Origin of the sequence: Candidatus Kosakonia sp. 282A-S69 (assembly GCF_029433855.1) — a bacterium.
In the GTDB taxonomy this organism is placed as follows: domain Bacteria; phylum Pseudomonadota; class Gammaproteobacteria; order Enterobacterales; family Enterobacteriaceae; genus Kosakonia; species Kosakonia cowanii_A.
The window spans coordinates 1,541,415-1,597,944 of the sequence record NZ_JAROAU010000003.1 but is presented as its reverse complement, the minus strand read 5'-3'; the positions used below and the strand labels follow the sequence as shown (position 1 = coordinate 1,597,944).

Annotated in this window: 56 protein-coding genes (2 of these 56 only partly in view); 24 read left to right on the top strand and 32 right to left on the bottom strand. The window is 56.1% G+C overall.

The genetic code is table 11. The features are described from left to right. Nucleotides 1-489 carry the 5' end (the start) of an ATP-dependent RNA helicase HrpA gene (gene hrpA / locus PU683_RS13260; RefSeq protein WP_277172153.1) on the bottom strand. It extends 3,414 nt beyond the left edge of the window, so the window shows 489 of its 3,903 coding nt (coding positions 1-489); its start codon is at nt 487-489; its stop codon lies beyond the left edge, outside the window. A 203-nt stretch (nt 490-692) separates the two neighbouring features. Here hrpA and azoR point away from each other — a divergent pair, with 203 nt between their 5' ends. Next, the gene (azoR, locus tag PU683_RS13255; RefSeq protein ID WP_277172151.1) at nt 693-1,298 is read left to right on the top strand and encodes an FMN-dependent NADH-azoreductase; all 606 of its coding nucleotides are present in this window, start codon (nt 693-695) and stop codon (nt 1,296-1,298) included. A 3-nt stretch (nt 1,299-1,301) separates the two neighbouring features. Here the strand turns inward: azoR and PU683_RS13250 are convergent, their stop codons facing one another. The 4 genes from PU683_RS13250 to PU683_RS13235 form a co-directional block, all read right to left on the bottom strand. Continuing rightward, on the bottom strand, nt 1,302-2,078 hold the full coding sequence (locus tag PU683_RS13250) for an OspG family effector kinase (RefSeq protein WP_277172150.1): 777 nt from the start codon (nt 2,076-2,078) through the stop codon (nt 1,302-1,304). 89 nt (nt 2,079-2,167) lie between these two features. Continuing rightward, nucleotides 2,168-2,494: a YdbL family probable chaperone protein gene (locus PU683_RS13245; RefSeq protein ID WP_277174292.1), complete on the bottom strand. Its 327-nt coding sequence runs from the start codon at nt 2,492-2,494 to the stop codon at nt 2,168-2,170. 7 nt (nt 2,495-2,501) lie between these two features. Beyond that, nucleotides 2,502-2,693 (bottom strand): YnbE family lipoprotein, encoded by a 192-nt coding sequence (locus PU683_RS13240; RefSeq protein WP_277172148.1) that lies wholly within the window; start codon nt 2,691-2,693, stop codon nt 2,502-2,504. Further along, entirely contained in the window at nt 2,690-5,329 is a 2,640-nt protein-coding gene (locus PU683_RS13235) for a YdbH family protein (RefSeq protein ID WP_277172146.1), read from the bottom strand. Before PU683_RS13235 ends, PU683_RS13240 begins: the two co-directional genes overlap by 4 nt. Before the next feature lie 286 nt (nt 5,330-5,615). On the opposite strand from PU683_RS13235, the gene PU683_RS13230 reads away from it, so the two are divergent. Both PU683_RS13230 and hslJ read left to right on the top strand, forming a co-directional pair. Then, nucleotides 5,616-6,605, top strand: coding sequence for a 2-hydroxyacid dehydrogenase (locus PU683_RS13230; RefSeq protein ID WP_277172144.1), 990 nt, complete (start codon nt 5,616-5,618; stop codon nt 6,603-6,605). 107 nt (nt 6,606-6,712) lie between these two features. Next, complete coding sequence (gene hslJ, locus PU683_RS13225; RefSeq protein ID WP_277172142.1) at nt 6,713-7,135, top strand: heat shock protein HslJ; 423 nt, start codon at nt 6,713-6,715, stop codon at nt 7,133-7,135. On the opposite strand, the gene PU683_RS13220 is transcribed toward hslJ, so the two are convergent. Further along, the gene (locus PU683_RS13220) at nt 7,129-7,395 is read right to left on the bottom strand and encodes a putative hemolysin (protein ID WP_277172140.1); all 267 of its coding nucleotides are present in this window, start codon (nt 7,393-7,395) and stop codon (nt 7,129-7,131) included. The two genes, hslJ and PU683_RS13220, sit on opposite strands and share 7 nt — an antisense overlap. A 404-nt stretch (nt 7,396-7,799) precedes the next feature. Here PU683_RS13220 and PU683_RS13215 point away from each other — a divergent pair, with 404 nt between their 5' ends. The 5 genes from PU683_RS13215 to ttcA all read left to right on the top strand — a co-directional run bounded on the left by PU683_RS13215 (nt 7,800) and on the right by ttcA (nt 13,949). Then, complete coding sequence (locus PU683_RS13215) at nt 7,800-8,315, top strand: outer membrane lipoprotein (protein WP_277172138.1); 516 nt, start codon at nt 7,800-7,802, stop codon at nt 8,313-8,315. 10 nt (nt 8,316-8,325) lie between these two features. After that, entirely contained in the window at nt 8,326-8,838 is a 513-nt protein-coding gene (locus PU683_RS13210; protein ID WP_277172136.1) for a DUF5384 family protein, read from the top strand. Between the two features lie 175 nt (nt 8,839-9,013). Then, entirely contained in the window at nt 9,014-12,538 is a 3,525-nt protein-coding gene (gene nifJ, locus PU683_RS13205; RefSeq protein WP_277172134.1) for a pyruvate:ferredoxin (flavodoxin) oxidoreductase, read from the top strand. A gap of 124 nt (nt 12,539-12,662) precedes the next feature. Further along, on the top strand, nt 12,663-12,875 hold the full coding sequence (locus PU683_RS13200; RefSeq protein WP_277172132.1) for a KTSC domain-containing protein: 213 nt from the start codon (nt 12,663-12,665) through the stop codon (nt 12,873-12,875). Nucleotides 12,876-13,013: 138 nt separating this feature from the next. After that, nucleotides 13,014-13,949: a tRNA 2-thiocytidine(32) synthetase TtcA gene (gene ttcA, locus PU683_RS13195; protein ID WP_277172130.1), complete on the top strand. Its 936-nt coding sequence runs from the start codon at nt 13,014-13,016 to the stop codon at nt 13,947-13,949. A 50-nt stretch (nt 13,950-13,999) separates the two neighbouring features. Here the strand turns inward: ttcA and dbpA are convergent, their stop codons facing one another. The 6 genes from dbpA to PU683_RS13165 all read right to left on the bottom strand — a co-directional run bounded on the left by dbpA (nt 14,000) and on the right by PU683_RS13165 (nt 20,819). Next, nucleotides 14,000-15,373, bottom strand: a complete 1,374-nt coding sequence (gene dbpA, locus PU683_RS13190) for an ATP-dependent RNA helicase DbpA (RefSeq protein ID WP_277172128.1) — start codon at nt 15,371-15,373, stop codon at nt 14,000-14,002. A 62-nt stretch (nt 15,374-15,435) separates the two neighbouring features. Further along, nucleotides 15,436-15,585: a proline-rich small protein YnaL gene (gene ynaL, locus PU683_RS13185; RefSeq protein WP_277172126.1), complete on the bottom strand. Its 150-nt coding sequence runs from the start codon at nt 15,583-15,585 to the stop codon at nt 15,436-15,438. A 275-nt stretch (nt 15,586-15,860) separates the two neighbouring features. Beyond that, nucleotides 15,861-16,844 carry a zinc transporter ZntB gene (gene zntB / locus PU683_RS13180; RefSeq protein ID WP_277172124.1) on the bottom strand — a complete coding sequence of 328 codons (984 nt, stop codon included), beginning with the start codon at nt 16,842-16,844 and terminating at the stop codon, nt 15,861-15,863. A 144-nt stretch (nt 16,845-16,988) separates the two neighbouring features. Next, the gene (locus PU683_RS13175) at nt 16,989-18,173 is read right to left on the bottom strand and encodes a methyl-accepting chemotaxis protein (protein WP_277172122.1); all 1,185 of its coding nucleotides are present in this window, start codon (nt 18,171-18,173) and stop codon (nt 16,989-16,991) included. A gap of 427 nt (nt 18,174-18,600) precedes the next feature. Beyond that, nucleotides 18,601-18,789 (bottom strand): YdiH family protein, encoded by a 189-nt coding sequence (locus tag PU683_RS13170; protein WP_277172120.1) that lies wholly within the window; start codon nt 18,787-18,789, stop codon nt 18,601-18,603. A gap of 413 nt (nt 18,790-19,202) precedes the next feature. Beyond that, nucleotides 19,203-20,819, bottom strand: coding sequence for a peptide ABC transporter substrate-binding protein (locus PU683_RS13165; protein ID WP_277172118.1), 1,617 nt, complete (start codon nt 20,817-20,819; stop codon nt 19,203-19,205). A 155-nt stretch (nt 20,820-20,974) separates the two neighbouring features. Here PU683_RS13165 and mpaA point away from each other — a divergent pair, with 155 nt between their 5' ends. Continuing rightward, nucleotides 20,975-21,688 carry a murein tripeptide amidase MpaA gene (mpaA, locus tag PU683_RS13160; protein WP_277172116.1) on the top strand — a complete coding sequence of 238 codons (714 nt, stop codon included), beginning with the start codon at nt 20,975-20,977 and terminating at the stop codon, nt 21,686-21,688. Here the strand turns inward: mpaA and ycjG are convergent. Next, nucleotides 21,640-22,644: an L-Ala-D/L-Glu epimerase gene (ycjG, locus tag PU683_RS13155; protein ID WP_277172114.1), complete on the bottom strand. Its 1,005-nt coding sequence runs from the start codon at nt 22,642-22,644 to the stop codon at nt 21,640-21,642. The two genes, mpaA and ycjG, sit on opposite strands and share 49 nt — an antisense overlap. A 115-nt stretch (nt 22,645-22,759) precedes the next feature. Between ycjG and tpx the strand changes: the two genes are divergently transcribed. Further along, nucleotides 22,760-23,266 (top strand): thiol peroxidase, encoded by a 507-nt coding sequence (tpx, locus tag PU683_RS13150; RefSeq protein WP_277172112.1) that lies wholly within the window; start codon nt 22,760-22,762, stop codon nt 23,264-23,266. Between the two features lie 66 nt (nt 23,267-23,332). On the opposite strand, the gene tyrR is transcribed toward tpx, so the two are convergent. The 7 genes from tyrR to pspA form a co-directional block, all read right to left on the bottom strand. Further along, the gene (gene tyrR / locus PU683_RS13145; protein ID WP_277172110.1) at nt 23,333-24,874 is read right to left on the bottom strand and encodes a transcriptional regulator TyrR; all 1,542 of its coding nucleotides are present in this window, start codon (nt 24,872-24,874) and stop codon (nt 23,333-23,335) included. A 145-nt stretch (nt 24,875-25,019) separates the two neighbouring features. Then, nucleotides 25,020-26,081 (bottom strand): TIGR01620 family protein, encoded by a 1,062-nt coding sequence (locus tag PU683_RS13140; protein ID WP_277172108.1) that lies wholly within the window; start codon nt 26,079-26,081, stop codon nt 25,020-25,022. Further along, nucleotides 26,078-27,475, bottom strand: a complete 1,398-nt coding sequence (locus PU683_RS13135; protein WP_277172106.1) for a YcjX family GTP-binding protein — start codon at nt 27,473-27,475, stop codon at nt 26,078-26,080. Before PU683_RS13135 ends, PU683_RS13140 begins: the two co-directional genes overlap by 4 nt. 70 nt (nt 27,476-27,545) lie before the next feature. After that, on the bottom strand, nt 27,546-27,788 hold the full coding sequence (pspD, locus tag PU683_RS13130; RefSeq protein ID WP_277172104.1) for a phage shock protein PspD: 243 nt from the start codon (nt 27,786-27,788) through the stop codon (nt 27,546-27,548). A 9-nt stretch (nt 27,789-27,797) separates the two neighbouring features. Continuing rightward, nucleotides 27,798-28,157: an envelope stress response membrane protein PspC gene (pspC, locus tag PU683_RS13125; protein WP_277172102.1), complete on the bottom strand. Its 360-nt coding sequence runs from the start codon at nt 28,155-28,157 to the stop codon at nt 27,798-27,800. After that, on the bottom strand, nt 28,157-28,381 hold the full coding sequence (gene pspB / locus PU683_RS13120) for an envelope stress response membrane protein PspB (RefSeq protein WP_023478697.1): 225 nt from the start codon (nt 28,379-28,381) through the stop codon (nt 28,157-28,159). Before pspB ends, pspC begins: the two co-directional genes overlap by 1 nt. 52 nt (nt 28,382-28,433) lie before the next feature. Beyond that, nucleotides 28,434-29,102, bottom strand: a complete 669-nt coding sequence (gene pspA / locus PU683_RS13115; protein ID WP_124968220.1) for a phage shock protein PspA — start codon at nt 29,100-29,102, stop codon at nt 28,434-28,436. Nucleotides 29,103-29,269: 167 nt separating this feature from the next. On the opposite strand from pspA, the gene pspF reads away from it, so the two are divergent. From pspF to pdeR, 10 genes are all read left to right on the top strand, one after another. Next, complete coding sequence (gene pspF, locus PU683_RS13110; RefSeq protein ID WP_277172100.1) at nt 29,270-30,259, top strand: phage shock protein operon transcriptional activator; 990 nt, start codon at nt 29,270-29,272, stop codon at nt 30,257-30,259. Between the two features lie 98 nt (nt 30,260-30,357). Continuing rightward, nucleotides 30,358-31,995 (top strand): ABC transporter substrate-binding protein SapA, encoded by a 1,638-nt coding sequence (sapA, locus tag PU683_RS13105; protein WP_277172098.1) that lies wholly within the window; start codon nt 30,358-30,360, stop codon nt 31,993-31,995. Beyond that, the gene (gene sapB, locus PU683_RS13100; protein ID WP_277172096.1) at nt 31,992-32,957 is read left to right on the top strand and encodes a putrescine export ABC transporter permease SapB; all 966 of its coding nucleotides are present in this window, start codon (nt 31,992-31,994) and stop codon (nt 32,955-32,957) included. Before sapA ends, sapB begins: the two co-directional genes overlap by 4 nt. Beyond that, nucleotides 32,944-33,834, top strand: a complete 891-nt coding sequence (gene sapC, locus PU683_RS13095; protein ID WP_277172095.1) for a putrescine export ABC transporter permease SapC — start codon at nt 32,944-32,946, stop codon at nt 33,832-33,834. Before sapB ends, sapC begins: the two co-directional genes overlap by 14 nt. Beyond that, nucleotides 33,834-34,826, top strand: coding sequence for a putrescine export ABC transporter ATP-binding protein SapD (gene sapD / locus PU683_RS13090; protein WP_277172093.1), 993 nt, complete (start codon nt 33,834-33,836; stop codon nt 34,824-34,826). The genes sapC and sapD overlap by 1 nt, the downstream gene beginning before the upstream one ends. 1 nt (nt 34,827) lies before the next feature. Continuing rightward, nucleotides 34,828-35,634, top strand: coding sequence for a peptide ABC transporter ATP-binding protein SapF (gene sapF, locus PU683_RS13085; RefSeq protein ID WP_277172091.1), 807 nt, complete (start codon nt 34,828-34,830; stop codon nt 35,632-35,634). 122 nt (nt 35,635-35,756) lie between these two features. Beyond that, nucleotides 35,757-36,545, top strand: a complete 789-nt coding sequence (fabI, locus tag PU683_RS13080) for an enoyl-ACP reductase FabI (RefSeq protein ID WP_023478625.1) — start codon at nt 35,757-35,759, stop codon at nt 36,543-36,545. A gap of 175 nt (nt 36,546-36,720) precedes the next feature. Further along, on the top strand, nt 36,721-37,881 hold the full coding sequence (locus tag PU683_RS13075) for a CMD domain-containing protein (RefSeq protein ID WP_277172088.1): 1,161 nt from the start codon (nt 36,721-36,723) through the stop codon (nt 37,879-37,881). A 111-nt stretch (nt 37,882-37,992) separates the two neighbouring features. After that, nucleotides 37,993-39,927: an exoribonuclease II gene (locus PU683_RS13070; RefSeq protein ID WP_277174291.1), complete on the top strand. Its 1,935-nt coding sequence runs from the start codon at nt 37,993-37,995 to the stop codon at nt 39,925-39,927. A gap of 297 nt (nt 39,928-40,224) precedes the next feature. Then, on the top strand, nt 40,225-42,216 hold the full coding sequence (gene pdeR, locus PU683_RS13065) for a cyclic di-GMP phosphodiesterase (protein ID WP_277172086.1): 1,992 nt from the start codon (nt 40,225-40,227) through the stop codon (nt 42,214-42,216). Here pdeR and PU683_RS13060 read toward each other — a convergent pair. Further along, entirely contained in the window at nt 42,213-43,082 is an 870-nt protein-coding gene (locus PU683_RS13060) for a crotonase/enoyl-CoA hydratase family protein (protein ID WP_277172084.1), read from the bottom strand. The genes pdeR and PU683_RS13060 overlap by 4 nt on opposite strands. A 189-nt stretch (nt 43,083-43,271) precedes the next feature. Between PU683_RS13060 and yciZ the strand changes: the two genes are divergently transcribed. The 3 genes from yciZ (at nt 43,272) to osmB (ending at nt 44,773) form a co-directional block, all read left to right on the top strand. Beyond that, entirely contained in the window at nt 43,272-43,454 is a 183-nt protein-coding gene (yciZ, locus tag PU683_RS13055; RefSeq protein WP_277172083.1) for a protein YciZ/DeoL, read from the top strand. Between the two features lie 86 nt (nt 43,455-43,540). Beyond that, on the top strand, nt 43,541-44,299 hold the full coding sequence (yciT, locus tag PU683_RS13050; protein ID WP_277172081.1) for a DNA-binding transcriptional regulator YciT: 759 nt from the start codon (nt 43,541-43,543) through the stop codon (nt 44,297-44,299). 255 nt (nt 44,300-44,554) lie between these two features. Further along, nucleotides 44,555-44,773, top strand: a complete 219-nt coding sequence (gene osmB, locus PU683_RS13045) for an osmotically-inducible lipoprotein OsmB (RefSeq protein WP_034812242.1) — start codon at nt 44,555-44,557, stop codon at nt 44,771-44,773. A gap of 107 nt (nt 44,774-44,880) precedes the next feature. Here osmB and yciH read toward each other — a convergent pair whose 3' ends face one another. The 5 genes from yciH to pgpB form a co-directional block, all read right to left on the bottom strand. Then, entirely contained in the window at nt 44,881-45,207 is a 327-nt protein-coding gene (yciH, locus tag PU683_RS13040) for a stress response translation initiation inhibitor YciH (RefSeq protein WP_277172079.1), read from the bottom strand. After that, on the bottom strand, nt 45,204-45,944 hold the full coding sequence (gene pyrF / locus PU683_RS13035; RefSeq protein WP_277172078.1) for an orotidine-5'-phosphate decarboxylase: 741 nt from the start codon (nt 45,942-45,944) through the stop codon (nt 45,204-45,206). The genes yciH and pyrF overlap by 4 nt, the downstream gene beginning before the upstream one ends. A 186-nt stretch (nt 45,945-46,130) precedes the next feature. Next, nucleotides 46,131-47,300 (bottom strand): lipopolysaccharide assembly protein LapB, encoded by a 1,170-nt coding sequence (gene lapB / locus PU683_RS13030; RefSeq protein WP_277172076.1) that lies wholly within the window; start codon nt 47,298-47,300, stop codon nt 46,131-46,133. Between the two features lie 6 nt (nt 47,301-47,306). Further along, nucleotides 47,307-47,615, bottom strand: a complete 309-nt coding sequence (locus PU683_RS13025) for a LapA family protein (RefSeq protein ID WP_187798904.1) — start codon at nt 47,613-47,615, stop codon at nt 47,307-47,309. 140 nt (nt 47,616-47,755) lie between these two features. After that, the gene (pgpB, locus tag PU683_RS13020) at nt 47,756-48,520 is read right to left on the bottom strand and encodes a phosphatidylglycerophosphatase B (protein ID WP_277172073.1); all 765 of its coding nucleotides are present in this window, start codon (nt 48,518-48,520) and stop codon (nt 47,756-47,758) included. 194 nt (nt 48,521-48,714) lie between these two features. Between pgpB and ribA the strand changes: the two genes are divergently transcribed. Further along, on the top strand, nt 48,715-49,302 hold the full coding sequence (gene ribA, locus PU683_RS13015; RefSeq protein ID WP_277172071.1) for a GTP cyclohydrolase II: 588 nt from the start codon (nt 48,715-48,717) through the stop codon (nt 49,300-49,302). Between the two features lie 32 nt (nt 49,303-49,334). On the opposite strand, the gene acnA is transcribed toward ribA, so the two are convergent. The 6 genes from acnA to topA form a co-directional block, all read right to left on the bottom strand. Further along, nucleotides 49,335-52,010 carry an aconitate hydratase AcnA gene (gene acnA / locus PU683_RS13010; protein ID WP_277172069.1) on the bottom strand — a complete coding sequence of 892 codons (2,676 nt, stop codon included), beginning with the start codon at nt 52,008-52,010 and terminating at the stop codon, nt 49,335-49,337. 183 nt (nt 52,011-52,193) lie between these two features. Further along, the gene (gene ymiC, locus PU683_RS13005; RefSeq protein WP_277172068.1) at nt 52,194-52,292 is read right to left on the bottom strand and encodes a small membrane protein YmiC; all 99 of its coding nucleotides are present in this window, start codon (nt 52,290-52,292) and stop codon (nt 52,194-52,196) included. A 137-nt stretch (nt 52,293-52,429) separates the two neighbouring features. Continuing rightward, nucleotides 52,430-52,600 carry a hypothetical protein gene (locus tag PU683_RS13000; RefSeq protein WP_277172065.1) on the bottom strand — a complete coding sequence of 57 codons (171 nt, stop codon included), beginning with the start codon at nt 52,598-52,600 and terminating at the stop codon, nt 52,430-52,432. A gap of 1 nt (nt 52,601) precedes the next feature. Continuing rightward, on the bottom strand, nt 52,602-52,763 hold the full coding sequence (locus tag PU683_RS12995; RefSeq protein WP_076769923.1) for a YmiA family putative membrane protein: 162 nt from the start codon (nt 52,761-52,763) through the stop codon (nt 52,602-52,604). 315 nt (nt 52,764-53,078) lie between these two features. Next, nucleotides 53,079-54,053 (bottom strand): HTH-type transcriptional regulator CysB, encoded by a 975-nt coding sequence (gene cysB, locus PU683_RS12990; RefSeq protein WP_277172063.1) that lies wholly within the window; start codon nt 54,051-54,053, stop codon nt 53,079-53,081. Nucleotides 54,054-54,233: 180 nt separating this feature from the next. Beyond that, on the bottom strand, nt 54,234-56,530 hold the 3' portion of the coding sequence (gene topA, locus PU683_RS12985; RefSeq protein ID WP_277172061.1) for a type I DNA topoisomerase. Its footprint extends 301 nt past the window's final position; only the last 2,297 of its 2,598 coding nucleotides appear in the window; its start codon lies off the right edge, out of view — the gene reads right to left on this strand; it ends in the stop codon at nt 54,234-54,236.

The window sequence follows — 56,530 nt, the reverse complement described above, 5'->3', positions numbered from 1 at the left end:
GTGATCGTTAAAGCGGACTTTATAGCCGACGCAGCCGCCCGGCTCAGTCTTCAGTTCTTCGGCAATACGGTTCGCCACGGTACGCGCCGCCAGGCGACGCGGCTGCGTATGGCCAATCAGCCCTTTAATTCCACGCCCCAGCTCCATGCAGATTTTCGGCAGCTGCGTGGTTTTACCGGAGCCGGTTTCACCCGCGACAATCACCACCTGGTTATCGCGCACCGCGTCGAGGATCGCCTGCTTCTTCTGGCTGACCGGCAAGTTTTCCGGGTAGTCGATGACCGGGCGAGACGCCTCGCGCTGCGCCACTTTCGCCGCCGCCTGTGCGACCTCTTCGCCGATCTGTTGTAATAAAGCCTGGTGAGATTCAGGATTTTTAACTTTCTTGCTGCCCTGCAGACGGCGGGCGAAGCGCTGTTTATCGCGCAGCATCAGCGTGTCGAGCTGCGCGTAGAGATCGTTAATAGTCAATTTTTGTTGTTCAGTCATAGAGTTATCGGGCAGAGCACTGCCGGGAAACTGGATCAGTTTGCAATGTGCGTAGAATAGCACATCGCTACATCCCATTTCTTGTTCAAGAAATTCGAACATGGGCTTCGATATATTGCGCTATTCATGATCACAGATTGTGAATAGAGTGTGACGAATTCACGGGGGCAACCCAGCGTCAATACAACAAAGGAAACCACCCAATGGGTAAAGTATTAGTTCTTAAATCCAGCATTCTGGCAGGGTATTCTCAATCTTCGCAGCTCTCTGATTACTTCGTTGACCAGTGGCGCGCAAAGCACGCCGATGATGAGATCACCGTGCGCGATCTGGCCGCAAACCCGATTCCGGTGCTGGACGGTGAGTTAGTCGGCGCGCTGCGCCCGAGCGATGCGCCGCTGACACCGCGTCAGCAGGAAGCGCTGTCGCTCTCTGATGAACTGATTGCTGAACTGCAGGCGCATGATGTGATTGTCATCAACGCCCCGATGTACAACTTCAACATCCCGACGCAGCTGAAAAACTACTTTGACCTGGTGGCGCGTGCGGGCGTGACGTTCCGTTACACCGAAAATGGCCCGGAAGGTCTGGTGACCGGCAAACGTGCGGTGATCGTCTCCAGCCGCGGCGGTATTCATAAAGATACCCCGTCTGACCTGGTTGCACCCTACCTGACACTGTTCCTCGGTTTTATCGGTATCACCGACGTCAACTTCGTCTTCGCTGAAGGCATCGCCTACGGCCCGGAAGTGGCGGCAAAAGCGCAGGATGACGCGAAAGCGGCTATCGATAGCATCGTCGCCGCGTAAGCATTACCCCTCTCTTCCCTCTGTGGAAGGGAGGTATTTAGCCAGTTTTAGCGCATTGACCTCGCGTACAAACGTTCTGAAGTAGTAGTTAATTTTGCGCACCAGATCCTCCACCATAAACTCATTCAACGGCAAGCCAGGCGGGTTGAGGTGTGAGTCGTCAAAATCGATCAGGTTAAAGCTATCTGTTTGCGGATCGTAGAGAATATTGCCGAGATTAATGTCGTTATGATCGACCCCGGCAAGTTCGAGTTTTTTCGCTAATTGCGTGGCGACGTCGCCCTTTGCGTAGCTGGCCGCGGCTTTTTCTGCAAGTCCGATCTCCCCCTGCGCGAGAATCTCCGCCAGCGACACTCCGCTGATTCTTCTGAGTTTCACCGAGACCGCTTTCTGCAGAGGATTTGCCGTCTTTCTCATCATTATGTTTGCACTGCCTGCACCGTAAAGACGATTAAAAGCCGCCGCATTGTTCATCGCGCTGTGCAACCGTCCCTTGTGCTCGGGATCGATAACTGCGCTGTAATCCTTCATCACATACTTATCGTCATAGTGATAAACGCTGCCAATGGAGCCGGTGGCGATGAGGTTTTCCGATTTACGGTAACGCTCGAAGGCGTCTGGTTCTGTTCCGCCCGCGGTCTGAGCAGAGTGACGTCTGAAGGGCGAGATAATGCGTTGAAATCCCCGACGGAGCGCAGAGTGTTTTCTGGCTGGCACATCCTCTTCCGGCTGTTGCTGAAAGGAAGCCATGCGCGGGGTGGTTTTTTTGTAGGCGTACATAAGCATCAACTCCAGGCGAAAGCACCCGTTGATGATAGTGAAACGCGGGGCGGTTGCCCGCGCTTTTCAGAGGTTTCATCACGCTAATTTCACTGCTTACGCAACCACTTACCATTAATTCCACGCACATATTCACCGGGCTTCGCCCGCTCAACCAGCTTCTGTCCGGCCATCCTGGCGACATCATCAACCGGAATATTGTTACGATCGGCCAGCTGCTGATAGCTCTCAGTACGCGCTTTATTGATGCGCTCAACCAGTGCCAGCGTCTCTTGATCCTGGCGCAGCGGCGCAATATAGCCGTTCAGCGTTTCGCCGACGCGGCCCTGGCTACGGGCTTCATCCAGCGTGAGCGCCTGGGCGATGCCGCTTACCAGGCTTAGCGCGAGCAGCGCGCTTATGACTCGTTTTTTCATCATCGCCTCAGAAGAGATCGCTACGGGATTTCAGCAGGCTCTCCACATCTTTATCAACTTTGATATGGATCTCATGCTCAATTTTGACGTTCATATTGATGGTGATCGGCTCTTTTGGCGCCGCCACTTCTATCCGCGGCGTACAGCCGACAAGCAGCATGACTGCCAGCAGGCCTGGCACGATTTTCAGGGTTCTCATCTCTTTTCCTCGCACGACGTGCCCTTTTTGCAGCGCGTATCGGGCAACGCCGCATGTTGCTCAAGCCATGACTGTAAATTGTCAGCAAAACGCAGACTACGCCATAGCGTGAACAGATTTTCCTGATGGGTATAGTTGAGATTAACACGCCCGCTTTTCCCTTCGGCATAACTGGTGCCCGAGAGTTTGGCGCGCAGAGTTAACTGCCCCAGATTATCGACATCGATCGTCGTCCATGAGCGCGAAATTTCCATATAGCGCAGCCAGTTAATCGCCGCGCCCGCCGCCATATGATCGTTAACGATGGCGTCGGCGGTGTTTTTATCGAGCCGCAGCGTCATTGGCCCCGGGTTGTGCAGCCAGCCATCTTTGATAATCCAGCGTGGATTATCGAGCCACAGCGGCAGCGCACCATCAACCGGGCCGGAGAGCGCGAATTGCTTCGGGTTCACCGCACTTATCACTTCACTCGCTTCAATATGACTCAGGCGCAGCAGCGCCGCGTCATGCTGGGGCAGACGAAGCTGCTGCAGGGTGACTTTGCCGCCCAGCACATCGACGCTGACATCGCTGAGGGTCAGCGGGTCTTGCTCGCTGTAGGGCCACGCCCCCTGTAAATCGGCGGTAATATTTTTTGCCGTGACCTGATTGACCACTTCACCAATACGCAGCGACACCGGATGGCGCGTGCCCAGTTGCCAGGTGGCATTGCGATAGCGGAACGGCAGCACGAAGTCGATGCCACGGATCTCGTTATCCGGCGTCCAGACGCTGCCGTTTTTCAACACTCCGTGACCGCCCGCTTCAAAGCCCTGATCCGCCGCGGCGGAAAAGGCGACCTGCGCATAGAGCGAGCCGTCGAGCAGATTCATTTTCCACTCTGGCGGCACCAGCGGCTGGAACACCGTCAGGGATTGCTGCGGCCACCACGCCTGGCCGCGCAGGCGCTCCCCGTCCCAGCGACCATTGATCTGCACCGGGCCAATCGCTTCGGCGTTAAGCGCGCCTTTAAACTGAAAGCGCGTCGGTTCCGGGCCGTCGACGCTGAAATGCAGGGTTGAAGGCGGCAAAACGCTGCCGCTGCTGAAGGTGGTTTTACCGGCTTCCAGCGTCAGAGCGCCGGTAAAATGCGGTTTTGCCGTATCACGCAGCCAGCGCACCGGTTTATCCAGCACCAGCCTCGGCGCGCTCATCTGCATGGCACCATACTGCAACTGATCAAAGCCGGTAGAGAGTGCCGTTAAAGTGATGGCCTTATCGCGCCACTCGCCGCGCCCGGCGACATCCCAGCGGGCGTGCATCGGCGTGAAATGACCATCGCCCCAGTAGCGCCAGCGCCATAGCCCATTATCGGGCAGGAAATTCTCGGCGCGGCCGTCGAGATGCAGCGTGAAATCGCCAAGCGCATTCTCATGGGCGCGCAGAATGGCCTGCAACCGCCCGTCGATACCGTGCTGCGTCAGGCTGACACCGGCCAGCGGCCAGCGCACCTCATCAATATTGAGCGAATCAATAATGCGGCCTCTGGAGCGCAGCAGCGCGCCGGGGCTGAAGGCGAGCCGTGGCTCTTCGAGACTGCCGCTGAGGCGACCAGGGAGCACGGCATAGAAAATCAAATCGCCCTGCTTTGCCTCGCCGGTCAGCTGCAGCGGCAGATCGTTGTTGCCGGGGCTGAGGCGGCCAGGGCCAAAGTTGAGCACAGCGTTGCCTTTACCCGCGTCGCCCTGGGTTAAGACATTTAACCGGCCACTGACTTGCGCATTCTCAAGCCCGGCCTGCCAGTTGTCGATATTAACGCCCACGCGCCCGCTGAGCGGAAAACCCTGATAGGGCCAGTTCCAGCGCCCGTCACTGATGGCGAAGCGCTGTTCACTCACCTGCCATGGCAGATCCAGCAGCGGCTCCCCTTCGCCGCGCGCCATCACAATCAGCTGCCCCTGCTTATCGCGCCAGTCGAGATCGACATCAAGAGTGTGTGGAGGCTGCGGCAGGGTTAAGGTGCTCTCCATATGCCCGCTCACCGGTATGCCCGCCGGATCGTTGGGCAGCGTAAAGTTGCCCCCAAGGGTAAACGGCGGCTGATCGTTAAACAGCCGCAGCGCCATGCGCTTGACGTCCAGCTTCTGGCCCTGCAGACGCGCGCTGAGTTCAACGCGATCGCCCTGATAATCGAGCCTCTGCACCTGCGGCGTCAGCGCCAGAGAGAGTTTGCCCTGCCACGTTTTCCATGGCGTGACTGTCAGGCGATCGACGGTCACCCAGCTATAAGGCAGCAGCGACTGCCACTCTGCCAGCGAGCGCGGCGCACTGCGCTCTTCTTCATTGTTGCTGAGTTTATTCAGGCAGGCGGTATTGATCTCAAGCGAGTCAATATGCAGCTGCCAGCGGCTGGGGTGGGTCAGCCGGGCATGACGGAGCTCGGCGAGGGTGCACTCACCCGCAATGTAGCGTAAATCGGGAATGTGCAGGGAGTGGAGCGTGAGGCGCGGGCTTTCGCTCATAGCGATGCGTGTGCCTGCGGGCAACCAGACGCCAACCAGCGTCGGCACCCACTGCGCCAGCGTCAGCAGCAGCGTGAGCGGCAGCAGTATGAACAGTAGTACCAGCGCGATGGCGGCCTTGTATTTACCCTTCATGGGCAGCTAATATCCTGATTTTGCATCTAATTGAGGCGAAACTGGCGGCTATTGTGCCACGTCGCGGCGCGATATTGAACGCATACGCCTCGTTAATCATAGACCGGCCGCTGCGTTTCCCCTAATGGGCGTGCAAGCGATCAGCCGCCCCTCTCTCTTCCCGGGATAGAGATATACTCAACGTAGAAGCATTCACCTTCTCTCTGTTTCTAAACAATATTTGAGCATTTACTTAATAATTTTAAAACGTGATAATAGAGGCAGAAAATCATTGGAGAAAAGTCTTATGAAAATCGCGATATACAGCACAAAGCAATACGATAAAAAGTATTTGCAGCAGGTTAACGAGCTTTATGGCTACGATCTTGAATTTTTCGACTTTCTGTTAACGGAAAAGACCGCCAAAACCGCTCATGGCTGCGAAGGTGTCTGTATATTCGTCAACGACGACGGCAGCCGCCCGGTGCTGGAGGAGCTGAAAAAGCTCGGCGTGAAGTTTATCGCCCTGCGCTGCGCAGGCTTTAATAACGTCGATCTGGATGCGGCGAAAGAGCTGGGGCTGAGCGTGGTGCGCGTACCGGCCTATTCGCCGGAAGCGGTGGCCGAGCACGCTGTCGGCATGATGATGACCCTCAATCGCCGCATTCATCGCGCTTATCAGCGCACCCGCGATGCCAACTTCTCGCTGGAGGGGCTGACCGGTTTCACCATGTATGGCAAAACCGCGGGCGTGATTGGCACCGGAAAAATCGGCATTGCCGCCCTGCGTATTCTGAAAGGTTTCGGTATGCGTCTGCTGGCGTTTGATCCTTACCCGAGCGCAGCGGCGCTGGATATGGGCGTCGAGTATGTCGACCTGCAAACGCTATTTTCGCAGTCGGATGTCATCTCACTGCACTGCCCGCTGACCCCGGAGAACTTCCATCTGCTCAACCAGAGCGCGTTTGAGCAGATGAAAAATGGCGTGATGATCATCAATACCAGCCGCGGCGGGTTGGTTGATTCCCAGGCCGCGATTGAAGCCTTAAAGACGCAGAAGATTGGCGCACTGGGGATGGATGTTTATGAAAACGAGCGCGATCTCTTCTTTGAAGATAAATCCAATGATGTGATTCAGGACGATGTCTTCCGCCGGTTGTCTGCCTGCCACAACGTTTTGTTTACCGGCCATCAGGCCTTCCTGACCGCCGAAGCGTTGACCTCTATTTCGGAAACGACGCTTGAAAATTTACGTCAGCTGCATGACGGCGAAAGCTGCCCGAACGCGCTGACCTGAGACTCGCGCCCCGCCGTCGGGGCGCGTTTTAAGAGTAACCCCGGTGACATGGCTGTTCGACCGGGTACAATTCCCACCGTTTTGATGGAACGAACCCAGAGGAAAAGATGAAAAAATTGATCGCTTTGGTCGCGTTGAGCGCAGTGCTTGCTGGCTGCGTCAGTTCCCGCGCCGTACAGCTGAAACCAGAACAACTGGAAAATCAGCGCTTTGTATTGACTACATATAATGGCAAAAGCATTGCGCCAGACGAGCCGAAACCGGAGATCCGCTTTGATAAAGATCTGCGCGTATCCGGCAAAATGTGTAACGGTTTTACCGGTCAGGGCAAGCTCTCTGAAGGCGCGTTAACCGTGAAGCATCTGGCGATGACGATGATGATGTGCCCGGACGCGCAGCGTAATGAACTGGATCACACCATTAATGCGATGCTCGCCGAGGGCGCGCAGGTTGATCTGACAGGGAATCAGCTGACGCTGACCACCGCGACGCAGACCCTGATTTACACCCGCGCCGCGAACGCTCAGTAACTTCCGCAACTGCCGGTGGCAAGCGACTGCTCGCTGCAGCGTTTGCCATTTGGCAGTGCACACATCCCTGTCATTGACCCATCAAGCTGGCGCGCGACGGACATTGCGCCGCCGATCATTGCGCAGTTGGCCTGCCCACTGTTTGACATCGCCGCTTTTAACCCTGGCGCAACGTGCGCGGCGGTCGCCTGCTGAACAGGTTCACTGCTGCAGGCTGACAATAACAGTGCGGCACACCCAATCCATAATGCTGAACGCATCTCTTACTCTCCCCCATCAAAAAAGCGAAACCCAAGCATCATAGGCAGCCAGGCGCAATACGTCGAGGGCTGAAACTCATCTTTGTGGTGCGATGAAACACTTTTTTGCGATTTTTTTAATTATGAAGCGAACTCATCCACCACACGGGTCGTTCGCGGCGGTGAACGGGATAAAGGATTGCACCCTCGATCAAGCGAGACTGTTTAGCGCATTTTTTTAAATAGCTGCGGTCACTTTTATTTCTTTTTTATATGTTTGGCTTTTAATAAATATACGCGAATTATATTTACACCATTTTTCATCCAAACAGATCTAAATATTTCCAAAAGTAACTGAAAAATAATTACACGCTCCCGTAATATCGCGCACAGATTTTTCTCTTAATTAAAAAATGGTTAACGCTATGTTATTTAAAAAATCGTTTTGTGCAGCAACTCTTCTCTCCTTTTTTTCGTTAATGGGCTGCAAATCAAATGCTGATTATTTGGCGGCAGATGTTTACAGTGCTGGCCAGGTTAATGCCAAACAAAAAACGAAAACCGTCACGATTTTATCTGTCCTGCCAGCCAAAGTTGCGGTGGATAATAGTGAGAATAAAAAAGCCGCGCAGACATTTGGTGCCGTGCTGGGCGCGGTTGCCGGTGGCGTTGCCGGGCACAATATCGAGAGTGGTTCTGCGCTGAACACCGTAGGCGGTGGCGTGGGCGGCGGCGCAATCGGTGCGGCGGCAGGCTCTCTCGTCAAAGATAAGGTTCTGGTTGAAGCTGTTACCTTAAGCTACAAAGAGGGTAAACACGTATTCTCCTCCACCCAGGTAGGGAAAAGCTGCATGTTTACCCCGGGTCTTGCGGTAATTATCTCTATGGGCAAAGACGAGACGCGTATTCAGCCCAACGCAACCTGCCCTGAGAAGAAATAAAAGGTCACAAATGAAACGCGCAGCTTTATGTGTTTTTTTGGCGGCCGTAACTTTTCAGCCTGTTTATCTCTGCGCCGCAACGCTTCAGGAGCAATTAAAGGCCGTGGCTACTGCTGAACGCGAAGGCGAAATGCAGGCGCAGCAGGAAAAGGAGTACTGGCGAGAAAAAAGACGCCAGCACCGGAAGAAAAAGAGAGCTGCTGCTGAAGCTCAGCGTGCGGCTATTAATGCCAGACAGGCGAAGCGTGAAGCAGAAATAGCCGCAGATAAAAAACGTGATCGGCAGTTTGAGGAGCAACTTCGCGCACTTGAAATTGAAAACCGCCGTCTTGAACTGCAGGCAAAATCAGCTCGGGTGCAGCGGGAGAAGGATTTCGTTGAGCAAGAGCTTAAACAGCGAGCGGCGCAAACGGATGTCATTCAGTCTGAAGCTGACGCCCGGCGTAACCTCTCATCAGGGGGGAAAGCGTTAATGCAAAGCGAAGGCAAAGCCAGAGAAAAAGAGGCCAGCAGCTGGTGGTAACAGCCTAAAGCGGAACATTATGTTCCGCTTTTTTATTGCTCAGCCTGGATCAATTTGTGCACTCGAAGACCATGTAAGTTCAGGGGATTAAAGAAAAGTCTTATACTTGCTTAACAATTACAGGACTCGTCGCCGTAAAACGCGTCCCCTTTTTTGAGCAATGTAAGGGTGCCTTATGATCACAATTGACGGTAATGGTGCAGTCGCATCCGTTGCGTACCGCACCAGTGAAGTTATCGCCATCTACCCGATTACTCCCAGTTCAACGATGGCTGAACAGGCAGATGCCTGGGCAGGAAATGGCCTGAAAAATATCTGGGGCGACACGCCACGCGTGGTAGAGATGCAGTCAGAAGCGGGCGCCATTGCCGCTGTTCACGGGGCGTTGCAGACTGGCGCGCTCTCGACCTCGTTCACCTCATCGCAGGGTCTGCTGCTGATGATCCCGACCCTCTATAAGCTGGCCGGGCAGTTAACCCCCTTAGTGCTGCACGTTGCCGCAAGAACCGTCGCTACCCATGCATTGTCGATTTTTGGCGACCACTCCGATGTGATGGCAGTGCGCCAGACCGGCTGCGCCCTGCTCTGCGCCAGCAGCGTGCAGGAAGCCCAGGATTTTGCGCTTATCTCCCATATCGCTACGCTGAAAAGCCGCGTGCCATTTATTCACTTCTTTGATGGTTTTCGTACCTCGCACGAAATTAACAAAATCGTGCCGCTGTCAGATGACACTCTGCGCACCCTGATGCCTGAGGAGGAGATTGCCCGGCATCGCGCGCGCGCCCTTAACCCGGAACACCCGGTGATACGCGGTACTTCCGCGAACCCTGACACCTATTTTCAGTCCCGCGAAGCGACAAATCCTTGGTATAACGCCGTTTACGATCACGTTGAGCAGGCGATGGAGGATTTTGCCGCCGCCACCGGCCGCCACTACAAACCCTTTGAGTACTATGGCCACCCACAGGCGGAACGCGTGATCGTGCTGATGGGTTCGGCGATTGGCACCTGCGAAGAGGTGATTGATGAGTTGCTGACGCGCGGCGAAAAAGTAGGCGTGCTGAAAGTGCGGCTCTACCGCCCTTTCAGCGCCATGCATCTGCTGGCGGTGCTGCCGCAAAGCGTACGTAACGTCGCGGTGCTGGATCGCACCAAAGAGCCGGGCGCGCAGGCGGAGCCGCTCTATCTCGATGTGATGACCGCTCTGGCTGAAGCATTTAATCGCGGTGAACGCGAAACCTTGCCTCGTGTGATTGGCGGCCGCTATGGGCTGTCGTCGAAAGAGTTCGGACCGGAGTGTGTCTTAGCCATCTTCAATGAGTTGCGCGCTGAGAAACCGAAGCCGCGTTTCACCGTTGGCATTTATGATGACGTTACCCACCTCTCTTTAGCGCTGCCGGAAAATACCCTGCCGACGCACGCCAAACTGGAAGCGCTCTTTTACGGGCTCGGCAGCGATGGCAGCGTCTCGGCAACCAAGAACAACATCAAGATCATTGGTAACGCGACGCCGTGGTACGCCCAGGGTTACTTTGTCTATGACTCTAAAAAAGCGGGTGGCCTGACGGTTTCCCACCTGCGCGTCAGCGAAAAGCCGATCAACTCGGCCTACCTTGTGTCGCAGGCGGATTTTGTCGGCTGTCACCAGCTGCAGTTTATCGACAAATACCAGATGGCTGAGCGCCTGAAACCGGGCGGGATTTTCCTGCTCAACACGCCTTATAGTTGTGATGAGGTGTGGGCGCGCCTGCCGCAGGAAGTGCAGGCGGTGCTCAGGCAGAAAAACGCCCGCTTTTATGTCGTCAACGCGGCAAAAATTGCCCGCGAATGCGGGCTGGGCGCACGCATCAACACCGTGATGCAGATGGCCTTTTTCCACCTCACCGCCATTCTGCCGGGCGACAGCGCGATCACGGCGTTGCAGGGGGCGATTGCCAAAAGCTACAGCAGCAAAGGCCAGGAGCTGGTTGAGCGCAACTGGCAGGCGCTGGCGCTGGCGCGTGAATCGCTGGCCGAAGTGCCGCTGCAGGAGGTGGACAGCCAAAGCGCACATCGCCCGCCGGTGGTATCAGACAGCGCGCCGGACTTCGTTAAAACGGTGACGGCAGCGATGCTGGCAGGGCTTGGCGACGCCCTGCCCGTCTCTGCGCTGCCGCCGGACGGCACCTGGCCGGTGGGCACGACGCGCTGGGAGAAGCGCAACATTGCCGAGGCGATCCCGATCTGGAAAGAGGAGCTGTGTACCCAGTGCAACCACTGCGTTGCCGCCTGCCCGCACTCAGCGATCCGCGCTAAAGTGGTGCCGCCGCAGGCGATGGAGGAGGCGCCGGCAAGCCTGCATTCGCTGGATGTAAAAGCGCGCGATATGCGCGGCCAGAAATATGTTCTGCAGGTGGCGCCGGAAGATTGCACCGGTTGTAACCTCTGCGTTGAAGTCTGCCCGGCGAAAGATCGTCAGAATCCGGAAATTAAGGCGATCAATATGATGTCGCGCCTTGAACATGTTGAAGAGGAGAAAGCGAATTATGACTTCTTCCTCAACCTGCCGGAGATTGACCGCAGCCAGCTGGAGCGCATTGATATTCGTACCTCGCAGCTTATTTCGCCGCTGTTTGAGTACTCTGGTGCCTGCTCCGGCTGCGGCGAAACGCCCTACATTAAGCTGCTGACCCAGCTCTATGGCGACCGCATGATGATTGCTAACGCCACCGGCTGCTCCTCGATTTATGGCGGCAACCTCCCCTCAACCCCCTACACCACCGATGCGAACGGGCGCGGGCCGGCGTGGGCCAACTCGCTGTTTGAAGATAACGCCGAGTTCGGGCTTGGCTTCCGCCTGAGCGTCGACCAGCATCGCCAGCGTGTTATGCGTCTGGTGGAGCAGTTTGCTGACGCGCTGCCCGCCGACCTGCTTGCGGCTCTGCGAGCCGATGCCACGCCAGAGATACGCCGCGATCAGGTGGCTGCCCTGCGCCGTGCGCTGGCGAATGTCGAAGGCGCACAGCAGCTGCTGATTGATGCCGATGCGCTGGTTGAGAAATCGATCTGGCTGATTGGCGGCGATGGCTGGGCCTACGATATCGGCTTTGGCGGCCTGGATCATGTGATGAGCCTGACCGAGAACGTCAATATCCTGGTGCTGGATACCCAGTGTTACTCCAACACGGGCGGCCAGGCTTCAAAAGCAACCCCGCTTGGCGCGGTCACCAAGTTCGGCGAGCATGGTAAGCGAAAAGCGCGCAAAGATCTGGGCGTCAGCATGATGATGTACGGTCATGTCTATGTTGCGCAGATCTCCCTCGGCGCGCAGCTTAACCAGACGGTGAAAGCGATTCAGGAAGCGGAGGCCTATCCTGGCCCGTCGCTGATCATTGCCTACAGCCCGTGTGAAGAGCATGGCTACGATCTGGCGTTGAGCCACGACCAGATGCGCCAGCTTACCGCGACCGGCTTCTGGCCACTCTATCGCTTCGATCCACGTCGCGAAGCGGAGGGCAAAATTCCGCTGGCGCTCGACTCCCGCCCACCCTCTGATGCGCTGGCAGAGACGCTGCTTAATGAGCAGCGCTTTAAACGCCTGAATGCGCAGCAGCCGGAGGTGGCTGAGCAGTTGTGGAAAGAGGCGGCGGCGGATCTGCAAAAACGTTACGACTTCCTCGCGCAACTGGCCGGAAAAGCGGAGAAAAGCCCGGCCGAATAACGCGCCGGAGTAAATAAAAGCCGCCGGGCGACAACCGGCGGCTTTTTTATGTCACTGTTTTGCATGACAACACACGGCAAGCTGGCTAATAATCACCACTCAACCCGGCGGTCAGGATAACCTCATGCTTCATCACCCTGTTACATCATCACGCATTGCCTCTGTGGGGTATGACTCGCAAAGCCGCACGCTGGAGATCCGCTTTCACGACAAGCGCGCCTATCAATATCATGAGGTGCCTGAGCGCATTTTTACCGTTTTTCTGACCGTGGTGTCGAAAGGACGCTTTTATGATGGCGTGGTGAAAGGCAAATATAAGGAAAAGCGCATTGCCTGAGCCGTCATCACCTTGCGCAGCTGGTGTGATAAATACCTGCCATAGGCGTAAATCATTGGTACAATCCCGCCCTAATCGCGTATCTCTGCCCGTGGTCTGCGTACCGCTGGCGCAAAAAAACCGAATTGAGCCTTTTTCATGTCGCAAAATCAAGAAATTAGCAAAAAAGAACAGTACAACCTCAATAAGTTGCAGAAGCGTCTGCGTCGCAACGTGGGTGAGGCGATTGCCGACTTCAATATGATTGAAGAAGGCGACCGGATTATGGTTTGTCTCTCCGGCGGCAAAGACAGCTACACGATGCTGGAGATCTTGCGCAACCTGCAGCAGAGTGCGCCAGTCAACTTCTCGCTGATTGCGGTCAATCTCGATCAGAAGCAGCCCGGCTTCCCGGAGCACATCCTGCCTGAGTACCTGGAAGCGCAGGGTGTGGAGTACAAAATCGTCGAAGAGAACACCTACGGCATCGTGAAAGAGAAGATCCCGGAAGGCAAAACCACCTGTTCGCTCTGCTCACGCCTGCGCCGCGGCATTCTGTACCGCACCGCCACCGAGCTGGGTGCAACAAAAATTGCGCTCGGCCACCACCGCGACGATATTCTGCAAACATTGTTCCTCAATATGTTCTACGGCGGCAAGATGAAAGGCATGCCGCCAAAGCTGATGAGCGATGATGGCAAGCACATTGTTATCCGTCCGCTGGCCTACTGCCGCGAGAAAGATATTGAGCGCTTCTCTGAGTCCAAAGGCTTCCCGATCATTCCGTGCAATCTCTGCGGTTCGCAGCCGAACCTGCAGCGCCAGGTGATTGCCGATATGTTGCGCGACTGGGATAAGCGCTATCCGGGGCGTATCGAAACCATGTTCAGCGCGATGCAGAATGTGGTGCCGTCGCACCTGAGCGATGTCAACCTGTTCGATTTCAAAGGCATTAAGCACGGTTCGGAGGTGGTCAACGGCGGCGATCTGGCGTTTGATCGCGAAGAGATCCCGATGCAGCCGGTTGGCTGGCAGCCGGAAGAGGATGATGCCCAGCTCGATGAACTGCGGCTGAATGTGGTTGAAGTGAAGTAAAAAAAAGCCTCTCAGGTTCTCTCTGAGAGGCTTTTTTAATGGCGCTGGCGCTATTTCAGCAAGCGCACCCGGCACGCTTTGCCTTTGATTTTGCCGTTTTGCAGCTGCTTCCACGCCTGGCGCGCCACGCTCTGTCGCACTGCAACATAGACATGCGCCGGATGGACGGTGATCTTGCCAATATCGGCTCCGTCCAGCCCCATCTCACCGGTTAACGCCCCCAGCACATCGCCCGGACGCATCTTGGCTTTCTTACCGCCGTCAATGCAGAGTGTGGCCATCTCTGCCGCCAGCGGTGCGATGGCAACACTGGCTGGCGCAGAAAGCCAGTTCAGCTTCAGCTGCAGCATTTCAGAGAGAATATTCGCCCGCTGCGCCTCTTCCGGCGCGCAGAGGCTAATCGCCAGCCCCTGATTCCCGGCACGCGCGGTGCGCCCTATACGGTGAACGTGCACTTCCGGGTCCCATGCCAGCTCGTAATTGACGACCAGTTCAAGAGATTTGATATCCAGGCCGCGCGCGGCGACATCGGTCGCCACCAGCACACGGGCACTGCCGTTAGCAAAACGCACCAACGTCTGGTCGCGGTCGCGCTGCTCCAGATCGCCATGCAGCGCCAGCGCCTCCTGGCCTGCGGCATTCAGCGCATCGCACACTTCCTGGCAATCTTTTTTGGTATTGCAGAAGACCACGCAGGAGGCCGGACGGTGAACGCTCAGCAGTTTCTGTAACAGCGGAATTTTGCCGTGACGGGAGACTTCAAAAAACTGCTGCTCAATAGCCGACAGATCGTCAACGGTATCGATCTCCACCGTTTCCGGGTTGCGCTGTACGCGCCCGCTGATGGCCGCGATGGCCTCCGGCCAGGTGGCAGAAAAGAGCAATGTCTGGCGCTGCGCCGGGGCGAAGCGGATCACCTCATCAATGGCGTCGCTAAAGCCCATATCCAGCATGCGATCGGCTTCATCCATTACCAGCGTTTGCAGATTCTCCAGCGAGACCGTCTGTTTTTGCAGATGATCCAGCAGACGGCCCGGCGTGGCGACGATGATGTGCGGCGCATGCTGTAATGAATCGCGCTGTGCGCCAAACGGCTGACCGCCGCAGAGCGTCAAAATTTTGGTGTTGGGCATTGAGCGCGCCAGACGACGCAGCTCGCTGGCAACCTGATCTGCCAGTTCGCGCGTCGGGCATAAAATCAGCGACTGGGTCTGAAAACGGCTGCTGTCGATGTGCTGCAGTACGCCAAGGCCAAATGCCGCTGTTTTACCGCTACCGGTTTTTGCCTGCACGCGGACATCTTTACCAGCAAGAATCAGAGGAAGCGCAGCAGCCTGCACGGGCGTCATGGTGAGGTAGCCCAGATCGTTAAGATTATCGATCTGGGCGGCGGGCAGCATGTTCAGTGTAGAGAAAGCGGTCAAAATAGAGTCTCGCGATAAAAGGCTTCGGTTCAGCAGGCGCGTATCCTCTCAGATCTGCCCCTTTAACGCGACATTTTAATCGGCTCTTCATCCGGCGGCGGGTCCGGCAAGGGCTGCGGTTTTGGGATCGGATCAGGGATTGGCACCGGGTCGTTCGGCACAGGATCGGGCGGCAGTGAATAGAGGGCGTTGCGTAACGTCAGAATAGCCATGGTGTTCTCCACTTCAGCATTGTCGTTACTTTAAAGGTAGAAGCTCATGGCGCAGAGGCAAAAAAAAGCCGACTGTTTAAGTCGGCGTCGTACGAATCAATTGTGCTATGCAGTAATTCAAAAAAGGAAGTAAGACAATATGGAGCGCAACGCCCATCGCTTGACGTTGCATTCACCTGCGACGTGAATATTGCCCTGAATGGCTGCGGCGTTTATTGACCTCGCTCAACTTAAGTGGCGTTTTAATGTTCAATTAATGTTAAAAAGGTTAAATTTTACAGCCATTTACTGCGATGCAGCCACCAGGTTACACCGCCGATCAGCAGTGCTAACGCGGCGCAGAAGATAGCGAAACCCAAGTGCCAGCCGCCGCCGGGAATGCCGCCGAGGTTGACGCCAAACAGGCCGGTTAAAAAGGTGCTGGGTAGAAAAACCATCGCCATCAGCGACATGGTGTAGGAGCGTCGGGCCAGTGATTCCTGCATCACCTGAGTGATCTCGTCAGTCATTACTGCCGTACGCGCAATGCAGGCATCAATCTCATCCAGCCCGCGCCCGAGTCGATCGGCGATATCCTGCATGCGGCGGCGCTGATCGTCACTCATCCACGGCAATCGTTCGCTGGCCAGCCGCGCGAAGACATCGCGCTGCGGTGCCATATAGCGACGCATCACAATCAGCTGCTTGCGCAGCAGTGCCAGAATGCCACGCGGCGGAACCTGCTGATCAAGCAGGTCATCCTCGAGATCGATAATACGGTCATGAAGTGATTCGATAAACTCGCTGGCGTGGTCGGTGAGTGAATCGCAGACATCCACCAGCCAGCCGCCGCAGTCCGTTGGCCCGCTCCCCTCCTCCAGCTCGCTGACGACATCATCCAGCGCCAGCACCTTTCGCTGTCGCGTCGACACAATCATCCGCTCGTCCATGTAAACGCGGACGGCGACCAGCTGATCGGGCCGTTCATCGGTGCTGCCATTGATGCAGCGCAGCGTAATCAGCGTCCCCTCGCCCATGCGGCTCACTCTCGGCCGTAAACTCTCCCCCGCCAGCGCGTTACGCACGCTGTTCGGTAAGACGGGCGTCGTTTCCAGCCACTGCGCGCTCTCCTGGTTGGTGTAATTCAGGTGCACCCAGCAGGGTGTCTGGGCGGTGATCGCATCATCCGCTGCCAGCGGTTTGACGCCGCCTTTGCCGTCAAGTTGCCACGCGTAAACGGCGTCCGGCACCTGCAGGTCGGCTCCTGTAATAGCTTCCACTGCGCCTCCACAATCATCAGTTAGTGATGACAGTCTAGCCATGCGCCATGGTTAAGCAATCATGGCGCTGAATTTGCTAACAAATTACGACTGATTGCCATAAAAAAAGCCCGCGTTGCGAGCTTTTTATCCACCAGAGTGCCATCAAAACGAGTGCCAGTAGTTCTCCTGGCCGCCACCGACCGCCGCCGAAAGCGATACACGCTGTTTCTCCGGCTGCGCAACGCGTTGGGACGCAGGCGCTGGCTTATCATTAACCAGACTGAATTTACTGGTGCGCTGCTGTAACTCCTCAACACGATGTTTCAGCAGATCCGACGAGCCGGCCAGTTCATCGACGACCGAAACGTTGCTTTGCGTAACCTGCTCCAGCTCCGCCAGCGCAAGCGTGATTTGCGCAATGCCCTTTTCTTGCTGCAGCGTGGAGACGGCAATCTCATCCATCAGCTTACTGACAATGCTGGCACCGGAGACAATCTCCTGCATATTCTGCCCGGCTTCATTTACCACCGTCGCGCCCTGAGTGACGTTATCGGTCGTTACGGCAATCAGTGATTTGATGTTTTTCGCCGCCTCGGCACTGCGGTGCGCAAGGCTGCGCACTTCACCGGCCACCACCGAGAAACCTTTGCCGTGATCGCCAGCGCGCGCAGCTTCCACCGCGGCGTTCAGCGCCAGAATATTAGTCTGGAAGGCAATGCCATCAATGATGGAGATAATTTCGCGCATCTGCTCGGCGCAGTCGGTTATCGATTGCATATTCTTCGCCACTTGGCCCATCAACTGCCCTCCGCGTTCAGCGCATGAAGAAGCGTCATTGGCGCGGGTACTGGCAAGCCGCGTATTATCGGCGTTGTTTTTGGTGCTGGACGCCATCTCCTCCATGCTTGAAGCGGTCTGCACCAGCGCGGCGGATTGCTCTTCCGTTTTTAACGACAGATCGGCACTGCGCGAGGCGAGTTGGGCGGAAAGCCCGAGCGCATTATCTGAAGAGAGGCGTATCTCTTTGACCAGCACGGCAATACTGGCGGATAAACTATTGATACCAGGAATTAACCGGCCGGCGCAATTATTACCAAACTCCGGAATAACAATCGACAGATTACCTGCCGTCACCGCTTCAATACTTCTTTTCACCGTATTAATTGGCGTCACCAGATACTGTGTTAAATATATCCATATCAACGCCAGAGAAATAACAGACACACTGGTTACCGCAACAAATAGCGGTATATTTTTTGAGAGCACGATCACTATCGCATCAACGATAACAAAAGAGACCAGAAGGTAAAAAAATATAAAGGTACGAACACTGAGATTTCTTAACATAATGAGACTCGCCAGAACACCGGAGAACGGTAGCCTCGTTATAACACTCACTATCGTCTTTGACACGGCTAATTTAGCGCAATGCCAGGTTTGCCTTAAAGCCCCTAAGATTTTACTTAAGTAATGTAAACTTGCTCTGTTGCAGCTATTACGACAGCACAAATCGCCATAAAATATGAAAAAACAGATCGCGTAAAAATGGATATATCATATAAATGAAAGATAATTACGCAGAAATTTCGGGCGCGCTAAATATTTTATTTAGCGGTAATGAAGTTTATTTAAATGACTAAAGTTTTCTCTTTTTATGCCGATAATAATATATTCAATCCACACGTGAAATTATTCATTGGCGAGGGTAAACAGGCGCTGCTGCTTATTTATAAGCCAGCACAACGCCTCTTTCGTTTTTAACGTGGTGCGACAATCAGTGGATACCAAGCCGCCAGGCAAAGTCGATCTCCTCTTTCAGCTCGCTATGGGAGAGCGTAAGCAGATCTTCAAACTCAAGTTTCAGCAGGTTCAGTCTCTTCAGGTATTCAGCCGGGGTGAGCGCGCTTTTGTCGCGACGCAGGTATTCGATGGCCAGTTCAGTAGGGTTGAGTAGGTTCGACATAACATCCTCATGGTTGGTTAAAACATCAGCACTATAGCACAAATAGCTGCTTGCTTTTTGACCAATGTCGGAAAAATCTGCCGTAAAGCTCCGCTATGAGCGGCCTGCAGGAAAAATGTAAAAAGGGGTTGCATGCTCAAATGATAAAGATTATCTTTCTCATTACTGAATAGTTGAGTCAACCACTCAACTATTCAGTACGACATTGCTCACATTGCTTCCAGTATTTTTTGCCCGCTCTCTGTAGCGGGCTTTTTTTTACCCCTTCCCAGTTGCGGCTCCGTCTCCTTTTTTCCTCCATTATGGCTCCACAATGCTTAACTAAAATTTCCGCCATACCTGCTCAGACAGGAAACGTTAAATAATCAACGACTTTCCCCCTTACCTCCCGTGATGTAAGGGGGCGTTTTTTATCAGTGTTTGATGATATAAAGCGTACGGCTGTAGGCCACATCTTCCGGGTTAGTGATGGGGTAGCCCTTCAGCCAAGGCTTGATCAACCGCGCGTTGGTGTACTGGTAAATGGGCGCAATTGGCGCTTTGCTGGAAATGATCTGCTCTGCTTCGTTGTAATCCGCATTGCGGGCTTCCGGTGAGTTTTCCTGTGTCGCCTGATTGAACGCTTTGTCATACGCCGCGTCGCTAAAACGCGGAATATTGCTGCTGCTGGTAGAGGTCAACACGGATAAAAAGGTCGATGGCTCGTTGTAATCCCCAACCCAGGAAGCGCGGATCACATCGAAATTACCGCTGTTACGGCTGTCGATATAGGTTTTCCACTCCTGATTTTGCAGCTTCACTTCAGCGCCGAGATTTTTCTTCCACATTGACGCCACCGCAATAGCAATCTTTTGATGGTTCTCAGAGGAGTTATAGAGCAACGTCAGTTTCAACGGCCGCTGTGGGCCGTAACCCGCCGCCTGCAGCAGGGTTTTGGCCTGCGCGTTGAGCTCCGGCTGGCTCATCTGTTCAAACGGCGACGGCTTCGGCGTAAATCCGGCGGTCACATCCGGGGTGAAGCGCCACGCCGGTTTTTCGCCGCTGCCCAGCACTTTCTCGGCAATCACCCGGCGATCGATGGTTAAGCTCAACGCCTGGCGCACGCGCACATCTGCCGTCGGCCCCTTTCGGGTGTTAAAAGCGTAGTAATAGGTGCCCAACTGCGGCGGCGTATAGACCTGGCCCGGGATCTCTTTCTGCAGCTTCTGATAGAGGTTTTTCGGGAAGGATTCGGTGATATCAACGCCATTCGCCAGATAGCGTTTGGTAGCAGCAGACTCCTGGTTGATCGGCACAAAAGTCACTTTGTTGATCACCGTTTTAGCATCGTCCCAGTACTCTTTATTGCGCGCCAGTTCCAGCTTTTCATTCACCACGCGGTTGGTCAGTACATAGGCACCGTTACCAACCAGATTGCCGGGCCGCGTCCACTCTGCGCCGCTCTCGACGTTCTTTTTCTGCACCGGATAGAGCGCGAAACTGGCCGCCAGATTCGGGAACCATGGCAGCGGTTTATCAAGCTGTACGCGCAGCGTTTTGCTATTTACCGCGCTGACGCCCAGTTTATCGACCGCCATTTTGCCATCGGTAATCGCTTTCGCATTACTGATGCCCGCTAAGGCCGCGAACCCGGCGAAGGGTGAGGTGGTTTGCGGATTAACCAGCCGCTGCCAGCTGTAGACAAAATCCTGCGCCGTCACCGGCGTGCCGTCGGACCAGCGGGCGTCATCACGCAGTGTAAAGGTCCAGATGCGGTTATCGCTGCTCTGCCAGCTTTGCGCCACACCGGGAATGACTTCGCCCTTCTCATTCTGATTGACCAGCCCTTCAAACAGATCGCGGAGCACCTGAATTTCCGGCAGGCCTACCGCTTTTGCCGGATCGAGCGTTGCCGGCTCATCTTTGAGGTGCCGAACCACCTCCTGTTTTTCCGCAAGCGGGGTTCCCGGCGGCACATCCGCTGCAAACACGCTGACAGATAAGCCGCACAGCGCCAGCGCGCAGCAAAGTTTTGAAAATGGGTATGTCATGAAAGCCCCTTATGATGTGCCAAATCCCGCAAAAAGATGCGGTAATTATTTGTTTTAGCTCTAAGGAATGCAAACTCATACGTCGGGAAAATGATTTGCGTCGCACCGCTTTATATCCAACACTTGCTCTATGCAATGCAAAAACAGGTAAATTTATGCCAGCGACACGCCCACGTTATCTCCGGGGAAACTTTACCGATAGCCGCCAGCAGTATGGGCAGTCCCTGCTTGGCGCTCCGCTCCTCTGGTTCCCGGCGCCTCTGGCTACGGGCGAAAGCGGGCTGATTATTGCCGGTACACACGGCGATGAAAATGCCGCGATGGTCGCCCTCTCCTGCGCCATGCGCGCGCTCGAGAGCGATCTGCGCCATCATCATGTTGTGCTGGCGGTAAACCCGGATGGTTGTCAGCTCGGTTTACGCGCCAACGCCAACGGCGTCGATCTCAACCGTAACTTTCCGGCAGCAAACTGGAAGGCAGGCGACACCGTCTACCGCTGGAACAGCGCAGCGCCCGAGCGGGATGTGGTATTGCACACGGGAGCCGCGCCCGGTTCCGAACCGGAAACCCGCGCGCTCTGTCAGCTGATTCACCGCCTGCATCCGGCATGGGTAGTTACCTTTCACGATCCGCTGGCCTGCGTGGAAGATCCGCGCGAAAGCGCGCTTGGCGAGTGGCTGGCGCAGGCTTTCTCGCTGCCGTTAGTTAAAAGCGTCGGTTATGAGACGCCCGGCTCCTTCGGCAGCTGGTGTGCAGAGATCAATCTGCCCTGTATTACCATGGAACTGCCGCCGATCTCTGCCGATACCGCCAGTGAAGATTATCTGGCAGCAATGATGTCGCTACTCTGCTGGGATGCCGAAAGGTGAAGCTCGCCGGTGGAGAAGCGCAGCGACGGCTCGACATCCACCGCCAGCCAGGTTGGACCATCAAGATCGGCGAAGCGCACACCATTGACCAGCGGCAGCGCCGCCGCAATGGCGCGCGACGTGCAAATCATGCAGCCCAGCATCAGCCCGAATCCACGTTCAGCGGCTTCATGGGCCAGCGCCAGCGCTTCGGTCAGCCCGCCGGTTTTATCCAGCTTAATGTTGACCATCTCATAGCGCCCCTGCAGCGCATCGAGGTTTTCACGCGTATGGCAACTCTCATCTGCGCAGATCGGCAAAGGGTGGATAAAGTTAATCAGCGCCGCGTCTTCGCTAGCGGGCAGTGGCTGCTCAAGCATCGCCACGCCTAAATCAGCCAGCAGCTGGCAGCGCGCCGCCAGACCTTCGCTGTGCCACGACTCGTTAGCATCGACAATCAGCGTCGCCTCTGGCGCTGCGGCGCGGATAGCGACAAGCCGCTCGCTAATCAGATGATCGTCAAGTTTGATCTTCAGCAGCCGGGCGCCGGTTTCGCTCAGGGCCGCCGCGCTGGCGGCCATCTGCTCAGGTGTGCCGATCACCACCGTTTGCGCGGTGATAACGCTCTCCGGCAGGTTTACGCCGGTATAGTGCGCCAGCGAGCGCCCCGCTTTGCGCGCCGCCAGGTCCCACAGGGCGCAATCGACCGCATTGCGTGCTGCACCAGGCGGCAACAGGGTTTGCAACGCTTCCCGGCTGAGGCGGTTTTGCAACTGCGGCACAATGGTCATGATTTGCGCCATCACTGACGCCTCGCTCTCACCGTAGCGCGCGTAGGGCGTACATTCGCCAACCGCTTTGATCCCGTCCTCTTCCAGTTCGACCACCACCACTTTCGCTTCACTGCTTGCGCCGCGCGAAATCACAAACGGCGAATGCAGCGGCCAGGTTTCCTCGTAAACGTTCACATTTCTCATACATGCTCCTTTGACGGAATGTAAACCAGTATAGATACGAAAATTGGTTTGCCGTGGTCTCGACCAATGGCATAAACTAGCGCCGACGTTAACTATATGTAAACAGGAAGCTATTATGTCGCAACTCGTTCATTTTCAGGGCAACCCGGTTCCCGTTGCTGGCGCTATTCCGCAGGTTGGCGCAAAAGCGCAGCCGTTCACGCTTGTCGCTAAAGATCTTTCCGATGTTGCGCTGAGCCAGTTCGCCGGTAAGCGCAAAGTGCTGAACATTTTCCCGAGCATCGATACCGGTGTCTGCGCCGCTTCCGTGCGCAAATTCAATCAGCTGGCCACAGAGATGAACAACACCGTGGTGCTGTGCATCTCTGCCGACCTGCCGTTTGCCCAGTCCCGCTTCTGCGGTGCGGAAGGGCTGAGCAACGTTATCACCCTCTCCACTCTGCGCGGCGCAGATTTTCTCGATAGCTATGGCGTGGGTATCTCCGACGGCGCACTGAAAGGCCTGGCGGCACGTGCGGTCGTGGTACTTGATGAGAACGATACGGTCATCTTCAGCGAGCTGGTGAATGAGATCACCAATGAGCCGGATTACACCGCCGCACTGGACGTGCTGAAAGGCTAATAGCGTCTGCAATGAAAGAGGCCGGATAAGCGTTGTCGCTATCCGGCCTTTTTTATCGTTACAGCACTATTCGTCGCTTTTCTTCTGGCTTAAGCCATACTCCCGCAGCTTGTTGGCAATCGCCGTATGCGAGACGCCGAGACGCTTCGCCAGCTTGCGCGTGCTGGGGTAATTTCGATAGAGCTGAGTTAACACCGAACGCTCGAAGCGGCTGGTGATATCATCCAGCGATCCCTCCATCGCATCATCCCCGACCGGCACGGTGGCCGCATCGTAATCCGGCAGCTGAATATCCTGCGCGCGCAGTTCATACCCCTCCAGCTGGGTTAAGGCCCGATAGATAGCGTTTTTCAGCTGGCGCACGTTGCCCGGCCAGTTATAGCGGCTAAGCAGTTGAGTCAGATCGTGGGCAAGTTTCGGGCGCGGCACGCCCTGTTCATCGGCAAAACGCGCAGCAAACAGCTCGGTGAGCGGCACAATATCCTGAGGACGTTCGCGCAGCGGCGGCAGATTGAGGGTCAGCACGTTCAGGCGGTAGTAGAGATCTTCGCGGAACAGCCCCTTCTGCACCAGCTCCACGAGGTTACGCTGGGTGGCACAGATGACGCGCACATCGACATGCACTTCGTGATCTTCGCCAACGCGACGGAAAGTGCCGTCATTGAGGAAACGCAGCAGCTTGACCTGCATACGCGGCGACATTTCGCCAATCTCATCCAGCAGCACCGAACCGCCGTTCGCCTGCTCAAAAAAGCCCTTTTTGCCTTCCGGCGCATGGCCAAACAGCTCGCTTTCGACGGACTCTTCAGGAATTGATGCGCAGTTAAGCGCGAGGTAGGGTTTTGCCGCTCGAGGGCTGGCAAGGTGGCAGGCGTGCGCCAGCAGATCTTTTCCGGTGCCGGTATCGCCGGTAATCAGCAGCGGCGCGGTGAGGGTCGCCAGCTTGCGCGCCTGCTCAACAACCTGACGCATTTTCGGGCTGACGGCGACAATCTGGCTGAAAGCGCTGACATCCTGCTGAGTGATATTTTGCAGCTGGCGGCCCATCCGCGCCGTTGAGCGCAGCATCACCACCGCGCCGGTCAGCACCGCCTCGCCGGTTTCCCCTTCAAGGTGTACCGGGGTGATCTCCATCAGGAAGTTCTGCCCACCGATCACCATATGTTCGTTATGGGAGTGCTGAGGATTGCCCTCCAGCCAGCGCTGGAAGTTAAAACCGGTAATTAATTGTGCCGCGTTATGGTTGAGCAGCTTCTCCGGCTGCTGCCCAAAGAGCTGCGCACTGGCGGCATTCGCCAGCTCGATTTTGCATTTCATATCGAGCGACAGCACCGGTTCCGGTAGTGCTTCGAGCAGCGCGCTCATCGCGCGGTGTTCGCGCTCAGAAGGCATCCACAGCACGGTGCGGACATCGGTGACGCCCTGAATACGGCGGATCTCCGCCATCAGGCTGCTGAAGCTGTTGAAATCGAGCGCGGCGAAATTGAGGTAGATACGCCCGATGGGGTCGATCTCAATGCCGCGCAGATCGATACCGCGCAGCACCAGCAGATCAAGTAATTCGCGTGTCAGACCAAGCCGGTCCTCACAAAAAACTTCAAGACGCATGGGAAGCTTCACCCTTATTCATTCACGTAATGAAAGGATGATATGCCACTTAACGGTCGGCAGGAAGATGTCTGTCAACAAATATTGACAGCCTGCGGAAAAAAGCGGCGCGGCGGCGTAAAGATAAGCGCGCAGCGCCTGCTTTTTAACCTGCGGCGGAAGCGGATTTGCCTTTCTGTAGCGTCTCTTTGACCTGAGAGATCAGTTGACGGCGGAAATCGCCAAGCCGCGGTTTGTCACCATCGAGCCACGGCAGCGGGCGGCACAGCTCCATCGCTTTAATCCCGAGGCGTGCGGTAAGCAGCCCGGCACCGATCCCCTGCGCCGCACGAGCCGAGAGTCGGGCGGCGAGATCCTGCGACATCCAGTCCATCCCTACCTCACGCACCAGTTCGCTGGCACCGGCAAAGGCCATATTCAGCAGCACCAGTCGAAAAAGACGCAGGCGGCTGTAATAACCCAGCTCAATCCCATTAAGTGCGGCGATGCGGTTAATTAAGCGCAGATTACGCCAGGCGATAAAGGCCATATCGACCATCGCCAGCGGGCTGACGGCAATCATCAGCGTCGATTCCGCCGCCGAGCGGCTGATTTCACGCCGCGCCTGCGCATCCAGCACCGGCTGCACCAGATGGGCATAGAGCGTGACGATTTCGCGGTCGCTCTGGGTTTCATGAATTGCCGCATACCAGCGCTGCAGAGCGGGATGAGATTTATCAAGCCCCGCCTGCTGCGCCAGCTTTTCGCAAAAGGCGCGCCCTTTACCGGTGCCGTGGCTCTCTAGCAGTTGGCGGGCTTCATCGCGCTCGTGCGCCCGCTGACGTAAACGCCACAGCCGCCGCCACTCGCTGGCGAGAGATCCGACGCCGGCACCAACGATCAGCGTTCCCGCCGCGCAGCCGCCAAGCGCCACCCAATCCTGGGTCTGCCAGGCATGCATCGCCCACTGTACACCCTGACCAATCACGGTAACGCCGGCCAGCGCCAGCCCGGCGGTAACCATTTTGCGCCATAACGTGCGTTTCGGGCGCAGGGCGGCTTCAACCACCGCTTCCGCCTGCCCCTCTTCGGGCAACTCCTCAACGGCGACAGGTGCAAAGTTCCCGGCGGCCTGCGCGTCAAAGCGCTGCGCCTGTTTGAACTGCTCCTGCGCTGGCGTCTCCAGCGGCCCGGTAAAATCGATACGCGGTTTTAGCGGCTCGTTCATCGCAATTTATCTCCCAGTAAAAACTCCAGCGCGGCATCCAGCCGGATGTGCGGCAGCGGCGAATCGACATCCATCACCTGCGGGCGAAACGCCTCAAAATTAAAACCCTGCTTCTCCCAGAATGGCTGCCCAGGCAAGCGCGCCGGCACTTCGCCAGGGTAGAAGGTGAGCGGCGAGCCGTCGCTTAATCGGTGACCGCGTAACGCCGGAATAGTCTCGCCGTTAACCTCAATCAGGCCGCTTTGCGTCGCCTGAATCGAGGCAAGCCCCATGCAATCCATGCTGATCCCTTCAAAGGCGGCATTTTGCCACGCGTCCTGAATCAGCTGCTGCAAGAGCGAAACCATATTGGCGTGCTGATCGACAGTGATATGGTCCGCCTTGGTGGCGGCAAACAGCAGCTTATCGATCACCGGTGAAAAGAGGCGGCGAAACAGCGTCCGCTGGCCGTAGTGGAAACTCTGCATCAGTTGGGTGAGCGCGAGGCGCATATCGTTAAAGGCTTGCGGGCCGTTGTTAAGCGGCTGAAGGCAGTCGACCAGTACGATCTGGCGATCAAATTTCAGGAAGTGGTTTTTATAAAAGCCCTTCACCACGTGGTCACAGTAGTAGTGATAGCGTTCGCGCAGCATACCGGCGTTGGTGTGCCTGTCGGCCTGCGCCAGCTTCGCCTCTCCGGTGCCATCGACGTCCGGCCACGGGAAGAATTGCAATGCCGGTGCGCCCGCCATATCGCCGGGCAGCACAAAGCGCCCCGGCTGAATAAAGTGCAGCCCTTCCCGCTTGCACTGGTGAAGGTACTCCGTCCAGGCGGCGGCGATCTCCGCCAGCCGGTTCTCATCGGCGGGCGCGAGCGGATCGAGCCCGGCGCAGAGCGCGCGCCACTTCTCAGACCACCGCTGGCGTTGCCCGTTGAGCAGGCCGGTCATCTGTCGCGACCAGCTCAGGTAATCCTGCGCCAGCATCGGCAGATCGAGCAGCCATTCGCCGGGATAGTCGACAATTTCCAGATAGAGCGTGGAGGTTTCTTTAAAGTGGCGTAACAGCGAATCGCGTGAGCGAAAGCGCAGCGCGAGGCGGATTTCACTCACGCCGCGCGTCGGGGTTGGCCACACCGGCGGCGAGCCGTAGAGCTGCGCCAGCCCTTCATCGTAGGTAAAACGGGGAATACCGAAATCACGCTGTGGAACGCGTTTAACGCCGAGTAAGCGCTCCTCACGCACCGCGCTGAACAGCGGCAGCCGCGCGCCCGTATGAATAGAGAGAAGTTGATTAACCAGCGCAGTGATAAATGCGGTTTTACCGCTGCGGCTGAGGCCGGTCACCGCCAGACGTAAATGCCTGTCCATGCCGCGGTTGACCAGCGAGTTCAATTCGTTTCGTAACCGTTCCATCGCCATGCGTATGCGCCCTTAAATCCAGAAGAGTCCTGCTCACTATGAGATATGGGCGGCGACGCACTTGTCAACGCTTACGCGTAACGGGCTGGTTATCAAAGCGGCGGGAGAGCTTGTTCGCCGCGCGCCTGAGAAGCGGCTCCAGTGCGAAGGCCAGCACCATTTTCAGTGGTCGACGGGCAACGGATGTTACCGCCCAGCCCGCCACGCCCGCAGGTCCAACGCGCAGTGCGGTCAGCAACATCAATTTGCCGACCAGCTTCAGGCCGGGTTTAACATTACGGTTAACCTGTTGCCAGTGTCGATTCATATTCACCTCTTAAAGCTTGCGAAAACGGCTACGCAGCGAGAACGTATCGGATGTCACATAACGCTCCATCTGGCGCAAACGGCTTTCGCCGGCGGCCAGCTGCGCGTCAACCGCATCCAGCAACTCGCTGTTGCTGGCGGGCACTTCACCTTCAGTGTAGTTATCCGGCAGCGGATCGAGCGCAAAATAGAGCGCAATATAAGCCACAACGACAAAGAAAAAGAGGCCAAACAGCATCGCCAGCACGGTGATGATACGCACCAGTTTGACCTGGATATCGAGGTATTCCGCGATACCGGCGCAGACGCCGCCGAGCTTACCGCGCTGCGGAATACGCCATAATTTTTTATTCAGATTGAGGGTAGCCATCAGCGATCTCTCCAGTTTGGATGTTCAGCATCCAGAATGTCTTCCAGCGCCTGAATGCGTTCGCGCATCCGCGTTGCTTCATCCGTCAGCTGCAGCAAACGTTGCTGCTCGTTCTGGTTAAGCGCGCCGCGTGAAGCGCGGTTGTTGTAGTGCAGCCATAACCAGACCGGTAAAACAAACAGAATGAATAACGTCAGGGGTATAGCCAGAAAAAGCGTGCTCATGTGTACTCCTTACAGGGATGCCAGCGGCATCTTCTGATGCCGCCGCTCGTTATTATTGGTTGTCCTGTTTCATTCTGGCTTTCAGTTGCGCCAGTTGCTCGCTGATTTCATCATCTGCCTGCAGATCGGCAAACTGCTGGTCCAGCGATTTTTGTTTACCAAAACCGTGGCTTTCCGCTTCGGCTTCCATCTGGTCGATACGACGCTCGAAGGACTCAAAGCGCGCCATCGCTTCATCCATTTTGCCGCTATCGAGCTGACGGCGCACATCGCGCGAGGAGCTGGCTGCCTGGTGACGCAGCGTCAGCGCCTGCTGGCGGGCGCGGGTTTCGCTCAGTTTGTTCTCCAGCTCGCCAATCTCTTTCTTCATACGCGCCAGGCTTTCGTCCACCAGGGTGACTTCCTGCTCCAGCGTCTCGATAAGCGTGGTCACTTTCTGTTTTTCGATCAGCGCAGCACGCGCCAGATCCTCTTTTTCTTTACGCAGCGCCAGCTCGGCTTTCTCCTGCCATTCAGCCTGCTGCGCACTCGCCTGCTCAATACGGCGCGTTAACTGTTTCTTTTCAGCCAGCGCACGTGCAGAGGTGGAGCGCACTTCAACCAGCGTGTCCTCCATCTCCTGAATCATCAGGCGTACCAGTTTTTGCGGATCTTCCGCTTTCTCCAGCAGCGAGTTGATGTTGGCATTCACGATGTCGGCAAAACGAGAAAAAATACCCATAATCTAATCCTCTTGATTTCTGTTATCGGGCTGAGCCCTGCTGACTTGTTAATACAAACTCCGTGCCAACTTTTCATGTGGTTGATTATAAAGGGAATGAATAATTTTACCTCAACCATAACTTATACTAGAGTGGTTAAACAGACCAACATGTGGTGAATTTCATCATGGCAGAACAGAAAGATAACCTTCTTGGGGAAGCTAACAGCTTTATTGAGGTGCTGGAGCAGGTTTCCCGCCTTGCGCCAATCGACAAACCGGTGCTGATTATCGGCGAGCGCGGCACCGGCAAAGAGCTGATTGCCAACCGCCTGCACTACCTCTCCTCGCGCTGGCAGGGGCCGTTTATCTCTTTAAACTGCGCGGCGCTGAATGAAAACCTGCTCGACAGCGAGCTATTTGGTCATGAAGCCGGCGCCTTTACCGGCGCGCAGAAGCGTCACCCCGGCCGCTTTGAGCGCGCCGACGGCGGGACGCTGTTTCTGGATGAACTGGCAACCGCGCCGATGCTGGTGCAGGAGAAGCTGCTGCGGGTGATTGAGTATGGAGAGCTGGAGCGCGTTGGCGGCAGCCAGCCGCTGCAGGTTAATGTGCGCCTGGTGTGTGCCACCAACGCCGATCTGCCGCAGATGGTGCAGGAGGGCACGTTTCGCGCCGACCTGCTCGACCGGCTGGCCTTTGATGTAGTGCTGTTACCGCCGCTACGCCAGCGACAGAGCGACATCATGCTGATGGCTGACCATTTCGCCATCCAGATGTGCCGCGAACTGCATCTGCCGCTCTTTCCCGGCTTTACCGGGCATGCCCGCGAGGTGCTGATGAACTATGCGTGGCCGGGGAATATCCGCGAACTGAAAAACGTGGTGGAGCGATCCGTCTACCGTCACGGCAGCAGCGACACGCCGCTGGATACCATTATCCTCGACCCTTTTCGCCGCGACCGGCTGGAGAACGCGCCTGCGCCGAAGCAAGAAAACGGTGTTGCTTCGCTGCCCGAACTGCCGCTGGATCTGCGTCAGTTTCAGCTCGATCAGGAGAAAAACCTGCTCGTGCTGAGCCTGCAAGAGGCAGAATTTAACCAGAAGCGGGCGGCAGAGCGGCTCGGTTTGACCTATCACCAGCTGCGCGCTCTGCTGAAAAAGCATCAAATCCGCTGAAATCGTCGACAATAACAGCAGTTGTCCGCAGACATTTGTACGTAGCCCAGGTAAGTGCGATACACTTTGCCCATTACTTTAAAACCGTTGAAAAAATCATGCGTCTGGTTTTCTCTTCCCTGCTTTTCACCGCACTGCTGGCGACCGGTACCGCTCAGGCTGCACCGCCGTCCGCCGCCGCGCCGGATATCCGCGACAGCGGATTTGTCTACTGCGTGAATGGCCAGGTCAATACCTTTAACCCGCAGAAAGCGAGCAGCGGGCTGATTGTCGACACCCTCGCCGCGCAGCTCTACAGCCGCCTGCTGGATGTAGACCCTTATACTTATCGTCTGGTGCCGGAGCTGGCAGAGAGCTGGGAGGTGCTGGATAACGGCTCGACTTACCGTTTTCACCTGCGCAGCGGCGTGAATTTCCAGCATACCGCGTGGTTTACCCCTCACCGGACGCTGAACGCCGACGATGTGGTGTTTACCTTCCAGCGCATTTTCGATCGCCACCATCCGTGGCATAACGTCAATGGCGACAGCTTCCCCTATTTCGATAGCCTGCAGTTTGCCGACTCGGTGGAGAGCGTGCGCAAGCTGGATAACCGCACCGTTGAGTTTCGCCTGAAAAAGCCGGATGCCTCCTTCTTATGGCATCTCGCCACCCACTACGCTTCGGTGATGTCGGCGGAGTACGCGGCGCAGCTGCAAAAAATCGATCGTCAGGAGCTGATTGATCGCCAGCCGGTCGGCACCGGACCGTTCCAGCTGGATGAGTATCGCGCCGGACAGTATGTTCGGTTACAACGTCACGAAAAGTTCTGGCTCGGCAAGCCATTGATGCAGCAGGTCGTTGTCGATCTCGGCTCTGGCGGCACCGGCCGCCTGTCGAAGCTGCTGACCGGCGAGTGCGATGTGCTGGCGTGGCCTGCTGCCAGCCAGCTGACGATTTTGCGTGACGATCCGCGGCTGCGTTTAACCCTTCGCCCGGGGATGAACATCGCCTATCTGGCGTTCAATACCAATAAACCGCCGCTCAATAATCCGGCGGTGCGCCACGCCTTAGCGCTGTCGATCAATAATCAGCGCCTGATGCAGTCAATCTATTACGGCACGGCAGAGACCGCCGCGTCGATCCTGCCCCGCGCCTCCTGGGCTTACGATAACGATGCAAAAATTACCGAATACGATCCGAAGCAGGCGCGCGAGCGCCTGAAAGCGCTGGGGCTGGAGAACCTCACCCTGCAACTGTGGGTGCCAACCAGCTCGCAGCCCTGGAATCCCAGCCCGCTGAAAACCGCCGAGCTGATTCAGGCAGATATGGCGCAGGTGGGTGTGAAAGTAGTGATTGTGCCGGTTGAGGGGCGTTTTCAGGAAGCGCGCCTGATGGATATGAACCACGATTTAACCCTCACCGGCTGGGCGACGGACAGTAACGATCCCGACAGCTTCTTCCGACCGCTATTAAGCTGCGCGGCGATTGATTCGCAAACCAACTTTGCCCACTGGTGCCAGCGCGAGTTTGATGAGGTGCTGCAAAAAGCGCTCGCCTCGCAGCAGCTGGCGTCGCGCATTGATGAGTATGATGAAGCCCAGCAGATCCTCGCCCGCGAACTGCCGGTTCTTCCGCTCGCCTCCTCCCTTCGCCTGCAGTCGTTCCGGTACGATATTAAAGGCCTGGTGCTGAGCCCGTTTGGCAGCGCCTCTTTCGCTGGCGTGTCGCGGGATAAAAAAGAGGTGTCACCGTGATTATTTTTACGTTGCGTCGTTTGCTGCTGCTGATGGTCACCCTCTTTTTACTGACCTTTGTCGGCTTCAGCCTGAGCTACTTTACTCCCCATGCGCCCTTGCAGGGTGCGACGCTGTGGAACGCGTGGGTCTTCTGGTTTAACGGCCTGCTGCACTGGGATTTTGGCGTCTCAAGTATCAACGGACAGCTGATTTCCGAGCAGCTGCAGGAGGTGTTCCCGGCGACGATGGAGCTCTGTATTCTGGCCTTTGGCTCGGCGCTAATAGTCGGAATTCCGGTGGGGATGCTGGCGGGGGTCATGCGTGGCCGCTGGCAGGATAAAGCCATCAGCGCCGTGGCGCTGCTCGGCTTCTCCATTCCGGTCTTCTGGCTGGCGCTGCTGCTCACGCTCTTCTTCTCTCTCAATCTTGGCTGGCTACCGGTCTCCGGACGTTTTGATCTGCTGTATGAAGTCAAAACCGTCACCGGTTTTTCGCTGATTGATGCCTGGATTTCCGACTCGCCGTGGCGCGATGAGATGCTGATGAGCGCCCTGCGCCACGTTATCCTGCCGGTGGTGACACTGGCGGTAGCGCCTACCACCGAAGTGATCCGCCTGATGCGTATCAGCACCATAGATGTCTTTGAGAAAAACTACATAAAAGCGGCAGCGACGCGCGGTTTGTCTCGCTTTACCATTCTGCGCCGCCATGTGCTGCACAACGCCCTGCCGCCGGTGATCCCGCGCCTCGGGCTGCAATTCTCCACCATGCTGACGCTGGCAATGATCACCGAAGTGGTCTTTAGCTGGCCTGGGCTGGGCCGCTGGCTGATTAACGCTATCCGCCAGCAGGATTATGCCGCGATCTCCGCCGGTGTGATGGTGATCGGTTCATTAGTGATTATCGTCAATGTGCTCTCCGATATTCTCGGCGCGCTGGCGAACCCGTTAAAACATAAGGAGTGGTATGCCTTACGATAGCGTCTACAGCGAAAAACGTGCGCCCGGCGCGCTGCGTACCGCGTGGCGCCACTTTTATGGCGATCCCACAGCGATGATCGGCCTCTATGGCTGCGCCGCGCTGGCGCTGCTCTGCCTGTTCGGGAGCTGGTTCGCCCCATACGGTATCGATCAGCAATTTCTCGGCTATCAGCTTCTGCCGCCGTCGTGGTCGCGCTACGGCGATGTGTCGTTTTTCCTCGGTACTGACGATCTCGGCCGCGATGTATTAAGCCGACTGCTGAGCGGCGCGGCTCCCACCGTTGGCGGCGCGTTTCTCGTTACGCTGGCCGCTACGGTGTGCGGTCTGGTGCTCGGCGTTTTCGCCGGTGCGACGCACGGCCTGCGCTCGGCGGTGCTGAACCATATTCTTGATACTCTGCTCTCGCTGCCCACGCTGCTGCTGGCGATTATTGTGGTTGCCTTCGTCGGCCCGCATCTCTCTCACGCGATGTTTGCCGTCTGGCTGGCGCTGCTGCCGCGCATGGTACGCTCAGTCTACAGCCTGGTGCATGACGAGCTGGAAAAGGAGTATGTCGTCGCCGCCCGTCTTGATGGCGCGTCGACGATGAATATTTTGTGGTACGCCATTCTGCCGAATATCACCGCCGGTATGGTCACAGAGATCACCCGCGCGCTGTCGATGGCGATCCTTGATATCGCCGCGCTGGGCTTTCTCGATCTCGGCGCGCAGCTCCCCTCCCCGGAGTGGGGCGCGATGCTGGGCGATGCGCTGGAGCTGATCTATGTTGCGCCATGGACGGTAATGCTGCCGGGTGCGGCGATTATGGTGAGTGTGTTGCTGGTTAACGTGCTGGGCGATGGTATCCGTCGCGCCATCACTGCGGGGGTGGAGTAATGCCGCTTCTTGATATTCGTAACCTGACCATTGAAGTGAAAGCCGGGTCTGAATGGGTGAAAGCGGTTGACCGCGTCAGCCTCACCCTCGCCGAGGGCGAAATTCGTGGGCTGGTGGGTGAATCAGGCTCTGGTAAGAGCCTGATCGCTAAAGCGATCTGTGGCGTGACCAAAGATAACTGGCGCGTGACGGCGGATCGTATGCGCTTTGATGATATTGACCTGATGCGCCTCTCGGCGCGCGAGCGGCGCAAGCTGCTTGGTCACAACGTCTCGATGATTTTCCAGGAGCCGCAATCCTGTCTCGATCCCTCCGAGCGTGTCGGCAAACAGTTGATGCAAAACATCCCGCGCTGGACCTTTAAAGGCAAATGGTGGCAGCGTATGGGCTGGCGTAAACGGCGTGCGATTGAGCTGCTGCACCGCGTCGGCATTAAAGATCATAAAGACGCGATGCGCAGCTTCCCCTATGAGCTGACGGAAGGCGAATGCCAGAAAGTGATGATCGCCATAGCGCTGGCCAACCAGCCGCGGCTACTGATTGCCGATGAGCCGACCAACGCCATGGAGCCGACCACACAGGCGCAGATTTTCCGCCTGCTTGACCGGCTGAATCAGAACAACAATACGACCATTATTTTGATCAGCCATGATTTGCAGATGCTGAGCAAGTGGGCCGATCGTATCAATGTGATGTACTGCGGGCAGACGGTTGAGACCGCGCCGAGCGAAGATTTGATCGCCACGCCTCACCACCCCTATACCCAGGCGCTGATCCGCGCTATCCCCGATTTTGGCAGCGCGATGCCGCATAAAAGCCGCCTTAATACGCTGCCGGGCGCAATCCCGCTGCTTGAGCAGCTGCCGATTGGCTGCCGGCTGGGGCCGCGCTGCCCCTATGCCCAGCGCAAATGTATAGAAACACCACGGCTTGCAGGACCGCGTAACCATCTGTTCGCCTGCCATTTCCCGCTGAATATGGAGAGTGAGTGAGATGGTTGAAACCTTGCTTGAAGTGCGCAACCTGAGCAAAACCTTCCGTTACCGCACCGGCTGGTTCCGCCGCCAGACCGTTGAAGCGGTGAAGCCGCTCAGCTTTACCCTGCGCGAGCGGCAGACGCTGGCGATCATCGGCGAGAATGGTTCAGGGAAATCGACGCTGGCGAAAATGCTGGCAGGGATGATCCCCCCCACCGCCGGTGAACTGGTGATTGACGATAAGCCGCTGCATTACGGTGATTACACCTTCCGCAGCCAGCATATCCGCATGATTTTTCAGGATCCGACCACCTCGCTTAACCCGCGCCAGCGTCTGTCGCAGATCCTCGATTTTCCTCTGCGTCTCAACACCGACCTGGAGCCGGAAGCGCGGCGTAAGCGCATTCTGGAAACCCTGCGCATGGTCGGCCTGCTGCCGGATCATGTCAGTTACTACCCGCATATGCTGGCGCCGGGGCAGAAACAGCGCCTGGGCCTGGCGCGCGCGCTGATCCTGCGCCCGAAAGTGATTATTGCCGATGAAGCACTGGCTTCGCTCGATATGTCGATGCGTTCGCAGTTAATCAACCTGATGCTGGAATTACAGGAGAAACAGGGTATCTCTTATATTTACGTCACCCAGCATATCGGCATGATGAAACATATCAGCGATCAGGTGCTGGTGATGCATCAGGGCGAAGTGGTGGAGCGCGGTAGCACCGCCGATGTGCTCGCCTCGCCGTTGCATGATTTAACAAAACGCTTAATTGCCGGGCACTTTGGTGAAGCCTTAACCGCCGACGCCTGGCGCAAAGACCGCTGAAACAAACCTTTCAGTGGTCGGATTAACTCATTCGGCGACTCATGATAGAATCGCCGCGTTTTAACGACGCTCGCCCCAACAGAGCCGCGAGCGCCACAACAATGAATATAAGGATTAAAGCTATGGGTTTTCTTTCCGGTAAGCGCATTCTGGTGACTGGCGTAGCCAGTAAACTCTCCATCGCATATGGCATCGCGCAGGCTATGCATCGCGAAGGCGCTGAGCTGGCGTTCACCTACCAGAACGACAAGCTGAAAGGCCGTGTTGAAGAGTTTGCCGCCCAGCTGGGTTCCAGCATCGTGCTGGAGTGTGATGTGGCGCAAGATGAGAGCATCGACGCCCTGTTTACTGACCTGGCGAAAGTCTGGCCAAAATTTGACGGCTTCGTGCACTCCATCGGTTTCGCACCGGGCGATCAGCTGGACGGCGACTATGTTAACGCCGTAACCCGTGAAGGCTTCAAAATTGCCCACGACATCAGCTCTTACAGCTTTGTAGCGATGGCAAAAGCCTGCCGCGAAATGCTGAACCCGGGCTCCGCACTGCTGACGCTCTCCTACCTCGGCGCAGAGCGCGCTATCCCGAACTACAACGTGATGGGTCTGGCGAAAGCCTCTCTGGAAGCGAACGTGCGTTATATGGCGAACGCGATGGGTCCGGAAGGCGTGCGTGTGAACGGCATCTCCGCTGGCCCAATCCGTACCCTGGCGGCCTCCGGCATTAAAGACTTCCGTAAAATGCTGGCTCACTGCGAAGCGGTTACCCCGATCCGTCGCACCGTGACCATCGAAGACGTGGGTAACTCCGCGGCATTCCTCTGCTCTGACCTCTCTGCCGGTATCTCCGGTGAAGTGGTTCACGTCGACGGCGGTTTCAACATCGCAGCGATGAACGAGCTGGAAATCAAATAATCCCTCAAAGCCCCTTCTGCCGAAGGGGCTTTTTTATGCCTTTCTGATATTTGTTATCACCTAACAATCTTTTATCCCGCCTTCCCCTTACGCCAGGATTAAGCAGCACCACCGATCCGGCAAACCCAGACCTGACGTCGTCCCCGGATCGCCACTTTGAGACCAAGGAACGACCATGGAACAACGCCGGATTGCAGGCAAAAGCCACTGGTATCATGAGACCCAGTCAAGCGCCAGCCGGGTACACGCGCTACCGTTGGTTCCCGAAGCCGCTACCGTTAATGACCCCTTTCTGCTCGACCTGCTTCTGCCGGATGATCTGCATGGCGATATTGACGCCATTGCCGCGCCCGCGCGCAAACTCTACGCCCTGCTCTTTCCGCAACGTGTGCAGACGACGCGGCTGCGCACCTTCAGCACGTACGATCGTCTGAGCACCGCGCTGACCGTGGCGCAGGTATTTGGCGTCCAGCGTTTATGCAACCACTACGCCGCACGGCTCGCCCCGCTCGCGGCACCTGACTCATCGCGTGAGAGTAATTGTCGGCTGGCGCAAATCACACAATATGCGCGCCAGCTTGCCGCCTCGCCGTCGGTGATTGATGCCCGGGCCCGCCAGCAGCTCGAAGAGGTGGGCCTGACGCTGTTTGATGTTGTGCTCTTTAACCAGATTGTTGGGTTTATCGCCTTCCAGGCGCGGGTGCTTGCCATTTTGCAGGCGCTGCTGGGGCAACCGGTGCGCTATATTCCCGGCATGGAGACGCAGCCGGCCGCTGACGCCAGCCTGTTTGCCGATGAAAATTCAGGCTGGCAGCCAGCGATTGAGGGCGTTGATCCCCGAATTTCAAACGCCGCACAAATGGGCTCGCTTGCCCACTGGCAGCCGCTGCCTGAGCTGCGCCAGCTTGCGCCGCTGCTGGCGCATGAGCATCTGCTGCTTAACGAGCTGGGTGAGATTTGCCAGCACGTGAATGCGATTACCCCGAATAAAACCCTTGGCTGGCTGGTGGGTGCCTGTACGGCGCGTATCAACGGCAGCACAGGCTGTTTTGCTGAACGTCTGCAGCGCGGCGTTCACGCCGCCGGGCTGCGGGAGGCGCTGCGCCAGGGGGAACCTGCCCTCAGCGCGTTTCTGGCGGATAGCGATGAAGAGCGCACGCTGGTGCAGGCGGTAGAGGTGCTGACTTGCGCGCCGGACAGATTCAGCCCGGCTCAGATTGCAGCGCTCTCCGAGGCGGGTTTTAACCCCCAGGCGGCATTCAGCCTGCTGCTGCGCTGCGCCCTGTGCGGTTGGATCAATCGGCTGAAGATCGCCCTCGGCGAACCGGTATCGTGAAGGCAGAAACGGGGCGGCACGCAGAGAGAATTTGCTGAAAGAGCGCTTGCTGCAACAGGCGGAATCGCGTAAAACTGTCAGCCGCTCTTTTAGCCACGAAAATAGATGATTATGCTCCAGGATAACCCGCTGCTCGCGCAGCTTAAACAGCAGCTCCACTCTCAGACACCGCGTGCAGAAGGTGTTGTTAAAGGCACCGAAAAAGGCTTCGGATTTCTGGAAGTCGATGCTCAAAAAAGCTATTTCATCCCACCGCCGCAGATGAAAAAAGTGATGCACGGCGATCGCATTGTTGCCGTTATTCACACGGAAAAAGAGCGCGAAAGCGCGGAGCCGGAAGCGCTGGTCGAGCCTTTTCTGACCCGTTTCGTGGGCAAAGTGCATAAGAAAGATGACCGCCTGTCGATTGTGCCGGATCATCCTTTACTCAAAGACGCCATCCCCTGTCGCGCTGCACGCGGCGTGGAGCATGATTTTAAAGAGGGTGACTGGGCGGTCGCCGAGATGCGCCGTCACCCGCTGAAAGGCGATCGCGGTTTCTACGCGGAACTCACGCAATTTATCACCTTCTCAGACGACCACTTTGTGCCGTGGTGGGTAACGCTTGCCCGTCACAACCTCGAGAAAGAGGCGCCGAACGGCGCGGCGACAGAGATGCTCGATGATGGCCTGCAGCGCGTGGATCTGACCGCGCTCGATTTCGTCACCATCGACAGCGCCAGCACCGAAGATATGGATGATGCGCTTTACGCCGAAGAGCTGGCCGATGGCAAGCTGCAGCTGACCGTGGCGATTGCCGATCCCACTGCGTGGATTGCTGAGGGCAGCAAGCTTGACGATGCGGCGAAAGTTCGCGCCTTCACCAACTACCTGCCGGGCTTCAACATTCCGATGCTGCCGCGCGAACTCTCCGACGATCTCTGCTCCCTGCGCGCTAATGAAGTGCGTCCGGCGCTGGTCTGCCGCATGACGCTGGACAGCGACGGCACGATTGAAGAGAACATTGAGTTTTTCGCCGCTACCATCGAATCAAAAGCCAAACTGGCCTATGACGATGTCTCTGACTGGCTGGAAAACCGCGGCGAATGGCAACCAGTCAATGACGCCATTGCCTCGCAGATCCGCCTGCTGAAACGCGCCTGCGATTTGCGCGGTCAGTGGCGTCAGACTCATGCGCTGGTGTTTAAAGACCGCCCGGATTACCGCTTTGTGCTGGGCGAAAAAGGCGAAGTGCTTGATATCGTTGCCGAGCCACGCCGGATTGCTAACCGTATCGTTGAAGAGTCGATGATTGCCGCCAACATCTGCGCCGCGCGCGTGCTGCGCGACAAGCTGGGCTTTGGTATCTACAACGTCCATTTAGGTTTTGATCCGGCGAACAGCGAGCAACTGGTCGCAATGCTGAAAACCCACGGGGTTGAGGTGAAGGCTGAAGAGGTGCTGACGCTGGAAGGTTTCTGCAAACTGCGCCGTGAACTTGACGCACAGCCTTCTGGTTTCCTCGACAGCCGTATTCGCCGTTTCCAGTCTTTCGCCGAAATAAGCATCAATCCTGGTCCGCACTTCGGCCTGGGGCTGGATGCCTACGCCACCTGGACCTCACCGATTCGTAAGTATGGCGATATGGTCAATCATCGCCTGCTGAAAGCGATCATTAAAGGCGAAACGCCGGTGCGTCCGCAGGATGAGACCACGGTGCAGATGGCGGAACGCCGTCGCCTGAACCGCATGGCCGAGCGTGATGTCGGCGACTGGCTGTATGCCCGTTTCCTGCAAAACAGAGCCGGCACCGACACCCGCTTCGCAGCGGAGATCATTGATGTCAGCCGCGGCGGTGTGCGCGTTCGCCTGGTGGATAACGGTGCGGTCGCCTTTATCCCTGCCCCCTTCATTCATGCCGTGCGTGATGAGCTGGTGTGCAGCCAGGAGAGCGGCACCGTGCAGATCAAAGGCGAAGTGGTATTCAAAGTGACGGATGTTATTGATGTCACCATCGCCGAAGTGCGAATGGAAACCCGCAGCGTGATCGCCCGCCCGGTGATGTAACGCCCCGGCTATACGCTCCCTCCCGCCCGGGAGGGAGCGTTTTTTGCCGATATATTGCGCATTTTTAAGCACTTTCCCTCCCATAAATAGCTAAAACCGACCACACTTCTCATCAGGCAGCGGTTTGTTTACCGCCCACATTTGCGTGCGGCAGCCGTCTCTGCTTTTCACGCCAGGTAACGCTTTACTCACCACTCCTATAAAAACAATACGTTAACGGAGGACCGCCTTGTCTTTAATGGCGGTTGTCGGTCATCAACAGGTGCCCGTCCTGGGGCGGGCAGGCTGGGAGAACGCATGAGAGAGACGCAGGAACAGAGCATGCTGTTTCGCTATCTGGGTTCACACACGCCTTACTGGCGGCTTACGGCGGACAGCAACGCCCTGCATTTCGCCCCTGAAGAGCATGCCGATACGACACAAGTGGTCGCGCTGACGGATGAGCAGGCGGCGCAGATCCGTGCAATGACGGTGATTACCTCCAGCCTGACCATGGGCATCACGCTGTTTGGCGAAGAGGTGAAGGTTCACCTGGTCGGGCGCAAAATCACGCGTAACGCCTGGGCGGGCAGCGCATCGGCGTGGGACGATACCCAGGCCGTCGCCCGCGATCTGGTGCAGGGTCTCTCTTTTGCGGAGCAGGTGGTGTCGGAAGCCAATTCGGTGATTGTCATCCTTGACCGGCTGGGCAACATTCAGCGTTTTAATCGCCTGAGCGAAGAGTACACCGGCCTGAAAGAGCATGAGGTGATTGGGCAAAACGTCTTTAAGCTGTTTATGAGCCGCAGTGAAGCGGCGGCCTCAAAGCGCAATATCACCCAGTTTTTCCGCGAAGGCTCCTCCTATGAAGTGGAGCGTTGGGTCAAGACGCGTAAAGGCCAGCGGCTGTTTATCTTCCGCAATAAGTTTGTCCACAGCGGCAGCGGTAAAAACGAGGTTTATCTCATCTGCTCCGGCACCGATATCACCGAGGAGCGCCACGCTCAGGAGCGGCTCAGGGTGCTGGCGAATACCGATACCGTCACCGGTTTGCCCAATCGCAACGCTATCCAGGATCGCATTAGCGATGCCGTTGCCGCGCGCGGCGACACGCATGTCGGCGTGGTCTATCTCGATCTCGATAACTTCAAAAAAGTGAACGATGCCTATGGGCACATGTTTGGTGACCAGCTGCTGCAGGCCGTTGCGCTGGCCATATTAGGCTGTCTTGATGAGGGACAAGTGCTGGCGCGTCTTGGCGGCGATGAGTTTATCGTGCTGGCGACCGACACCTCGCAAGTGGCGCTGGAGGCGATGGCGTCGCGCATTTTGTGCAGGCTGCGTGCGCCATTTCGCATCGGGCTGATTGAGATCTACTCCGGCTGCTCGCTTGGCATCGCCCTCGCACCGGAACATGGCTGCGATCGAGAAAGCCTGATCCGTAATGCCGATACCGCGATGTATACCGCCAAAGAGAGCGGTCGCGGCAAGTTTTGTGTGTTTTCCGCCGAGATGAACCAGCGGGTGTTTGAGTATCTCTGGCTCGATACCAATCTGCGCAAGGCGCTGGATAAAGAGCAGCTGGTGATTCACTACCAGCCGAAAGTGAACCGGGACGGCGAAGTGCGCAGCCTGGAAGCGCTGGTACGCTGGCAGTCACCCGAGCGCGGGCTGATTCCACCGCTCGATTTTATCTCCTACGCCGAAGAGTCCGGCCTGATTGTGCCGCTCGGCCGCTGGGTAATGCTGGATGTGGTAAGGCAAGTGGCGAAATGGCGCGACCAGGGGATTCACTTGCGCGTGGCGGTGAATGTCTCTGCGCGACAACTCGCCGATCAAACCATCTTCAGTGATGTGAAACGCGCACTCAGCGAACTCCATTTTGCTGAGTGCCCGATTGACGTTGAGCTGACCGAAAGCTGCATTATTGAGAACGAAGCGCTGGCACTCTCTGTGATCCAGCAGTTCAGCGCGCTGGGGGCGCAGGTGCATCTGGATGACTTTGGCACCGGCTACTCCTCACTCTCGCAGCTGGCGCGCTTTCCGCTTAACGCCATCAAACTCGATCAGAGCTTCGTGCGCGATATTCATCAACAACCGATTTCACAATCGCTGGTGCGCGCGATTGTCGCGGTCGCGCAGGCGCTTAATTTGCAGGTGATTGCCGAAGGGGTGGAGAGTGAGCAGGAGGATGCGTTTTTGACCGACAATGGCGTGCATGAGCGGCAGGGGTTTCTGTTCGCCAGACCGATGCCCGCTGCCGCGTTTGAACGGTGGTTTAAACGCTACCCGCCACGCAAGGCGCGTTAACCTGCTTTACTGAGCAAAACCGCCGTATGGCGGTTTTGCAACAGCACCAGGCGCTCCATATAGGCGATATCTTTCGCTTGCAGGCAGAAGGCGGCTTCCACCCAATCTTCCGTAATATCCATCAGCTCACTGCGCGGCAGTTGCAGTACGCGCTGGCGCGCCCTGAGCATAGCGCGTACGCCATTGAGGCGGGGCTGTAGCGTATCGATAAAGGTGCGTACGGCGATAAAGCCTTGCCCCTCTTCAAAAGCGACATCGACCAGCCCTTTTGGCGCATACCACTCTGCCGAATGAGCCTCCCCTTTGTAGATTAGTTCTTCAGCCAGCTTCATCCCCGAACGGCGGGTCACTAATGAGTAGGCTCCCATGCCGGGAAAGAGGTTAAAGGCGATCTCCGGGAAACCGAGACGCGCATCGCGCTGGGCCAGCACAAAATGGTGCGCCAGTGCTGCCTCAAACCCGCCGCCGAGTGCGCTCCCTTCAATCATTGCCAACGAAATAGCACCAGTGTCAAAACCGCGTGATGCGGCATGAACACAATCCACGCAAGCGCGGGCATAGGCGCGCAGCGCTTCGCGACGTCCGTTTTTGATGCACTCAACAAAAAAGTGCAGATCGCCGCCAGTGTTGAACATGCCGGGTACCAGCGATCCGGTGACCCAGAAATCGACGGCAAAGCCGCACTGTTTGACCAGCCAGGAGAGGTTCATTATCTCCTCAATCAGTTGGTGATTAAAGCAGGGTCGCGGCCTGGCGCGCAGCATCATCCACACGGTGCGCCGCTCCTCTTCATAAAAACCTGAGAGTTGCGTGAAACGTTGTTCATCGGTGAAGAGTTTGCAGGTCGGTTGATTACTTATCGTCATTGCGTATTCCTCCAGATAGTGCGCGTTGCGCGCCTGCAAAGACTACGTCACGCGCTGAACCGACCACGGGCGGGAGGATGAATATATACTTCATGCAGAGAAGCGCTTGCGATCTGTTTTTTCCCTTCTCTTTTTAAACGCTTTTCTGCATCATTGAATTTATTCGTTTTTCGATGAAGAGGTGAAGGTATGGCAGAGATCGATGTGAAGCAGCTGGCTGGCCGGATCGATACCGTGCTCGATATTCTGGTGGCCGGAGATTATCAGTCCGCTATCCGTAATCTCGAAATTCTGAAAATGGAGTTACGGGATCTCGATAACAGTAACCAGGCTCCCCACTCAGGCACGACGAAAACGCCCTGGGAAATTTAAGTAACTTTTCGCCATGATGCGGCAGCCGGGAATGCTACCGCAGTCGTGGCGATCTCCATTTGCGCGAACGATAACAAAGTGTGGCTATGAATTCCCGACAACAACTTATTTTGCAAACGGTCATTGATAAAGGGCAGATGAGCGTCGCCGATCTTGCCCGCATGACCGGCGTTTCTGAAGTGACGATTCGCCAGGATCTGAATACGCTGGAAAAGCAGAGCTATTTACGTCGCACACACGGGTTTGCCGTGCCGCTCGACAGCGAAGATGTCGAAACGCGGATGCTGACTAATTATGCCGTAAAGCGCGAACTGGCCGATTTTGCCGCCTCGCTGGTGCGCGCCGGTGAAACGGTGTTTATTGAGAACGGCAGCAGCAATGCCCTTCTCGCCCGTAAGCTGGGCGAGCAGCGTGACATCACCATCATTACGGTCAGCAGCTACATCGCGCACCTGCTTAAATCGGCGCAGTGTGAAGTGATTTTGCTCGGCGGTATCTACCAGAAAAAGAGTGAAAGCATGGTGGGGCCGCTGACGCGCCAGTACATCTCGCAGGTGCATTTCAGTAAAGCGTTCATCGGGATTGATGGCTGGCATCCGGAGACAGGTTTTACCGGTCGCGACATGATGCGCACCGATGTGGTGAATGCCGTGCTGGAAAAAGGCAGCGAGGCGATAGTGCTGACAGACAGCTCTAAATTCGGTGTGGTGCACCCTTACACGCTGGGGCCAGTTGACCGCTTTCAGCGCGTCATTACAGACGATGCGATCTCCACCGAGGCACAACGTCAGCTCACAGAGGCGGGGCTGATTATCGATATTGTTCAAAGCCCATCCAACATCTGATTATTTTGCCCGCTAAGGCGGGCTATCTCTCTATTTTCTGAGACGATTCTGAGCTTTTTATTAAGAGTTTTTACCTGGCTTGTTGCCTGCCGCTGCGTAAAATTATTATCAGCGATATAACAGGGAGTAATTATCACCGAGGTGATTGCATTACCCCTGCGCAGCAAGGTTTCACGGAAGAGCGTTGAGATTATTTCTAAGACTATACTTAGAGTGCCTCTGATTCCGTGAATCGATTATTCAGGAGAAAGTATGATGATGTTAACAAGTAAAAAAATGGCCGCGGCAGTACTGGCAGTTACCCTGGCAATGTCTCTGAGTGCTTGTGGTCACTGGGATAAACGTTCTCGTAACACCGCGATTGGCGCGGGTGCGGGCGCGCTTGGTGGTGCTGTATTAACAGACGGCAGTACGCTCGGCACGCTGGGCGGCGCAGCAGTCGGCGGTATTATTGGCCATCAGGTTGGTAAATAATTAGTCGGTACTACGGCAAAAAAATATCAAGAAATCTACTTTCTTTCAGGTCTGATTTAAAAATTATGTAAATAAAAGGCCGCGTGAATAACGCGGCCTTTCCTCTTTTAACCACCGGCAAGTTTCACTTCCATGCCTTTTGCTTCGAGCAGTGTTTTGAGCAGATCGCGTTTATCACCCTGAATCTCAATTACGCCCTCTTTCACCGCCCCGCCACAGCCACATTTCTTCTTCAGCTCTGCCGCCAGTTTAGTTAGCGCGTCATCATCAAGATCGATGCCGGTGATTAAACAGACGCCTTTGCCTTTACGCCCGCTGGTCTGGCGCTGGATACGCACTATACCGTCGCCTTTTGGGCGCGCTACTGGCGTTTTCTCTTCCTCAATGCGCCCGGTTTCGGTGGAGTAGACCAGACGGCTGTTGTTATCCATCATGCTCTCCCCTTACCTAACGAGGCGTTAATGGCTTTCAGAGTTTGCGCCGGATCAGCAGATTGGGTGACCGGGCGTCCAATAACCATGTAATCGACACCGGCTTGCAGCGCCTGCTCCGGCGTCATAATCCGCCGCTGATCGCCCGCGTCGCTGCCCTGTGGGCGGATACCCGGGGTGACCAGTTTAAATGAATGCCCAAGTTCGCTTTTGAAACGCACCGCTTCCTGCGCCGAGCAGACCACACCATCAAGCCCGCACTGCTGTGTGAGGCGCGCCAGGCGTTCGGCGTGCTCCGCAGGCGTGGCGGCAATGCCGAGATCCTGTAAATCACTCGCTTCCATACTGGTTAACACGGTAACCGCAATCAGCAGCGGTGCATCTGCGCCAAACGGTAGCAACGCCTCTTTGGCTGCGGTCATCATGCGTGCGCCACCCGAAGCGTGGACGTTCACCATCCAGACGCCCAGATCGGCTGCCGCTTTTACCGCGTGCGCCGTGGTATTGGGAATGTCGTGGAATTTGAGATCGAGGAAGATATCGAAACCGCGCTGCTGCAGCTCGCGCACAAATTGCGGCCCGAAGAGGGTGAACATCTCTTTGCCCACTTTCAGGCGGCAATCGCGCGGATCGATGCGCTCTACAAAAGCCAGGGCGTTATCACGGTTGGCGTAATCGAGAGCGACTACGACCGGAGAGTCGGTAACCGCGCGGGAAGTCGATAAAGCAGTGGACGTCATGATCAGACCTTCTGAAATGAGGGCACCCGCTCAGGCGCAAAATGGATAAACGGGCAGCATTCTACCTGCGCCGCGCGCGAAATGACAGTTCCCTGGCCTGTAAAGCGCTGATTGCACAGCTGCTGATGGAACCGTCAAAACACACTCTAGAAGTATGTTGTAACTAAAATGATTATTTTTAAAAAATCACTGTCCGTCGAGACCGCGAATCGGTTTAACCGTCGACCAGGCGCGGCAGGATGGGCAGTGCCAGTACATGGTATAGGCCGTAAAACCGCATTTATGGCAGCGATAGCGCGGCTTGCTGCGTATCTGCTCGCCCACCATTTCGCGCAGTACCATCAGGCTCTCTTTCGCCCGGCCCTCTTCGGCTTCGTTGAGATGGTAGTCCATCAGTTTATGGAACACACGCATGGTCGGGTGGCGCTGCAGCTGCCGCGTAACGTAACCCTGCGCGGCATCTGCCCCCTCGCGGCGCTCAACGATCTCCGCCAGCATCAGTTCGGCAGCCGCGCCAGTGTTCTCCTCAACGCAACGCTGCAGGAAATCCGCCCACTCCTCGGTTTTACCCAACTGCAGATAGCAGGTTTGCAGCATCTCCAGCGTTTCGCTGACCAGGTCTTTATCCTGGTCAATGACCCGCAACAGGCTCTCTACCGCTTTGGCGTAGTCACCGCTTGCCATGAAGACGCGCCCCATCATGATGGAGACGCGCGCGCTGTCGCGATCGGCAGCGGCGCCCTTCTTCAGCAGCGCCATGGCGCGATCCATATCTTCATTGCCCATCTGCTGCAGCGCAAGCTCGCAGTAGAAATGAGCAATTTCACCGCGCTGCTTATCTTTACCCAGCTTCACCAAACGCTCGGCGACATCAATCGCCTTCTGCCAGTCGCTGGTTGCCTGGTAGATCTGCAGCAGCTGTTGCAACGCGCTGACGCGAAAATCGGTCTCATCCACCAGTTGGTTAAACATATCTTCGGCGCGATCGTACATACCGGCCGCCATATAATCGCGGCCAAGCTGCTGCACCGCTAACAGGCGCTGATCGTATGAGAGGGAGGCGCTCTCCATCAGGGTTTGATGGATGCGGATAGCGCGGTCAACTTCACCGCGCGAACGGAACAGATTGCCGAGGGTCAGGTGTGCCTCGACCGTGCCGGTATCCTCTTTCAACATATCGAGAAAGAGGTCTACCGCTTTGTCCTGCTGATTACTCAGTAAAAGGTTAACCCCGGCCACGTATTCACGCGACAGCCGGTTCGCCTCATCCTGTTTGGTTTGTTGAGCATTTCTGCGCCCCATATACCAGCCATAGGCCGCTGCGACAGGCAACAACAGAAACAGCAACTCCAGCATAAAATATTATTCCTTCACCGCCGGCGTACCGGGCGTAACCGGAACGTCCGCGGCGGGAGCAAGCTGCTGCTCGAGGCGTTTAATTTTACGTTCTGCACGAGCGAGGGAAACGCGCACGCGTAACCAGAAGAGACCGCAAATCAGCCAGCCGATTGCGAAACCGGTGGCAAACAGCACGGCCAACAGCGTAGAGATGCGATATTCACCCTGTGCGAGGAGATAATTAAACGTGACTTGCTGATCGTTTTGCGCACCAAGCGTAATCGACACGACAAAAATCGCTAACACCAGTAAAAAAATGAGTAAATATTTCACATTACATCCCGTTATGTGGTTCGTGCGATGAATTTATGTGCAACTGACTGCCACAAGCCTTATAAACTACCATTTTAGCGCCCGCCGCGAAATGGAAATGCATAATGTTAATTTCTGATTTGCGGGCGAAATGATGGAAATCAAGTCTCGCTGTCACGCTCGACGATCTCCGGCACCTCTTCCGCTGGCGGCGTGAGTGGCCCGCAGATGCGCTGCGCCAGCCATGTCGCCAGCGTGACCAGAATCCAGGAGATAAGCGTGGCTACCGCTAAATCGCGCGGCCAGTGCATGCCCAGCAACAAACGACTGCCCATCACACTCGTCGCCCAGGCGAGCAGAATCACGATAGTCCATCTCCTTCTGCGTGGCCACAGCAGCCCGACGCCGAGCAGCGCCCAGCTGGCGGCAAACATGGTATGGCCAGACGGGAAGGCAAAGCCGGTCTCTTTTTGCCAGTGGTGGCGTAAAAAACCGGGAATATCATGCTGGCTGGCGAGTTGCTCTTTCACCAGCGCGCCCCGCTCTTTACGTTTCAAGCTGTAAAACTGATCGGTTGGGATGGAGTGCTCTTTTTCCAGCCATAAGACGAAGGGACGCGGCTCCTGCACCTGCCCCTTGACGAAGGATTTCACCCCCTGCCCGGCCACAATCGCGCAACCGAGGATCACAAAGAGCATTAGTGCGGCTTTCAGACGAAAACGTAAGCACCACAGGAACCAGGCGCAGAGCACCACGTGCGTGATAATGCCCCAGGGTTGTGTTACCGTTTCGGTCATCCAGAAGAGTACGCGCAGCCACCAGTGGTTTTGCCCGGGCTCCCAGCTCCAGCCAGAGATCCAGACAGCCAGCGGCATAATCAATAAAATCGCCGCGCCCGCGGTCGTTCGCTTAGCAATAGACAGCATCTCATCTCCTTGTGCGTAAGTTACACAATCATAACCGAAAAATGACAGTTTCGCTGAAACGACGCGTTTGGGCGTTTATGCGGTATTGACCGCTCAGATATAGGCGGCAATGGGGGCCTTGTGGCAGAATGGCGCCATTCAGAAAATTTACAGGTTAACGGTGCGCGCTGCGCCCAAATAATCCGGAGATTTACATGCAACTTAAACGTGTGGCAGAAGCCAAACTGCCAACCCCATGGGGCGACTTCCTGATGGTGGGTTTTGAAGAACTGGCAACCGGACAGGATCATGTGGCCCTGGTCTATGGTGATATTTCCGGGCAGTTGCCCGTTCTCGCACGTGTCCACTCCGAGTGTTTAACCGGCGATGCACTGTTCAGCCTGCGCTGCGACTGCGGCTTCCAGCTTGAAGCAGCGCTCAATCACATTGCTGAAGAGGGCCGCGGTGTCCTGGTCTACCATCGGCAGGAGGGCCGTAATATCGGCTTGCTGAACAAGATTCGCGCCTATGCATTGCAGGATCAGGGCTATGACACCGTTGAAGCAAACCATCAGCTTGGTTTTGCCGCCGACGAGCGTGACTTCACCCTCTGCGCCGATATGTTCAAATTACTGGCGGTGGATGAAGTGCGTCTGCTGACCAATAACCCGAAGAAAGTGGAGATTCTGACCGAAGCCGGGATCAACATCGTCGAGCGCGTGCCGCTGATTGTGGGGCGCAATCCGGAGAATGAGCACTATCTTGATACTAAAGCGGAAAAAATGGGACACCTGCTGAAGTGATAAAAAAGGCCTGCAAAAGCAGGCCTTTTTGTTTAGTTGAGCATATTGCGGATAACATAGTGCAGGATACCGTCGTTGCGGTAGTAGGTCAGCTCTGTCGAGGTATCAATACGGCAGCGGCATGGAATCACCTCTTGCGAACCATCGGCGCGCGTTAAGGTCACCGGCAGTTCACCGCCTGGTTTGATATTCTGCAGATCGGCAACGTCCAGCCGCTCTTCCCCGGTCAGGCCTAACGTCTTACGCGTCACGCCCTGCGGGAACTCCAGCGGCAGGATACCCATACCGATCAAGTTCGAGCGGTGAATACGTTCGAACGATTCGGCAATGACCACGCGGATCCCCAGCAGACGAGGCCCTTTCGCTGCCCAGTCACGGCTTGAGCCGGAGCCATACTCTTTCCCGGCGATCACCGCCAGCGGCGTGCCCTCTTGCTGATAACGCATCGCCGCGTCATAGATAGAGATCACTTCCCTGCCGGGCAGATGGCGCGTCATCCCCCCCTCCACGCCTGGAACCATTTCATTACGAATGCGGATATTGGCAAAGGTCCCGCGCATCATCACTTCATGGTTGCCGCGGCGCGAACCGTAGGAGTTAAAATCGCCCCGCTCTACGCCGTGGCTTTGCAGATAACGCCCAGCCGGGCTGTCCGCTTTGATACTTCCCGCAGGTGAGATATGGTCGGTAGTCACCGAATCGCCCAGCATGGCGAGGATACGTGCACCATGGATATCCTCAACCGGTTTCGGCTCCGCCAGCATCTCGTCAAAGAAGGGGGACAGCCGGATATAGGTGGAGTCATCCTGCCAGCTGTAAGTATCCGAGCGCTCAACCTGGATCGATTTCCACTCATCGGTCCCTTCAAACACCTCCGCGTACTCTTTACGGAACATATCGGTTGATACCTGCTCAACCGCGCGCGCGATTTCGGCGCTCGATGGCCAGATATCTTTCAGATAGACCGGATCGCCTTTGCGATCGACACCAAGCGGGTCGGTTGCAAGATTGATATTCATATTTCCGGCCAGCGCATAAGCGACAACCAGCGGCGGCGAGGCAAGCCAGTTAGTTTTCACCAGCGGGTGGATACGCCCTTCGAAGTTACGGTTACCCGACAGCACCGCGCCAACGGTCAAATCGCCTTCGCGGATCGCCTGCTCGATAGGTTCCGGCAGCGGGCCGGAGTTACCGATACAGGTTGTGCAGCCGTAACCGACGAGGTTAAAGCCCAGTTCGTCAAGATAGGGCGTTAAGCGCGCCTGCGCCAGATAATCGGAGACCACTTTCGATCCCGGCGCCAGCGAGGCTTTCACCCATGGCTGGCGTTTCAGACCGAGAGTGACAGCTTTCTTCGCCAGCAGGCCGGCCGCCATCAATACGCTGGGGTTAGAGGTATTGGTACAGGAGGTAATTGCGGCGATCACGACGGCCCCGTCCGGCAGCTCATATTGATGTCCTTTATGAACATAGACGACAGGTTTGCGATCTTTCTGCGCAGTGTTAAGTTCCAGCTCGGTGCTGGCGGCAAAGGCTTTGGGCACTTCATTGAGGGTAACGCGATCCTGCGGACGCTTCGGCCCGGCGATGCTCGCCTCAACATCGCCCATATCGAGCGCCAGGGTACTGGTAAAGACCGGCTCATCGCCCGGATTACGCCACATCCCCTGCGCTTTCGCGTAGGCTTCAACAAGCGCGACCTGCTCATCGCTACGCCCGCTCAGTTGCATGTAGCCGAGCGTGACGCTATCAATCGGGAAGAAGCCGCAGGTTGCACCATACTCTGGCGCCATGTTGGCGATGGTTGCGCGGTCAGCCAGCGGCAGCGAGTCCAGCCCGTCGCCATAAAACTCGACAAACTTGCCGACCACACCATGTTTACGCAGCATTTGCGTCACGGTGAGAACGAGATCCGTTGCAGTAATGCCTTCACTCAATTTGCCGGTCAGTTTGAAACCGACCACATCGGGAATAAGCATCGATACGGGTTGACCAAGCATCGCGGCTTCGGCCTCAATCCCGCCCACACCCCAGCCCAGCACGCCGAGACCATTGATCATGGTGGTATGCGAATCGGTGCCGACCAGCGTGTCCGGATAGGCGATCCACTCTTTATCCTGCAACTCGCTCCAGACCGCTTTCCCCAGATACTCGAGGTTGACCTGGTGGCAAATACCGGTGCCCGGCGGCACGACGCTGAAGCGGCTAAAAGCTTGCTGGCCCCAGCGTAAGAAAGCGTAGCGCTCGTGGTTACGCTCCATCTCCAGACGCACGTTCTCTTCGAATGCGTCATCATCACCGAAGTGGTCAACGGTGACCGAGTGGTCAATCACCAGATCGACCGGTGAGAGCGGGTTCACTTTGGCGGTATCGCCGCCGAGGCGTTTAACCGCTTCGCGCATGGCGGCGAGGTCAACCACAGCCGGTACGCCGGTAAAATCCTGCATCAATACCCTGGCCGGGCGATAGGCGATTTCCCGGTCAGCATGGGCGTTTTTAAGCCAGCCGGCCAGAGCCTGGATATCCTCTTCGGTGACAGATTCACCATCCTGCCAGCGCAGCAGGTTCTCAAGTAACACTTTCAGGGACTTCGGTAAGCGCGAAATATCCCCAAGTTGTTTCGCAGCCAGCGGCAAGCTGTAGTAGTGGTACGTTTTGTTCTCTGCCTGCAACGTGTCCTTACTGGCTTCGCGTAGGGTCGACGACATGTGCTCCTCCTTTATAACAGGGATAGCTTTACCCTGATGCTTATCAGGGTCTGTATTAAAGATAACACAAACATATCGTAACGTTTTGATAACACCTAAAATTGCTACAAAAGGGAAAATCTTACGGGTGGGGATGAGACGGGGATAATAAAAAACCCCGCCGAGGCGAGGTTTTTCAATTCGTTACTGCAGAGCCAGCCAGATCACTTCACCCCAGACGAGGGCGGAAACCGAGAACGCTGTAAGCCATGACCAATATTTCATACCAAGGTTATTAATCATAAAAATTTACCTCATGAAACTATTCATCAAAACTGAGTTTTTACTCAATTCATTTATGCTGCGTATTAATTAAAGAGTACAAAAGAGCACGTCAATGAATAGCGGGATAATTCCCCACATTGATCTTACTGGTATATTTATTGTTTTTTGATGTCGTCTTCAGCAAAGGCGTCAATAAAAGCTTTCTGCTGCGGCGTGAGCTTCCAGGAAGCCGGCAGAACGGTCACCGCTTTGTTTTTTGCTTTCGGTGGCGTGTCATGAATCTGACACACTCGCTTAACGGGTTCGCATCGACTTGCTATCGCCATTTTACCCCCAAAATTTCCAGACCAGTAACGCAACCACTGCCCAGAACAAGGCAGAGCCAAGAAATACCGCCAGCCAGGCTTTACGCTTCAGCTCAGGGTCCCTTTGCGGCTCTTCACTTCCTGTTGGCATTGCTAACCTCGTACAATCGACATCGCTTATCATTCTGTGCACCAACAATCGGTATTAGTAATCATGGGATGAGACAAATCCTAAAAGAACTTTAGCGGAAAATCCAGTGAATTTACTCACCATTTCCAAAGAAATATTTAATCTTTTGACAACAAATAAATAATTGAAGTAAGGGATTTGCAGAGTTGCTATTTAGTTTCTATGTTTGTCGCAAAATAGAGACGGTGCGGATTTGAAATGTGACGTCAATCACTCTGCAAAGGGATTTTATCAGAGTTGATGATAATTCTAATTTAGGTTTAGACGGCATTATGGGTATCTTTTCGGGCAATAAGATACCCCTCGGTATTATTTTTGCGGCAGCTTAATATCTTTAAACATCGCTTCGATATCGTCATTGGAGCGCAACGCCACGGCAGCATCGACGACATCACGCGTTAAATGTGGCGCAAAGCGCTGAATAAAATCATACATATAGCTACGCAGGAAGGTGCTGCGGCGAAAACCTATCTTTGTTGTGCTGTGGCTGAAGACGCCATCGGCATCAAGTTTCACCAGATCCGGGTCCGATACGGGATCGACCGCCATGCTGGCAATCACCCCAACGCCTAAACCGAGGCGGACATAAGTTTTAATCACATCGGCATCTGTCGCAGTAAAGACAATGCGCGGCGACAACCCGGCGCGATTGAAAGCCGTATCGAGCTCGGATCGGCCGGTAAAACCAAACGTGTAAGTGACTAGCGGATACTGCGCCAGCTCCTCAATTGACACCGACTGCTTCGCCGCCAGCGGATGGTCGGGCGTCACTACAATCGAGCGGTTCCAGTGGTAGCACGGTAACATCACCAGGTCGTCATAGAGATGCAGCGCTTCGGTGGCAATCGCAAAGTCGGCATTGCCTTTCGAAACCGCCTCAGCGATTTGTGTCGGCGAGCCCTGATGCATATGCAGCGAAACGCGGGGATAGCGCTCAATAAAGCCTTTAATCACGTTTGGCAGCGCATAGCGCGCCTGCGTATGAGTGGTCGCGACGTAAAGCGAGCCTTTATCCGGCCAGGTGTGCTCGCCTGCGACCGATTTAATGGCCTCGACTTTGGACAACACCTCGCGTGCGATGCGGATAATCTCCTGCCCCGCTGGCGTTACCTGCGTGAGATGCTTTCCGCTTCGGGCAAAGATTTGAATACCGAGTTCATCTTCAAGCATCCGCACCTGCTTGCTGATGCCAGGCTGGGAAGTATAGAGGCCTTCAGCCGTAGAAGAGACGTTGAGGTTGTGGTTGACCACCTCAACAATGTAGCGAAGCTGCTGTAATTTCATGACAGACCATCCGAATGAGGCAAGCGGCGCGCGCTTAAGACGATTTGATAATAAAAAAGAGAAAAACTATAACCACTATATCATTTATAGCTTCTGTGTATAGCGAGGAACAAAGAATAATAACAGATGAATAAAAAGGGCCGGATTACCCGGCCCTTTTCGGTAGGTGCTTGATAGCGATTACTTTTTCGCTTCAGTCCATTTGTTGTCGATATAAAAAGCGGACCAGCCGGTTGCTTTTCCCTCTTTCTCGGAGGCGACATACTGCTGCTTGGTTTTACGGCTAAACCGCACGATGGTCTTATTGCCGTTCGGATCTTCCTGCGGCGCATCGGCCAGATAGCGCAGCTTCTCCGGCAGGCGATCGCGGAAGCGATAGAGCTCTTCCACCAGCGGCGCACGGGTTTCACGTGATTTCGGGAAGGTGTTAGCCGCGAGGAAGACACCCGCCGCACCGTCACGCAGCACGAAATAGGCGTCTGATTTCTCGCACGGTAGCTCCGGCAGCGGCACCGGATCTTCTTTCGGCGGCGCAACTTCACCATTGCGCAGGATTTTACGCGTATTTTTACAATCGTCGTTGGTACAGGCCATATATTTACCGAAACGCCCCATCTTCAGATGCATTTCAGACCCACACTTTTCACACTCAACGATCGGACCGTCATAACCCTTAATGCGGAACTCGCCCTCTTCGATCTCGTAGCCATCGCAGGTCGGGTTATTACCGCAGACATGCAGCTTGCGTTTCGGATCGATCAGGTAGCTGTCCATCGCCGTACCGCACTTCTGACAGCGGCGTTTAGCACGCAGCGCGTTGGTTTCGGCGTCGTCACCCTCCAGCACGTTGAGCACTTCATTTTCCGGAATGAGGTTGATGGTGGTTTTACAGCGCTCTTTCGGCGGCAGCGCATAACCTGAACAACCCAGGAAGACGCCGGTGCTGGCGGTACGAATACCCATCTTGCGACCGCAGGTCGGGCAGTCGATGCTGGTCAGCACCATCTGGTTCGGGCGCATGCCGCCCTCTTCCGGATCCTGTTCAGCCTGCTCCAGTTGACGCGAGAAATCGCCAAAGAAGCTGTCCAGCACGTTGCGCCATTCGGCTTCGTGGTTCGCAACGCGGTCGAGGCTATCTTCCATCTGCGCGGTGAAGTCGTAGTTCATCAGCTCACGGAAGTTCTCTTCCAGACGATCGGTGACGATTTCACCCATTTTTTCCGCGTAGAAACGGCGGTTTTCAACACGCACATAGCCGCGATCCTGAATGGTCGAGATGATCGACGCATAGGTGGACGGACGGCCGATACCGCGTTTTTCCAGCTCTTTCACCAGCGATGCTTCGCTAAAACGCGCAGGGGGTTTAGTAAAGTGCTGGGCAGGTGTCAGTTCAACCAGCGTCAGCTCATCACCTTTATTAACCGCCGGCAGGGTACGATCTTCATCGCCCTTACGCAGTGCAGGCATCACTTTCGTCCAGCCATCGAAACGCAGGATACGTCCACGCGCTTTCAGGCGGAAATCACCCGCGCCAACCGTGAGCGTGGTGGAGTCATATTTCGCCGGTGTCATCTGACAGGCGACAAACTGGCGCCAGATCAGTTGATAGAGCTTCTGCGCGTCCGCTTCCATATCTTTTAACGATTCGGCGAGCACATTCACATCGGAAGGACGAATCGCTTCGTGCGCTTCCTGCGAGTTCTCTTTGCTGGCGTACTGGTTGGCGTTTTCTGGCAGATATTTTTTACCAAAATTATCGCCGATATAGCTACGTACCATGCTGACCGCGTCCTGGCTCAGGTTGGTGGAGTCGGTACGCATATAGGTGATGTAACCCGCTTCATAAAGTCGCTGAGCCATCATCATCGTTTTCTTCACGCCGTAGCCAAGACGCGTACTGGCGGCCTGCTGCAGCGTGGAGGTAATAAACGGCGCGCCAGGCTTGCTGCTGGTCGGCTTATCTTCACGATCAATAACGGTATAGCGCGCTTTTTCCAGCAGGCTGACCGCCGCCATCGTCTGCTCGCGGTTTACCGGACGGAAGGCTTTGTCCCCTTCGTGGGTCACCTGCAGCGGCAGCGAATCGCCGCCCGGCGTTGCCGTCGCCGCGTCAATTTCCCAGAACTCTTCCGGAACAAACGCTTTGATTTCGCGCTCGCGCTCCACCACCAGGCGAACCGCGACGGACTGTACTCGACCTGCGGACAAACCACGCGCGATCTTTTTCCACAGCAGCGGCGAGACCATATAGCCCACTACGCGGTCCATAAAGCGGCGCGCCTGTTGGGCGTTGACACGGTCGATATTTAGCTCACCAGGCGTTTCAAAGGCCTGACGAATCGCATTCTTGGTAATTTCGTTAAACACGACACGGCTGTAACGTGTTTCGTCGCCGCCGATCACTTCCCGCAGGTGCCATGCAATGGCTTCCCCTTCGCGGTCAAGGTCGGTTGCGAGATAGATGTGGTCAGCTTTTT

Excerpts from the sequence above, each read along its gene's own strand:
- sapD (WP_277172093.1), top strand. The coding sequence starts at position 33,834 with ATGCCGCTTCTTGATATTCGTAACCTGACCATTGAAGTGAAAGCCGGG.
- pspC (WP_277172102.1), bottom strand. The coding sequence starts at position 28,157 with ATGGCTACCCTCAATCTGAATAAAAAATTATGGCGTATTCCGCAGCGC.
- ribA (WP_277172071.1), top strand. The coding sequence starts at position 48,715 with ATGCAACTTAAACGTGTGGCAGAAGCCAAACTGCCAACCCCATGGGGC.
- PU683_RS13240 (WP_277172148.1), bottom strand. The coding sequence starts at position 2,693 with ATGAGAACCCTGAAAATCGTGCCAGGCCTGCTGGCAGTCATGCTGCTT.
- pspA (WP_124968220.1), bottom strand. The coding sequence starts at position 29,102 with ATGGGTATTTTTTCTCGTTTTGCCGACATCGTGAATGCCAACATCAAC.
- ynaL (WP_277172126.1), bottom strand. The coding sequence starts at position 15,585 with ATGGCTATTCTGACGTTACGCAACGCCCTCTATTCACTGCCGCCCGAT.
- PU683_RS13135 (WP_277172106.1), bottom strand. The coding sequence starts at position 27,475 with ATGGAACGGTTACGAAACGAATTGAACTCGCTGGTCAACCGCGGCATG.
- PU683_RS13000 (WP_277172065.1), bottom strand. The coding sequence starts at position 52,600 with ATGGCGATAGCAAGTCGATGCGAACCCGTTAAGCGAGTGTGTCAGATT.
- pdeR (WP_277172086.1), top strand. The coding sequence starts at position 40,225 with ATGAGAGAGACGCAGGAACAGAGCATGCTGTTTCGCTATCTGGGTTCA.
- cysB (WP_277172063.1), bottom strand. The coding sequence starts at position 54,053 with ATGAAATTACAGCAGCTTCGCTACATTGTTGAGGTGGTCAACCACAAC.
- PU683_RS13075 (WP_277172088.1), top strand. The coding sequence starts at position 36,721 with ATGGAACAACGCCGGATTGCAGGCAAAAGCCACTGGTATCATGAGACC.
- acnA (WP_277172069.1), bottom strand. The coding sequence starts at position 52,010 with ATGTCGTCGACCCTACGCGAAGCCAGTAAGGACACGTTGCAGGCAGAG.
- PU683_RS13165 (WP_277172118.1), bottom strand. The coding sequence starts at position 20,819 with ATGACATACCCATTTTCAAAACTTTGCTGCGCGCTGGCGCTGTGCGGC.
- PU683_RS13070 (WP_277174291.1), top strand. The coding sequence starts at position 37,993 with ATGCTCCAGGATAACCCGCTGCTCGCGCAGCTTAAACAGCAGCTCCAC.
- osmB (WP_034812242.1), top strand. The coding sequence starts at position 44,555 with ATGATGTTAACAAGTAAAAAAATGGCCGCGGCAGTACTGGCAGTTACC.
- PU683_RS13235 (WP_277172146.1), bottom strand. The coding sequence starts at position 5,329 with ATGAAGGGTAAATACAAGGCCGCCATCGCGCTGGTACTACTGTTCATA.
- sapC (WP_277172095.1), top strand. The coding sequence starts at position 32,944 with ATGCCTTACGATAGCGTCTACAGCGAAAAACGTGCGCCCGGCGCGCTG.
- ycjG (WP_277172114.1), bottom strand. The coding sequence starts at position 22,644 with ATGAGAAATGTGAACGTTTACGAGGAAACCTGGCCGCTGCATTCGCCG.
- hslJ (WP_277172142.1), top strand. The coding sequence starts at position 6,713 with ATGAAAAAATTGATCGCTTTGGTCGCGTTGAGCGCAGTGCTTGCTGGC.
- tyrR (WP_277172110.1), bottom strand. The coding sequence starts at position 24,874 with ATGCGTCTTGAAGTTTTTTGTGAGGACCGGCTTGGTCTGACACGCGAA.
- nifJ (WP_277172134.1), top strand. The coding sequence starts at position 9,014 with ATGATCACAATTGACGGTAATGGTGCAGTCGCATCCGTTGCGTACCGC.
- sapA (WP_277172098.1), top strand. The coding sequence starts at position 30,358 with ATGCGTCTGGTTTTCTCTTCCCTGCTTTTCACCGCACTGCTGGCGACC.
- pgpB (WP_277172073.1), bottom strand. The coding sequence starts at position 48,520 with ATGCTGTCTATTGCTAAGCGAACGACCGCGGGCGCGGCGATTTTATTG.
- PU683_RS13210 (WP_277172136.1), top strand. The coding sequence starts at position 8,326 with ATGAAACGCGCAGCTTTATGTGTTTTTTTGGCGGCCGTAACTTTTCAG.
- pspF (WP_277172100.1), top strand. The coding sequence starts at position 29,270 with ATGGCAGAACAGAAAGATAACCTTCTTGGGGAAGCTAACAGCTTTATT.
- yciH (WP_277172079.1), bottom strand. The coding sequence starts at position 45,207 with ATGATGGATAACAACAGCCGTCTGGTCTACTCCACCGAAACCGGGCGC.
- sapF (WP_277172091.1), top strand. The coding sequence starts at position 34,828 with ATGGTTGAAACCTTGCTTGAAGTGCGCAACCTGAGCAAAACCTTCCGT.
- ymiC (WP_277172068.1), bottom strand. The coding sequence starts at position 52,292 with ATGATTAATAACCTTGGTATGAAATATTGGTCATGGCTTACAGCGTTC.
- pyrF (WP_277172078.1), bottom strand. The coding sequence starts at position 45,944 with ATGACGTCCACTGCTTTATCGACTTCCCGCGCGGTTACCGACTCTCCG.
- lapB (WP_277172076.1), bottom strand. The coding sequence starts at position 47,300 with ATGCTGGAGTTGCTGTTTCTGTTGTTGCCTGTCGCAGCGGCCTATGGC.
- PU683_RS13170 (WP_277172120.1), bottom strand. The coding sequence starts at position 18,789 with ATGTCGAACCTACTCAACCCTACTGAACTGGCCATCGAATACCTGCGT.
- PU683_RS13245 (WP_277174292.1), bottom strand. The coding sequence starts at position 2,494 with ATGAAAAAACGAGTCATAAGCGCGCTGCTCGCGCTAAGCCTGGTAAGC.
- mpaA (WP_277172116.1), top strand. The coding sequence starts at position 20,975 with ATGCCAGCGACACGCCCACGTTATCTCCGGGGAAACTTTACCGATAGC.
- PU683_RS13250 (WP_277172150.1), bottom strand. The coding sequence starts at position 2,078 with ATGTACGCCTACAAAAAAACCACCCCGCGCATGGCTTCCTTTCAGCAA.
- ttcA (WP_277172130.1), top strand. The coding sequence starts at position 13,014 with ATGTCGCAAAATCAAGAAATTAGCAAAAAAGAACAGTACAACCTCAAT.
- pspD (WP_277172104.1), bottom strand. The coding sequence starts at position 27,788 with ATGAATCGACACTGGCAACAGGTTAACCGTAATGTTAAACCCGGCCTG.
- yciZ (WP_277172083.1), top strand. The coding sequence starts at position 43,272 with ATGGCAGAGATCGATGTGAAGCAGCTGGCTGGCCGGATCGATACCGTG.
- PU683_RS13175 (WP_277172122.1), bottom strand. The coding sequence starts at position 18,173 with ATGTTAAGAAATCTCAGTGTTCGTACCTTTATATTTTTTTACCTTCTG.
- tpx (WP_277172112.1), top strand. The coding sequence starts at position 22,760 with ATGTCGCAACTCGTTCATTTTCAGGGCAACCCGGTTCCCGTTGCTGGC.
- PU683_RS12995 (WP_076769923.1), bottom strand. The coding sequence starts at position 52,763 with ATGATAAGCGATGTCGATTGTACGAGGTTAGCAATGCCAACAGGAAGT.
- PU683_RS13200 (WP_277172132.1), top strand. The coding sequence starts at position 12,663 with ATGCTTCATCACCCTGTTACATCATCACGCATTGCCTCTGTGGGGTAT.
- PU683_RS13140 (WP_277172108.1), bottom strand. The coding sequence starts at position 26,081 with ATGAACGAGCCGCTAAAACCGCGTATCGATTTTACCGGGCCGCTGGAG.
- yciT (WP_277172081.1), top strand. The coding sequence starts at position 43,541 with ATGAATTCCCGACAACAACTTATTTTGCAAACGGTCATTGATAAAGGG.
- pspB (WP_023478697.1), bottom strand. The coding sequence starts at position 28,381 with ATGAGCACGCTTTTTCTGGCTATACCCCTGACGTTATTCATTCTGTTT.
- fabI (WP_023478625.1), top strand. The coding sequence starts at position 35,757 with ATGGGTTTTCTTTCCGGTAAGCGCATTCTGGTGACTGGCGTAGCCAGT.
- PU683_RS13215 (WP_277172138.1), top strand. The coding sequence starts at position 7,800 with ATGTTATTTAAAAAATCGTTTTGTGCAGCAACTCTTCTCTCCTTTTTT.
- PU683_RS13060 (WP_277172084.1), bottom strand. The coding sequence starts at position 43,082 with ATGACGATAAGTAATCAACCGACCTGCAAACTCTTCACCGATGAACAA.
- PU683_RS13220 (WP_277172140.1), bottom strand. The coding sequence starts at position 7,395 with ATGCGTTCAGCATTATGGATTGGGTGTGCCGCACTGTTATTGTCAGCC.
- azoR (WP_277172151.1), top strand. The coding sequence starts at position 693 with ATGGGTAAAGTATTAGTTCTTAAATCCAGCATTCTGGCAGGGTATTCT.
- PU683_RS13230 (WP_277172144.1), top strand. The coding sequence starts at position 5,616 with ATGAAAATCGCGATATACAGCACAAAGCAATACGATAAAAAGTATTTG.